55 protein-coding genes and 1 pseudogene (2 of these 56 running past the window's edge) are annotated in these 57671 nt (G+C 58.0%); 28 read left to right on the top strand and 28 right to left on the bottom strand.

Annotation, left to right across the window (positions count from 1 at the left end):
- On the bottom strand, positions 1-757 hold the 5' end (the start) of the coding sequence (locus AC2FFA_RS04580; RefSeq protein WP_496850212.1) for a [protein-PII] uridylyltransferase family protein. The gene continues 2039 nt to the left of window position 1, outside the view; 757 of the gene's 2796 nt are visible here — the first part of the coding sequence; the start codon lies at positions 755-757; its stop codon lies beyond the left edge, outside the window.
- A gap of 49 nt (positions 758-806) precedes the next feature.
- The gene (locus AC2FFA_RS04575) at positions 807-1196 is read right to left on the bottom strand and encodes a DUF4440 domain-containing protein (RefSeq protein WP_496850210.1); all 390 of its coding nucleotides are present in this window, start codon (positions 1194-1196) and stop codon (positions 807-809) included.
- 142 nt (positions 1197-1338) lie between these two features.
- Between AC2FFA_RS04575 and AC2FFA_RS04570 the strand changes: the two genes are divergently transcribed.
- The 4 genes from AC2FFA_RS04570 to AC2FFA_RS04555 all read left to right on the top strand — a co-directional run bounded on the left by AC2FFA_RS04570 (position 1339) and on the right by AC2FFA_RS04555 (position 3555).
- A complete protein-coding gene (locus tag AC2FFA_RS04570; protein ID WP_299893914.1) occupies positions 1339-1761 on the top strand; it encodes a DUF2852 domain-containing protein in 423 nt (140 codons plus the stop codon).
- A 65-nt stretch (positions 1762-1826) separates the two neighbouring features.
- On the top strand, positions 1827-2258 hold the full coding sequence (locus AC2FFA_RS04565; RefSeq protein ID WP_117868678.1) for an RDD family protein: 432 nt from the start codon (positions 1827-1829) through the stop codon (positions 2256-2258).
- Between the two features lie 75 nt (positions 2259-2333).
- The gene (locus AC2FFA_RS04560) at positions 2334-3158 is read left to right on the top strand and encodes an arginyltransferase (protein WP_117868677.1); all 825 of its coding nucleotides are present in this window, start codon (positions 2334-2336) and stop codon (positions 3156-3158) included.
- 7 nt (positions 3159-3165) lie between these two features.
- Positions 3166-3555, top strand: a complete 390-nt coding sequence (locus AC2FFA_RS04555) for a VOC family protein (RefSeq protein ID WP_117868676.1) — start codon at positions 3166-3168, stop codon at positions 3553-3555.
- Positions 3556-3686: 131 nt separating this feature from the next.
- Here the strand turns inward: AC2FFA_RS04555 and AC2FFA_RS04550 are convergent, their stop codons facing one another.
- From AC2FFA_RS04550 to AC2FFA_RS04540, 3 genes and pseudogenes are all read right to left on the bottom strand, one after another.
- Positions 3687-6041 carry a TRAP transporter large permease gene (locus AC2FFA_RS04550; protein ID WP_117868675.1) on the bottom strand — a complete coding sequence of 785 codons (2355 nt, stop codon included), beginning with the start codon at positions 6039-6041 and terminating at the stop codon, positions 3687-3689.
- Between the two features lie 17 nt (positions 6042-6058).
- Positions 6059-6985 (bottom strand): annotated as a pseudogene (locus AC2FFA_RS04545) (TRAP transporter small permease subunit).
- A gap of 120 nt (positions 6986-7105) precedes the next feature.
- Positions 7106-8188 (bottom strand): TRAP transporter substrate-binding protein, encoded by a 1083-nt coding sequence (locus AC2FFA_RS04540; protein ID WP_117868673.1) that lies wholly within the window; start codon positions 8186-8188, stop codon positions 7106-7108.
- Between the two features lie 245 nt (positions 8189-8433).
- Between AC2FFA_RS04540 and AC2FFA_RS04535 the strand changes: the two genes are divergently transcribed.
- Together AC2FFA_RS04535 and AC2FFA_RS04530 are read left to right on the top strand one after the other, a co-directional pair.
- Complete coding sequence (locus tag AC2FFA_RS04535; RefSeq protein ID WP_496850207.1) at positions 8434-9867, top strand: cache domain-containing protein; 1434 nt, start codon at positions 8434-8436, stop codon at positions 9865-9867.
- The gene (locus tag AC2FFA_RS04530; RefSeq protein ID WP_117868672.1) at positions 9864-10511 is read left to right on the top strand and encodes a response regulator transcription factor; all 648 of its coding nucleotides are present in this window, start codon (positions 9864-9866) and stop codon (positions 10509-10511) included. The genes AC2FFA_RS04535 and AC2FFA_RS04530 overlap by 4 nt, the downstream gene beginning before the upstream one ends.
- A 95-nt stretch (positions 10512-10606) precedes the next feature.
- Here AC2FFA_RS04530 and AC2FFA_RS04525 read toward each other — a convergent pair whose 3' ends face one another.
- Positions 10607-10978, bottom strand: coding sequence for a bleomycin resistance protein (locus AC2FFA_RS04525; RefSeq protein ID WP_299893923.1), 372 nt, complete (start codon positions 10976-10978; stop codon positions 10607-10609).
- A gap of 47 nt (positions 10979-11025) precedes the next feature.
- A complete protein-coding gene (locus AC2FFA_RS04520; RefSeq protein ID WP_299893925.1) occupies positions 11026-11871 on the bottom strand; it encodes a HalD/BesD family halogenase in 846 nt (281 codons plus the stop codon).
- 422 nt (positions 11872-12293) lie between these two features.
- Between AC2FFA_RS04520 and AC2FFA_RS04515 the strand changes: the two genes are divergently transcribed.
- The 3 genes from AC2FFA_RS04515 to AC2FFA_RS04505 all read left to right on the top strand — a co-directional run bounded on the left by AC2FFA_RS04515 (position 12294) and on the right by AC2FFA_RS04505 (position 15708).
- Positions 12294-14045 carry an acetolactate synthase 3 large subunit gene (locus tag AC2FFA_RS04515; RefSeq protein WP_117868668.1) on the top strand — a complete coding sequence of 584 codons (1752 nt, stop codon included), beginning with the start codon at positions 12294-12296 and terminating at the stop codon, positions 14043-14045.
- A gap of 69 nt (positions 14046-14114) precedes the next feature.
- On the top strand, positions 14115-14675 hold the full coding sequence (ilvN, locus tag AC2FFA_RS04510) for an acetolactate synthase small subunit (RefSeq protein ID WP_117868667.1): 561 nt from the start codon (positions 14115-14117) through the stop codon (positions 14673-14675).
- Between the two features lie 313 nt (positions 14676-14988).
- Positions 14989-15708 (top strand): helix-turn-helix domain-containing protein, encoded by a 720-nt coding sequence (locus AC2FFA_RS04505; protein WP_496671254.1) that lies wholly within the window; start codon positions 14989-14991, stop codon positions 15706-15708.
- An 8-nt stretch (positions 15709-15716) separates the two neighbouring features.
- Here AC2FFA_RS04505 and AC2FFA_RS04500 read toward each other — a convergent pair whose 3' ends face one another.
- The 8 genes from AC2FFA_RS04500 to AC2FFA_RS04465 all read right to left on the bottom strand — a co-directional run bounded on the left by AC2FFA_RS04500 (position 15717) and on the right by AC2FFA_RS04465 (position 25403).
- On the bottom strand, positions 15717-16502 hold the full coding sequence (locus tag AC2FFA_RS04500; protein WP_117868665.1) for a DUF2189 domain-containing protein: 786 nt from the start codon (positions 16500-16502) through the stop codon (positions 15717-15719).
- 26 nt (positions 16503-16528) lie between these two features.
- The gene (locus AC2FFA_RS04495; protein WP_496850203.1) at positions 16529-17929 is read right to left on the bottom strand and encodes an amidase; all 1401 of its coding nucleotides are present in this window, start codon (positions 17927-17929) and stop codon (positions 16529-16531) included.
- 103 nt (positions 17930-18032) lie between these two features.
- Positions 18033-18737, bottom strand: a complete 705-nt coding sequence (locus AC2FFA_RS04490; RefSeq protein ID WP_496850201.1) for a M50 family metallopeptidase — start codon at positions 18735-18737, stop codon at positions 18033-18035.
- A gap of 1 nt (position 18738) precedes the next feature.
- A complete protein-coding gene (gene prfB, locus AC2FFA_RS04485) occupies positions 18739-19866 on the bottom strand; it encodes a peptide chain release factor 2 (protein WP_496850200.1) in 1128 nt (375 codons plus the stop codon).
- A 94-nt stretch (positions 19867-19960) separates the two neighbouring features.
- Positions 19961-20353, bottom strand: coding sequence for a RidA family protein (locus AC2FFA_RS04480; RefSeq protein ID WP_496850198.1), 393 nt, complete (start codon positions 20351-20353; stop codon positions 19961-19963).
- A gap of 15 nt (positions 20354-20368) precedes the next feature.
- Positions 20369-22858 (bottom strand): penicillin-binding protein 1A, encoded by a 2490-nt coding sequence (locus AC2FFA_RS04475; protein WP_496850197.1) that lies wholly within the window; start codon positions 22856-22858, stop codon positions 20369-20371.
- 94 nt (positions 22859-22952) lie between these two features.
- On the bottom strand, positions 22953-24173 hold the full coding sequence (locus tag AC2FFA_RS04470; protein WP_117868660.1) for an N-acetylmuramoyl-L-alanine amidase: 1221 nt from the start codon (positions 24171-24173) through the stop codon (positions 22953-22955).
- Positions 24174-24239: 66 nt separating this feature from the next.
- A complete protein-coding gene (locus AC2FFA_RS04465) occupies positions 24240-25403 on the bottom strand; it encodes a pyridoxal phosphate-dependent aminotransferase (protein WP_496850195.1) in 1164 nt (387 codons plus the stop codon).
- Between AC2FFA_RS04465 and AC2FFA_RS04460 the strand changes: the two genes are divergently transcribed.
- The 3 genes from AC2FFA_RS04460 to AC2FFA_RS04450 are packed head-to-tail and all read left to right on the top strand — an operon-like array spanning position 25402 to position 28634.
- Positions 25402-26784 (top strand): M48 family metalloprotease, encoded by a 1383-nt coding sequence (locus tag AC2FFA_RS04460; RefSeq protein WP_496718532.1) that lies wholly within the window; start codon positions 25402-25404, stop codon positions 26782-26784. The two genes, AC2FFA_RS04465 and AC2FFA_RS04460, sit on opposite strands and share 2 nt — an antisense overlap.
- Positions 26781-27539: a DsbA family protein gene (locus AC2FFA_RS04455; RefSeq protein WP_496850194.1), complete on the top strand. Its 759-nt coding sequence runs from the start codon at positions 26781-26783 to the stop codon at positions 27537-27539. Before AC2FFA_RS04460 ends, AC2FFA_RS04455 begins: the two co-directional genes overlap by 4 nt.
- Before the next feature lie 24 nt (positions 27540-27563).
- Complete coding sequence (locus AC2FFA_RS04450) at positions 27564-28634, top strand: agmatine deiminase family protein (protein ID WP_496850192.1); 1071 nt, start codon at positions 27564-27566, stop codon at positions 28632-28634.
- Between the two features lie 18 nt (positions 28635-28652).
- On the opposite strand, the gene ispG is transcribed toward AC2FFA_RS04450, so the two are convergent.
- The 3 genes from ispG to hemA form a co-directional block, all read right to left on the bottom strand.
- A complete protein-coding gene (gene ispG, locus AC2FFA_RS04445; protein WP_171723081.1) occupies positions 28653-29774 on the bottom strand; it encodes a flavodoxin-dependent (E)-4-hydroxy-3-methylbut-2-enyl-diphosphate synthase in 1122 nt (373 codons plus the stop codon).
- A gap of 71 nt (positions 29775-29845) precedes the next feature.
- The gene (locus tag AC2FFA_RS04440; RefSeq protein ID WP_299893949.1) at positions 29846-31051 is read right to left on the bottom strand and encodes a helix-turn-helix domain-containing protein; all 1206 of its coding nucleotides are present in this window, start codon (positions 31049-31051) and stop codon (positions 29846-29848) included.
- Positions 31052-31180: 129 nt separating this feature from the next.
- The gene (gene hemA, locus AC2FFA_RS04435; RefSeq protein ID WP_496850189.1) at positions 31181-32404 is read right to left on the bottom strand and encodes a 5-aminolevulinate synthase; all 1224 of its coding nucleotides are present in this window, start codon (positions 32402-32404) and stop codon (positions 31181-31183) included.
- Positions 32405-32727: 323 nt separating this feature from the next.
- Between hemA and AC2FFA_RS04430 the strand changes: the two genes are divergently transcribed.
- Positions 32728-34113, top strand: coding sequence for a dipeptidase (locus tag AC2FFA_RS04430; protein ID WP_496850187.1), 1386 nt, complete (start codon positions 32728-32730; stop codon positions 34111-34113).
- Positions 34114-34266: 153 nt separating this feature from the next.
- On the opposite strand, the gene lpdA is transcribed toward AC2FFA_RS04430, so the two are convergent.
- The gene (gene lpdA / locus AC2FFA_RS04425; RefSeq protein ID WP_299893954.1) at positions 34267-35661 is read right to left on the bottom strand and encodes a dihydrolipoyl dehydrogenase; all 1395 of its coding nucleotides are present in this window, start codon (positions 35659-35661) and stop codon (positions 34267-34269) included.
- Between the two features lie 213 nt (positions 35662-35874).
- Between lpdA and AC2FFA_RS04420 the strand changes: the two genes are divergently transcribed.
- The gene (locus tag AC2FFA_RS04420) at positions 35875-36309 is read left to right on the top strand and encodes a hypothetical protein (protein WP_496850185.1); all 435 of its coding nucleotides are present in this window, start codon (positions 35875-35877) and stop codon (positions 36307-36309) included.
- A 52-nt stretch (positions 36310-36361) separates the two neighbouring features.
- Here the strand turns inward: AC2FFA_RS04420 and AC2FFA_RS04415 are convergent, their stop codons facing one another.
- The 4 genes from AC2FFA_RS04415 to AC2FFA_RS04400 form a co-directional block, all read right to left on the bottom strand.
- A complete protein-coding gene (locus AC2FFA_RS04415; protein WP_117868651.1) occupies positions 36362-36937 on the bottom strand; it encodes a DUF924 family protein in 576 nt (191 codons plus the stop codon).
- 109 nt (positions 36938-37046) lie between these two features.
- Positions 37047-38318 carry an MFS transporter gene (locus tag AC2FFA_RS04410; protein ID WP_117868650.1) on the bottom strand — a complete coding sequence of 424 codons (1272 nt, stop codon included), beginning with the start codon at positions 38316-38318 and terminating at the stop codon, positions 37047-37049.
- Between the two features lie 111 nt (positions 38319-38429).
- Positions 38430-39476 carry a tRNA preQ1(34) S-adenosylmethionine ribosyltransferase-isomerase QueA gene (gene queA / locus AC2FFA_RS04405; RefSeq protein WP_496850183.1) on the bottom strand — a complete coding sequence of 349 codons (1047 nt, stop codon included), beginning with the start codon at positions 39474-39476 and terminating at the stop codon, positions 38430-38432.
- A gap of 42 nt (positions 39477-39518) precedes the next feature.
- Entirely contained in the window at positions 39519-42893 is a 3375-nt protein-coding gene (locus AC2FFA_RS04400) for a YhdP family protein (protein WP_496850181.1), read from the bottom strand.
- 80 nt (positions 42894-42973) lie between these two features.
- Here AC2FFA_RS04400 and AC2FFA_RS04395 point away from each other — a divergent pair, with 80 nt between their 5' ends.
- The 6 genes from AC2FFA_RS04395 (at position 42974) to aqpZ (ending at position 48069) form a co-directional block, all read left to right on the top strand.
- A complete protein-coding gene (locus AC2FFA_RS04395; protein WP_117868647.1) occupies positions 42974-43435 on the top strand; it encodes a peroxiredoxin in 462 nt (153 codons plus the stop codon).
- 60 nt (positions 43436-43495) lie between these two features.
- Positions 43496-44338 (top strand): ferritin-like domain-containing protein, encoded by an 843-nt coding sequence (locus tag AC2FFA_RS04390; RefSeq protein WP_496671300.1) that lies wholly within the window; start codon positions 43496-43498, stop codon positions 44336-44338.
- Positions 44339-44512: 174 nt separating this feature from the next.
- Positions 44513-45844: a DUF5930 domain-containing protein gene (locus AC2FFA_RS04385; protein ID WP_496850178.1), complete on the top strand. Its 1332-nt coding sequence runs from the start codon at positions 44513-44515 to the stop codon at positions 45842-45844.
- Positions 45834-46334: a bactofilin family protein gene (locus tag AC2FFA_RS04380; RefSeq protein ID WP_117868644.1), complete on the top strand. Its 501-nt coding sequence runs from the start codon at positions 45834-45836 to the stop codon at positions 46332-46334. Before AC2FFA_RS04385 ends, AC2FFA_RS04380 begins: the two co-directional genes overlap by 11 nt.
- Positions 46335-46456: 122 nt before the next feature.
- Positions 46457-47266: a M90 family metallopeptidase gene (locus AC2FFA_RS04375; protein ID WP_496850176.1), complete on the top strand. Its 810-nt coding sequence runs from the start codon at positions 46457-46459 to the stop codon at positions 47264-47266.
- A 113-nt stretch (positions 47267-47379) separates the two neighbouring features.
- A complete protein-coding gene (aqpZ, locus tag AC2FFA_RS04370) occupies positions 47380-48069 on the top strand; it encodes an aquaporin Z (RefSeq protein WP_496850174.1) in 690 nt (229 codons plus the stop codon).
- A 62-nt stretch (positions 48070-48131) separates the two neighbouring features.
- Here aqpZ and AC2FFA_RS04365 read toward each other — a convergent pair whose 3' ends face one another.
- Positions 48132-48680: a peptidylprolyl isomerase gene (locus AC2FFA_RS04365; RefSeq protein WP_496850172.1), complete on the bottom strand. Its 549-nt coding sequence runs from the start codon at positions 48678-48680 to the stop codon at positions 48132-48134.
- Positions 48673-49179, bottom strand: coding sequence for a peptidylprolyl isomerase (locus AC2FFA_RS04360; protein ID WP_117868640.1), 507 nt, complete (start codon positions 49177-49179; stop codon positions 48673-48675). The genes AC2FFA_RS04365 and AC2FFA_RS04360 overlap by 8 nt, the downstream gene beginning before the upstream one ends.
- A 133-nt stretch (positions 49180-49312) precedes the next feature.
- Here AC2FFA_RS04360 and AC2FFA_RS04355 point away from each other — a divergent pair, with 133 nt between their 5' ends.
- From AC2FFA_RS04355 to AC2FFA_RS04325, 7 genes are all read left to right on the top strand, one after another.
- A complete protein-coding gene (locus AC2FFA_RS04355; RefSeq protein ID WP_299893976.1) occupies positions 49313-50503 on the top strand; it encodes a phosphoglycerate kinase in 1191 nt (396 codons plus the stop codon).
- A 71-nt stretch (positions 50504-50574) separates the two neighbouring features.
- On the top strand, positions 50575-50919 hold the full coding sequence (locus AC2FFA_RS04350) for a lysozyme inhibitor LprI family protein (protein ID WP_496850170.1): 345 nt from the start codon (positions 50575-50577) through the stop codon (positions 50917-50919).
- Positions 50920-51058: 139 nt separating this feature from the next.
- Positions 51059-51358, top strand: coding sequence for an FtsB family cell division protein (locus AC2FFA_RS04345; protein WP_162896755.1), 300 nt, complete (start codon positions 51059-51061; stop codon positions 51356-51358).
- Positions 51359-51528: 170 nt separating this feature from the next.
- Positions 51529-52518, top strand: a complete 990-nt coding sequence (pdhA, locus tag AC2FFA_RS04340; RefSeq protein WP_496850168.1) for a pyruvate dehydrogenase (acetyl-transferring) E1 component subunit alpha — start codon at positions 51529-51531, stop codon at positions 52516-52518.
- Positions 52519-52533: 15 nt separating this feature from the next.
- Positions 52534-53907 (top strand): pyruvate dehydrogenase complex E1 component subunit beta, encoded by a 1374-nt coding sequence (locus tag AC2FFA_RS04335; protein WP_496850166.1) that lies wholly within the window; start codon positions 52534-52536, stop codon positions 53905-53907.
- 14 nt (positions 53908-53921) lie between these two features.
- Entirely contained in the window at positions 53922-55223 is a 1302-nt protein-coding gene (locus AC2FFA_RS04330) for a pyruvate dehydrogenase complex dihydrolipoamide acetyltransferase (protein WP_496850164.1), read from the top strand.
- Positions 55224-55449: 226 nt separating this feature from the next.
- Positions 55450-55620, top strand: coding sequence for a hypothetical protein (locus tag AC2FFA_RS04325; protein WP_496850162.1), 171 nt, complete (start codon positions 55450-55452; stop codon positions 55618-55620).
- A gap of 4 nt (positions 55621-55624) precedes the next feature.
- Here AC2FFA_RS04325 and cysE read toward each other — a convergent pair whose 3' ends face one another.
- A complete protein-coding gene (cysE, locus tag AC2FFA_RS04320) occupies positions 55625-56434 on the bottom strand; it encodes a serine O-acetyltransferase (protein ID WP_299894001.1) in 810 nt (269 codons plus the stop codon).
- Positions 56435-56517: 83 nt separating this feature from the next.
- On the opposite strand from cysE, the gene AC2FFA_RS04315 reads away from it, so the two are divergent.
- On the top strand, positions 56518-56856 hold the full coding sequence (locus AC2FFA_RS04315) for a TraR/DksA family transcriptional regulator (protein WP_496718548.1): 339 nt from the start codon (positions 56518-56520) through the stop codon (positions 56854-56856).
- Here the strand turns inward: AC2FFA_RS04315 and AC2FFA_RS04310 are convergent.
- Both AC2FFA_RS04310 and AC2FFA_RS04305 read right to left on the bottom strand, forming a co-directional pair.
- A complete protein-coding gene (locus AC2FFA_RS04310) occupies positions 56837-57133 on the bottom strand; it encodes a DUF7742 family protein (protein WP_496850160.1) in 297 nt (98 codons plus the stop codon). The two genes, AC2FFA_RS04315 and AC2FFA_RS04310, sit on opposite strands and share 20 nt — an antisense overlap.
- On the bottom strand, positions 57133-57671 hold the 3' portion of the coding sequence (locus AC2FFA_RS04305; protein WP_496850158.1) for a baseplate multidomain protein megatron. 3577 nt of this gene lie beyond the right edge of the window; the window shows 539 of its 4116 coding nt (coding positions 3578-4116); its start codon lies beyond the right edge, outside the window; it ends in the stop codon at positions 57133-57135. The genes AC2FFA_RS04310 and AC2FFA_RS04305 overlap by 1 nt, the downstream gene beginning before the upstream one ends.

Genomic DNA, 57671 nt, shown 5'->3' with positions numbered 1-57671 from the left:
CCCAGGTTCGGCCCAGGCTTTCATAATACCGTTCGGCGGCCTCCATCGCCATGCAAACCGGTGTCACGGCGGGATCGGGGCGCAGCCTCAGATCAGTGCGGAAAACATAGCCGTCCGCCGTCTTATCACTCAACGTCGCACAGAAGTTGCGCGTGGCCCGAACCATGCCCTGCCGGGCCTCGTAAAAGTCATCAGGATCAAAGCGCGTCTCGTCAAACAAAACGATCAGATCGATGTCCGAGCTGTAGTTCAGCTCATGCGCGCCCATCTTTCCCATCGCCAGGATGACCAACCCGGCTGCGGTTTCGACATCATCCTCGGTCATACCCGGCAGCTTCTTGCGCCGGATCAGCGTTGCGATCTCGGCCTTGGCGGCAACATCGGCGGCCAGAGCGCCGAAATCGGTCAGGGCCGCAGTAACCTTCTCTAGTGGCCACGCACCTGCAATATCGGCCAACGCCGTAAGCAGGGCCATACGCCGCTTGGCCTGCCGCAATCCGGGCTTCAACTGATCCGGCAGCAGATCGCGCGCGGCGGTCATCACGTTATCCAGCGCCTGATCCGGGTGCATCAGAGCCTCGGGCAGCCAGCCCTTCTCTTGTTCGATCAAACTTTTTAGATAGGGGCTCGAACCGGCGGTGCCCGCCACCAATTCCCCCATCTCAGCCGGCAAATCTGGCATCAAGGCCCGCGCTTCATCCCCGAGGGATGGATCGAAAGCACGTGGAAGTCTTAAAATGTCAAGAGCGTCAGTCATACGCGCAAACTGCGCATCGCAGCGCGTAATCGTCAATGGGGCATTCTGATCAGGTTTTCTGAACCGGCGTGTCCTGACTGAAACTGTTCACCCAAACGTCGTTTCTGCGTTCCCACAACGACGAAATCAGCATCGCTTCGCGCGTTGTCGCACCTGGGCGCAAATAATCGGCACGATACGACAGCAATACGATGTCCGGTGTCAGAACGCGCAATCTCGCGTCGCTCAGATCAAACGCGGCCATTGTCGGCGCATCCGCGAATTGTCCAACGTGGTCGTCACGATTGGCAAATCCCGTGGGATACACACCAAGAAAATCTGCGCTCAGCAAAGCCCGATCCGCGCTTGCATTGCCGTCCACCAGCGCCATCCAGACCTGCTTTTCTAGGTCGAGTATTTCATTAAGCGCAGGTGCCGTCCTGTGTTCTGTCATTTCCATTCCCGCAACCTGCGACTGAAGATGTCCATCGTCAACCGAATTGCAGAATGTAAATCTTTTTCACATTGCCCCCTTGCAACCCCCATCAACGACCCCATCTAGACAATGTGAAAAGAATTTACATCAACCCTGGAGAGCTCAAATGACCGCACTGTCCGACCCCGCCGTCCCCGCGAATCCGGGATGGCTTTATCGAATTGAGGCCTGGCTGGATGACAAAGGCAAGGGGGCGTGGATCGCCGCCATGGTCCTTGGTTTCATCTTCTTCTGGCCAGTTGGCCTGGCCCTTCTGGCTTACATGATCTGGAGCAAACGCATGTTCAGCAAATCCTGCAGTCGCCGCAAATCCTGGCACAGCCACATGAGCGCGATGAAGCCGTCCGGCAACAGCGCATTTGACGCCTACAAGTCAGATACTCTGGCCCGCCTTGAACGCGAACAACAGGACTTCGAGGCGTTCCTGCGCCGCCTGCGCGATGCCAAGGACAAGGCCGAATTCGACGAGTTCATGGACGAACGCGCCCGCGAGAACCATGAAGACGACGGTAAAGCCACGCCTACCTGATTGACCTTGCCCTGTCCCGGCATTCCGGGACAGGGTACCCTTACCCACTTTTTCGGACCTGACGAATGAACCACCTGCCTGACCCGGATACCCAACCCGATTTCTACCGCTCGGTGACGAGCAAACGCTTTGTCGCGTGGTTGTTTGATGTCGCCTTCATCTCGCTGCTCTGCACGGTGGCGATTCTATTGAGCGCAGGCCTCGGTCTGTTTTTTCTGGCGGCGATCTATGCCGTGATCAGCTTTGTCTATCGCGTTGTAACCATAACCAACGGCTCGGCCACACTGGGCATGCGGTTCATGGGAATCGAATTGCGCGACGCATTCGGAGAGCGGATGGATATGGGCAAGGCCATCGCCCACACTGCCGGTTATTTCGTCAGCATGGCGGTCGCAGTGATTCAGATCATCTCGGTGATCATGATGCTGACCAGCGCCCGCGGCCAGGGACTGACCGACAGTTTTCTGGGCACGGTCATGATCAATCGACGGGCCTGAGGCCCGGTTGCGTGAAACACTTGGCGGCCTCGGGAACGGTTGCTATCATCCCACCCGAGGCTACCTGGGAACTTCATGCGACACACGCTGCCAATTGCGCCACAATTCTATGTCACGGCCCCGCAACCCTGCCCTTATCTCGACGGCAGGATGGAGCGTAAGCTGTTCACCGCACTACAGGGCGAAGGCGCGGAACAGTTGAACAATTCCCTGTCGCAGCAGGGATTTCGCCGGTCACAGAATGTACTCTATCGCCCCTCTTGCACCGATTGCGCGGCCTGTCTGTCAGCCCGGATCGACGTTTCGGCGTTCCGCGCAACAAAGAGCCAGAAACGCGCGATAAAACGCAACGGATACCTAGAACGTCGCGCGACGTCGCCCTGGGCAACGGACGAGCAATACGAACTGTTCCGCCGCTATCTTGACACCCGGCACGCCGATGGCGGCATGGCTGATATGGACGTGTTCGAATTTGCGGCGATGATCGAAGAAACTCCGATCCGAAGCCGCGTGGTGGAATATGCAGATCCGGAGACCGGAGACCTGATCGCTGTCAGCCTGACCGATGTGCTCGATGATGGGCTGAGCATGGTTTATTCCTTCTACGATCCGAACCAGCCTCAGAATTCTCTGGGTACCTATATGATCCTGGATCACATTGACATCGCGTGCGAAGCTGGCCTGCCCTATATCTACCTGGGCTACTGGGTCCCCGGCAGCCCCAAGATGGGCTACAAGGCAAAATTCTCTGGGCTGGAGGCTTATATTCAGGGCGAATGGCAAAAGATCAAAGATCCGAACGCCTTCTGCGGTTCATCCCGGCATCCCCTTTCCACCGCTCCGATTGCCGAGCAAGTGGCCAATATTCAGCTTCCGGACCGCCACCCGACTAAGGGTTGACCATCCCATGAAACAGAACCTGCATGCCGTCACACTCGTGGTGCCGGATTACGATGACGCAATCGCGTTTTATACGGAGCGACTTGGTTTCCAGCTTTTGAAAGACATCGATCTGGGAGACGGAAAACGCTGGGTCTTGATCACGCCACCGGGCTCAGACGGCAGTGCCCTTCTTCTGGCCAAAGCCGACGGACCCGAACAGCGCGCCGCCATCGGCAACCAGACAGGAGGCCGCGTGGGTTTCTTCCTGCAAACCGAAGATTTCCAACGCGACTACACACAAATGCGTGCCAACGGGGTCCAATTCGAAGAAGCCCCCCGCATTGAGCCCTACGGCAGTGTCGTCGTCTGGCGCGATCCCTTTGGCAACCGTTGGGACCTGATCCAATTCGCCTGATCCGCCTCTTCATCTGGCAACACATACATCGGGAATGAATTGGCCGCAGGCCAGAAGGGGCTGGCCCCTTCCCTGATGCCAAAAAAAGAAAAGGGGGCTCTCAAGCCCCCTTTGCATTTGATTTAGTCTGATCAGTTCGGGATCAGATCAGGCACGATTGTGACAATTGTCGGGAAGAACCACAGAATCGCGATTCCGACGACCTGGATCAGGACAAACGGTATGATGCCGCGATAGATATGTCCCGTCGTCACCTCTTTTGGCGCCACGCCTCGCAAGTAGAACAAAGCGAACCCGAACGGTGGCGTCAGGAATGACGTTTGCAGGTTCACCGCCACCATGATCGTCACCCATTTCGGATCGAATGACCCGCCATAGATCACCGGGCCCACGATTGGGATCACGATGTAGATGATCTCGAGGAAATCCAGCACGAAGCCCAAAATGAACAGCACCAGCATCACGATCAGGAAGACCGTGAACTCATTGTCAAAACTCTTCAGGAATTGCTGGATATAGTGTTCCCCTCCGAATGAAATCACCACGAGGTTCAGCAATTGCGATCCGATCAGGATGGTAAACACCATCGAGGTCACTTTGGCCGTCTCGCGTACCACCGGTGTCAAAACGCCACTGGAATACAGCACCCAGCACCCGAACAGCAGCCCGAACAGGGCATACAGGTATGACGCATAGGCAATGATGAACGCGATCCAGGTTTCAACCGTCACATTACCCTGATTGATGCGCAGATCGAAGTTGACCCCCATCAGCAACGCGATCATCACGGCAAAAGTCGACCAGATGATCACTTTGCCTGACCGGCCCTGATCCTGCAGCTTGCGATAAGCCGCCAGCATAATCGCGCCACCCGCACCCAGCGCAGCCGCCGGTGTCGGGTTGGTCACGCCACCCAGGATCGAACCCAGCACGGCAATGATCAGAACCAGCGGCGGGAAGACCACGCGGATCAGATCATTGGTGGCACAGCGCGCCGCAGCTTCCTTGCAGCCATACATGGTCAGCGCAAATGGCAAGGCGAGCAGCAGGAACGTCGCACCCGAAGATGTAATGGGCGAGATCAGCAGTATATCGACCAGCACCATCAGAAGCAGCCCGATCGCACCCAGGATCAGCGGCTGCGGCGCACGCGACGGTGCGATCCCACGGCCCAGAACCAGGGTCAGACCCAACAGTAGGACGACAACGGCCACACCTGTTCCAATCGGTGCTGCTTCTGCGATCCTTTCCTGCTGGGCTGCTGCCAGTTCTTCCTCGGTCAAGCGCTGCGATTCCGCTGCACCACCTGCCGCGTCAATGGCTTCCTGCTCGGCCACGGCCTGATCCCATGCGGACTGACCGTGCAGATCGATCATTGCTACCTTGCATTCTTCCGACACGTTGGTGCGCAAGGACGCCCCCTGCCCGATATCCGAGAAGGCCGAGACCGAGATGTTCTGGCTGCCGATAACACCGACATTTCCCAGCAGAACGGCTCCGACAATCAACGCAACCGGTGCGCCCAGCAGCCAGGTCAGACCCTCAGACCGGGTGATTGGCTCTCCAGACCCACCCGACATTGCAACGGCAGGCGCCTTGTCCGGATTCAGCAGCGCATATCCAAACGCATAAAGAGCATAGAGCAGCGCCAATAGGATCCCCGGCAAAAGCGCCGCCTGGAACAACGTCCCGACCGACACAACCGCAGGCTCCCCCAGATAGGTCAGCGCGTCGGTACACCCTGCCTCAACAGCCCGTGTCTCTTGCGCCGTCGAATACAGATCACCCGCCAATGTGCCAAGCAGAACGATCACGATAGACGGCGGAATGATCTGCCCCAACGTACCCGACGCCGCAATCACACCCGTGGCAAGCTCAGGTGAGTAGTTGTTTCGCAGCATGGTTGGCAGAGCCAGCAGGCCCATGGTCACAACCGTTGCGCCAACGATACCGGTTGAAGCAGCCAAGAACGCGCCCACAACCACGATGGACACGGCCAGACCACCCGGAAGCGGTCCAAAGACGCGCGCCATGGTTGTCAGCAGATCGTTCGCGATCTTGGAGCGTTCCAACGTGATACCCATCAGAACGAACATCAACACGGCCAACAGGGTCTCGATGGACTGCCCTGCCAGTACGCGCTCGTTCATGCGGTTCACGATGAAAGAAACGTTGCGGTCCAGCGCAGTTTCCCAGCCAGAGACAAAGACCGGCTCGGCTATCCTTGGTAAGTCCGGGTATCGGAATACCGAAATGACATCAGGTTTTACCCCGGAACTTACAATATCCCGATAGGCTTGCGAGCCTGTGTCGATTGCCTGGTGGATCAACAGCCCGGCACTGTCGAGCGCCGCGATGATCCCAAAGGAAATCACTCCGGCGCCGCCGATTGCAAAGGCCACCGGGAACCCGGAAAGGATGCCCCCAAAGAGGCAGAAGAATACAATAATGAGGCCTATCTCGACGCCATCAAGTCCGAATAACATAGTCTGGGTCTCCGTCCCTAATGTGCGCCTTCGTAGGCTTCTTCACCCTCACCAAGGCTGTCCTTGTCGAGGTATTTTCCAGTGCTTTCCGGCCCTTCCACATATTCCAGATACGACCGGTACAGGAAGGCAATGGCGTGCAGGAACACCATGGCCGCAAAGGCCACCAGAAGGATCTTGAACAGGAAGTAAGCGTTAAAGCCATTGGGGCTGAACCCGATGGTTTCCACGTTCCAGCGCAGCGCGCGGGACTTGGCCACCAGACGATCCAATGTGTCGCTGGCCGACGGCTTCGGCACGATCAGGTGCCGCCACATGAAGTACCAGCCGTACATCCAGGTCAGCACGGCCATTGGCATCATGAACAGCACCGCGCCGCACATATCCACCACGCGTTTGGCGCGGTGGCTGATGCCGGCGTAGATGAGGTCAACGCGCACATGGCCGCCCTGCACAAACGTGTAGGTACAGCACAGACAGACGACCATGGCGTTGTAAAGCTTCAGTTCTTCCGCAAACCAGCTGATATCCATCTGGAACGGAATACCCAGACCGAAGGACATGTCAGGGCGCGTAAACACTCGCTGCATGAAAACGATCACGATCTGCTGGACCACCATCAGAAGGCCCGCCTAGGCAAAGAACCGCCCGGTGGTGTTGGCGAACCCCTCAAGGCCTCGCACGATGGCCCACATGAAATTCCGGTAGTACAACCCGATGGCCGTCAGAACCAGAAAGAACGTCAACACCACAAAGAAGAACTCGACAGAACCGCCGTAATAGACAAAACGCATGATCGACGCCTTGTCAGACCAGTCCAGCCAGAGCTGCGGATGCGTGATGGCGTATCCGAAATTATAGAAAGCTTCGGCAATGTTCTGAATGAACCAGACCAGTCCATTCCACAGGGCGCCGAAGAACGAGATACCGTTTTCGTCCTGCATGTTGTCCCCAGGTCGTCTTCAGTTGCGCATGGATTATTGTTGCTTGCCCAAGTCTTCAAGCGCAACGGGAAAGGTTCCCCCGCCGCGCGGGGGAACCGGTTGTCCTTGGATCAGAAAGGCTTAGCCGCGAACACGGTCACGCTGAGCTGTGTAGACACCCGACGACAGGTTGTTCCAGGCAGACGAAGCAGCCATGGACGTCATGGCGCTGTCATGGATCTTCTTGAACAGCTCATCGCCCATGTTCTCGTCCAGAACTTCCTGGCTTGCCTGACCAAACGCGTCCCAGACACTGTCCGGGAATTCCAGAACCTTGACGCCACCGGCCTGCAGACGCTGCAGTGCTGCGCCATTGTTGGCGAGGAACTGCGCCAGGTTCCACTGGTGCGCTTCGGCGGCAGCGATCTCGATGATCTTCTGCTGCGCCGGGGTCAGTTCATTGAACACGTCGCGGTTGGTTGCCAGCGACAGACCTGCGCCCGGCTCGTGGAAGCCCGCAGTGTAGTAGGTCTTGGTGATTTCCTGGAAACCGGCCTTTTCGTCCGCCCATGGACCGATCCACTCGGTACCGTCGATCGCGCCGGACGACAGCGCCTGATACACTTCCGACCCCGGAATGTTCTGTACGGATGCGCCCAGTTTACCCAGTGCTTTGCCACCCAGGCCCGGCATGCGGAACTTCAGACCGTTGAAGTCTTCGGGGCTGTTGATCTCTTTCGAGTACCAGCCACCCGCCTGCGCACCGGTGTTACCGGCCAGGAAGGACTTCAGTCCAAAGATTTCGCCAAGTTCGTCATGCAGCTCCATACCGCCGTCATGATAGTACCAGTTCACCAGTTCCTGTGCCGTCATACCGAAAGGCACGGCCGTGAAGAACGCATAGCCCGGGTGCTGACCCACAAAGTAATAGTCGGCCGCGTGATACATGTCGGCCTGACCTGACGACACCGCGTCGAATACTTCGAACGCACCAACCAGTTCGCCTGCTGCCTTGATTTCAACATTCAGGCTGCCATCCGACATGGCATTGATGCTGTCGGCACAACGCTGCGCACTGTCAAACACACCCGCCAGACCACGACCCCACGAGGTCACCATGGTCAGAGTGCGCTGACCCTGCGCATAAGCCGGTGCCGCCAGTGCGGTCGCTGCAGCCGCCGAGCCGCCCAGCGCGGATTTTTTCAGAAATGAACGACGATCCATATGAGTGTTCCTCCCCTTCATAGTCACGGTCCGGCAAAACCGGACCTGTCGCATTCAGTGCGCGTCAGCCTAATGTGGCCGAAGTGAAAGGGAATACCTACTACTGCGTAGAGAATCGATTTCTTTGCTTTTTTCGACCAGAAATCGGGCGGTGAAGCCCGGCAATTACAATGATTATCGTTGTATTTGCCAGGCAAAGCCCAATCTTTTTGCATTTTCGCCGCTGCTTGCGTATCGATTCGTCCATGCAAAGACTCCGACATCTGGTCTCGCTGACCTATGCGCAGAAATTGTCACTGGTGGCGGCAATCCCGCTGGTGGTGGCCGTGGCGGCAATCGCTGTGCTTGTGGCATACGAGGCGCGCGCGACCGCCGAGCGTGAGATCAAGGCGCTGGAACGCAGTCTCATCGAAGCCAAGAAGGAAGAGTTGCGCAACTACGTGACACAGGCACGCAACGGGTTCGCGTACATCTATGGCCGGGCCGAGCCAGATGACGAGGTCGCAAAAAACCTCGTGTCCCAAATCCTTTCGGCAATGATCTACGGTCAGGATGGGTTCTTCTTTGTCTACGACTATAACGGCAACAATCTGGTCAGCCCGCGCCAGACGCAATTCATCAACCGAAACTGGGAAGGGCTGACTGACAGCGATGGTACCCCCATCGTCGATGAGTTCATCCGTCTCGCCCGCCAGGGGGCTGGTTGGCACAGCTTCATGTGGCAGAAGCCTTCGACCGGGGAAGAGGCACAGATGATCGCGTATGTCGTCGGGCTTCAGGACTGGCGCTGGGTTGTGGGCACCGGGGTTTTTATCGACGACATCGTTGCAACGGTGGCCAATGCAAGGGCCGAGGTCGAGGCCCGCGTTCAACGCACCTTCATGTATATCGGCGCGATCGTCGTGGCGGCAGTGCTCATCGTCTTTGCATCTGGCATGTTGCTGAACATCCGCGAACGGAGACTTGCGGACGCCAAGTTGAAGGAACTGACCCAGCGAGTCTTTGATGCCCAGGAAGAAGAACGAGGCCGGGTTGCCCGTGAATTGCATGACGGTATCAGCCAGATTCTGGTCGGTGTTCGTTACGCGCTGGACAACGCGCGGCGGCGCCTGTCCCGTGGCGATGACGCGGGCGCACGCGATCCACTGGACATAGGGATTGACCATCTTGGCACCGCCATCACCGAGGTTCGCCGCATCAGTCGCGACCTGCGCCCCGGCGTGCTGGACGATCTGGGCCTCGGGCCTGCGCTGAAAGCCCTGACCGACGATTTCCGGGACCGCACCGGGATCGAAACCGAATTCTCGACCGTGGTATTCCGCAACCGGCTGGATCAGGATAGCAAGATTGCACTGTATCGTATTGCCCAGGAAGCGCTGACCAATATCGAGCGCCACTCGGGCGCCACACATGTTACGATAGACCTGCGCGGGCACAAGAAAGGTGCGACCATGCGGATCACCGACAATGGCCAGGGGTTGCGGACCGATCCGGGCACCCCCAGCACCGGGATCGGGTTGCGCAACATGCAAGAGCGCATCGAACAGCTTGACGGGTCCCTGCGCATTCTGTCATCACGCGGACCGCGTGGAGGGACTGTCATCGAAGTCAGCCTGCCGCTGAGCCACCTTCTGCCACCGCAGGAAGACGCAACTTCGAACCGAAAGGCCGGCACATGAGCGCCGAAAGCATCCGAGTTCTTATCGTCGACGACCATCCCATGGTGGCCGAGGGCATACAGTCCATCCTCGAAAGCTATGACGAGATCGAAGTGGTCGGTACGCTCGGCAGCGGACAGGCGGCAGTGGATCAGGCTGTTGATCTTGCCCCGGATGTGATCCTGATGGATTTGAACATGCCCGGCCTCGGCGGTCTCAGCGCCACGGAAATCATTCTGGAACGGCTGCCGGCAACGCGTGTCCTGATCCTTTCGATGCATGACAGCCCGGAATATATCTCGACCGCGCTCAGCCACGGTGCCAAAGGTTACGTGCTCAAGGATGTACCCACTGAAGAGATCAAGCAGGCCATTGATGCGGTGATGCGGGGTGAACAGTATCTGTGCACAGGCGCCAGCGGATCACTGAAGCCCAAAGGCGACAACGTTCGCGAAGCGCTGACCGGACGTGAACAGACCATTCTGCTGGAACTGGCGCAGGGCAAATCCAACAAGGAAGTTGCACAAACGCTGGATATTTCCGTGCGAACGGTCGAAACGCACCGCAAGAATATCAAGCGAAAACTCGGCATCTCCTCAACCGCCGGGCTTACACGCTACGCGTTGGAACACGGCGTACTGCAAGGTACTGGCGTCGGTTTCTGAATTTCGCGGGGCCGCAGCGTGCAGCGCTGCCCGGCCCAACCAGAGGATATGCGACGCAGTCGCATTGACGATGGGCGGGAGCGCTACGCGCCGGGTCAGATACCCTCGCCGAAAAAAACCAGTGTCCCGTCTTCGTCCAGAACGTGGAATTCACGCTGCTTGTAAGGCTGGTTGAAGGGTGGCCGTACACGACCGTCGGGTAAGTCAGCCAACCCTTCACGCATGCTGTCATACAACCCGTCGATGTCTTCAACATCAATGTAGAATGACTGATCATCGCCCAGTGGCTTGCCGTCATCTCGGGGCGGGCACTCCAAAAGGCGGATCGCAACAGGACCACGTTTCAAAAAGGCATAATTGTCTTGCGTGAACCCACATGTGAACCCAAGGCGTTCGCAATAAAAGTCGATCTGGTCCTGCAGGGACGAGCACAACACAAATGGTGTTAGTTGCAAAATCTGAGGCATCTGAATCTCCGGGTAAGATACAGATGCATTCTACCAAGGCTGAACTTTCAATCCAGCAATTGATCTTTTCGCAGCCCCGCACGCTTGTAATGATACGGCAATACGCGGCCATACAACTGCTGCGTCCGTTCGACACCACCGCACATGCCTTCAGCCTCGACAAAGGAAAAGATGCCGACATAACGGCGGCGCTTGCCTCTGACAGGAGCGACCCGGTGCAGCGAATACCTTCCCTTGAAAATCTGCAAATCCCCCGGCTGTAAATCCAGCCGACGAACACGTGCCATGTTCCCATCAAGAACCGAGGCCACGAGTTCAAAGTTTTCATCCTCTGCCGAGCGCAGGTTGGGCGCGTATTCAAACGCACCGCCCACCTCTCCGTTTTGGATGGCCAGCGTCACGGTGTAGTTGTTGGTATCGAAATGCCAGGGAAAGCCCTGCCCTTCTTCCACGACATTGATGATCACGTCCGCCAACGGATCATCATAGCGAAAGAAGCGGTCCTCGGGTTCATTCAGGGCATCCCGGACAAAGGGAAGAAAACCGTCGAACTCGTACATACGACGCAGCGGTCCGGATTTCGAAAGATTGTCCGCCGGAACAAAGGCGTTCGAACGATCATAGAACCGGCGGATCGGGTGAGCGATGCCAAGCCTAGGATCGTCCTTCGTGAAATAGGCGTTTGTTCTATTGAAAGACCGGTGCGCCTTGGGCGCGACCTCATCGGCTTCTTGCACCAGAAGCTCGACCCCTGTCTCGTGCACGAAACCCGGCAGAACAGCACATCCATCCTGTTCCAATTCGCGTCTCAGGTCTTCGATCAGTCGATCATAAGCCGGAGAATCCGGACGATCGATCGGATAGCGTCCGAGATCAACCAGGTTCTGCAACATTTTTCGCCTCCGATTCCTACCCCTGCACGGTCAGCGTGGCGCAGAAAAACGCGTCGATCATGCCAGTTTCGGACATCGGCCTGACGCTTTCAGACCGTCACATCCGCGCTTGAAACCGTGAAACCGCGGGCTGAATTCCCGGAAATTCCCGACATGCGGCAATCTGCGCAATAAAATGTCGCAAAATACCGCCTCTGAGATAGAAAATTGGTGCAATTGCCTGTTGACGCCCCTTCCCCCCGAACATAATGTCCCCTCCAAGCAAAAAGGAGCCTCTGGCGATGAGAACGCTAGTCGTAATCGTAGGAACAACGCGCATGGGCCGGTAACGGTAAACCATAATCGAACCCATGCGCCTCCGAAAATCTCGGGGGCTTTTTTTTGTCGAACGCAAGACACATGTCGCGAACGGAGCAAAGCAGATGACACGTGAGATGACCGGCGCAAAGATGGTGGTTCAGGCCCTCAAGGATCAGGGCGTGGACACGGTATTCGGATACCCCGGTGGCGCCGTGCTACCCATCTATGATGAGATCTTTCTGCAAAACGACATTCGCCACATACTGGTGCGTCACGAACAAGGTGCGATCCACGCCGCCGAAGGCTATGCCCGATCGACCGGAAAACCGGGCGTCGCGCTTGTAACGTCCGGCCCCGGCGCCACCAATGCAGTCACCGGCCTGACCGATGCGTTGCTGGATTCGATCCCGATTGTGGTTCTGACCGGACAGGTCCCGACCTTCATGATCGGATCGGATGCGTTTCAGGAGGCCGACACCGTTGGCATCACCCGCCCCTGCACCAAGCATAACTGGCTGGTGAAGGACACGGACTCTCTTGCTGAAACCCTGCACGAAGCTTTCCACGTCGCCACCTCGGGACGTCCTGGTCCGGTGCTGATCGATATCCCGAAAGACGTGCAGTTCGCTTCTGGCGAGTATGCCAGCCCGAAACCTTCAACCTCGCATTACCAACCGACGATGAAAGGTGATCTGGAAGAGATCACAGAACTGGTTGCGGCAATAGAAACCGCCAAGAAACCTGTTTTCTATACCGGTGGCGGCGTTATCAATTCCGGTCCCGCGGCCAGCCAGTTGCTGCGTGAACTGGTGGACGCAACAGGCTTTCCGATCACGTCAACCCTGATGGGCCTTGGCGCCTACCCTGCCTCAGGCGAAAACTGGCTGGGGATGCTGGGGATGCATGGTCTCTACGAGGCCAATATGGCGATGCATGATTGCGATCTGATGATCAACATCGGTGCGCGGTTCGACGACCGGATCACCGGGCGTATCGATGCGTTCTCGCCGAACTCGAAGAAAGCACATATCGACATTGATCCGTCCTCGATCAACAAGGTCATTCGCGTGGACATCCCGATCGTCGGCGATGTGGCGCATGTGCTCGAGGATATTCTGAAGATCTGGAAGTCGCGCGGGCGCAAGACGGACGCCGCGAATGTCAAGCAGTGGCAAAATCAGATTGCGGAATGGCGCAAGATCAATTGCCTGGCGTTCACCAACAGCGAGAAGTCGATCAAGCCGCAATACGCACTGGAACGTCTTGAAGAACTGACGAAAAAGCATGATCGCTACATCACCACCGAGGTGGGTCAGCATCAGATGTGGGCGGCACAGTATCTCGGGTTCGAAGACCCCAACCGCTGGATGACATCCGGTGGTCTGGGCACCATGGGCTACGGCTTCCCCGCCTCGATCGGCGTTCAGATGGCACACCCGGACGCGCTGGTGATCAACGTCGCCGGTGAAGCATCATGGTTGATGAACATGCAGGAAATGGGCACCGCCGTTCAGTACCGCCTGCCGGTGAAACAGTTCATCCTGAACAACGAACGCCTCGGCATGGTCCGTCAGTGGCAGGAGTTACTGCATGGCGAGCGGTATTCACATTCATGGTCCGAGGCCCTGCCCGATTTCGTGAAACTGGCCGAGGCCTTCGGGGCCAAGGGGATCATCTGCAAGGATCCCGCCGATCTGGACGATGCGATCATGGAGATGATCAATTACGACGGTCCGGTGATCTTTGATTGTCTGGTCGAAAAGCACGAGAACTGCTTCCCCATGATCCCGTCGGGCAAGGCGCACAACGAGATGCTGTTGGGCGAGGCCGAGACGCAGGGCGTGATCGACTCCAAAGGTTCGGTGCTGGTTTAACAAAATTCGACGGATTTGGTTGGGCGCCGCGTTGCGCCCGACATCTCATGGATGATGAAAGGGACATAAATGTCTGCCCTACATATCAAAAAAGGCTCTACCCGCCATTCTGCCTATAACCTACGGCCCACCTTCTCGGACGTTCAGGAACGCCATACCATCGCGGTTCTGGTAGAAAACGAACCGGGTGTGCTGGCCCGTGTCATCGGCCTGTTCTCGGGACGTGGGTACAACATTGAAAGCCTGACGGTGGCCGAGGTTGATCACACCGGCCACCTGAGTCGCATCACAATCGTCACCACCGGCACCCCGCAGGTCATCGAACAGATCAAGGCGCAGCTTGGCAGGATTGTTTCGGTGCGTGACGTGCATGATCTGACGGTCGAGGGCGCATCAGTCGAACGTGAATTGGCGATCATCAAGGTCGTCGGCGAAGGTGACAAGCGGGTAGAAGCACTGCGACTGGCCGATATCTTCCGCGCCAATGTAGTCGACAGTACTCTGAATTCTTTCATTTTCGAGATCACCGGCGCGCCGGACAAGATCGACGCATTTGCCGATCTGATGCGCCCGCTGGGGTTGATGGAAATCGCCCGCACCGGCGTTGCTGCCCTGTTGCGTGGCGACTAAAGACCCATCCCGCCTTGGGGTCATTGTGGCATCCAAGGCGGGAACACTTTTTAGGCTGAAGCAGCTCTGGGGACTCAACCCAAACGCACTCTATGCGCCAAAATTGCCATAAGGCCAGCTTTTCCAGATAAAGATCAGGCATTTCCAGATAAAGCCTATTGCCTTTACGCATAGGGCCGTTAGCCTTGTGGCCGCAACGCGACGTGGGGATACGTTGCTTGGGGTCATTCTGTACGATTTTTCGATGCGCACCGGGCTTTGGCTTCTGTGCGATGATGGTTTCTTCCGGAAACTAAGCAAGACGTGGGCACCCATGACCGACGACATTCGCAGTCCTGCTGAGCTTCGCGCAACGTTCGGTGCGAATCTTCGGCAATTGGCACGGCGATACCGATCTGTTTCGGCACTGTGCCGCAAACTTGGCGTGAACCGCACCCAATTCAACAGATACCTTTCGGGTGAAAGCGTACCCAGACCGGATGTGCTGGACCGCATATGCCGGTTCTTCGACGTGGACGCCCGCATTCTTCTGAAACCGTTGGATGAGATCGAAAAGATCGAGGAACACCCCGCAACTCCGGCCCTGACCGAGTTTCTGGGTTCTGGTGCGGATGCAATCGAGAAGTCCCCGTTTTTACCCGGGTTCTACGCGGTTATCGAAAGCCTCTCGGCTGAACGCCGGATGACCCTGTTGCACGCCCGCCCGCTGGCCCAATGCACGTTGATCCGTGGGTACGTGTCTCGCGCCGCGATGCCCGACGCAACACCAAAAGCACGGGAAATCCAAGGGATAGCGGCCTCAAGCGGTGACACTGTCTATATGCTGACTTCCCAGCGGGAAGGTCAGAATAGCCGGGTCTATCTGATTTCTCCCGACCCTACGGGAACGGCAGTTCAGTGGCGTGGGTCGGTCATCAGTCCAACAAACGCAACAATACCGGAACCCGTTGTGCTGAAATATCTTGGGCATGACTCGACGGCCATTTTTGCTGCTGCGCGATTGTCGACTAACAATGTGGCTCAGCATCCGTAACCAACGTCTCAGGTTGGTGTTTCCCCTTCATCGTTCTGCGTGATCTGCCGGTACAGATGCCAGCTGGCATGCCCCAGCAGCGGTAGGACCACCAGCAACCCAAGAAACCAGGGCACCATCGCCAGAAATGTCAGCACCGCAATGAACGCGCCCCAGGCCAGCATCACAGGGAAGTTCTCTGACACGTAGGAGAAGCTGGTAATCATTGCCGTTACAAAGTCCAGTTCACGATCCAGCAGCAACGGAATCGACAGAACCGTGATCATATACAGAACGGTCGCAAAAACCGCCCCGACCGCCGTGCCCACTGCCAGCATTGTCAGGCCATTCAGCGTCAGAAACACTTCGAGCGACGTCGACACATTGGTCATCGTCGCCAAACCCATGAACAGGGCAAAGATCATATGCCCCAGAAAAAACCAGAACAGAAACACGACGACTATGATCGCGCAGATCGAGGGCAACTGTCTGCGGCTTTGCTGCAGCACGACCCCGAAGATCGCGCCAAAATCGAGTGGCTCGCCTTGTTCCAACCTGTGCGATACCTCGTACAGACCAACAGCGGCAAACGGGCCGATCAGCGGAAACCCGATGGCCGCCAGTACCAGCCAGAAGGTTGTTCCGGTCTGGACGGTTACCCATGCCATCGCCCAGCCAGCCAGCACGTAAACTCCGGCAAAGATCAGGCCGATTAGCGGTGCGCGGCGAAAGTCGGCCCAGGCACGCTTCAAAGCAGTGCGCAGCATGGCGGTATCGACCGGTCGCATATCCGGAACACCAAAGGGTTTGTCCATGTTGTCTTCCTCCTCCCCGACCGACGTTACGGCATCGCCGGCCTCTTGTTTGGCCAGTTGGTTTCGGCGTGATATGAAGCTCCGACCGACAGTAGTTTCTGGTCCGAGCCTCTGGGTCCGAACAGTTGAAACCCCATGGGAAGCCCCTGTGCACCAAATCCCGCAGGCGCAGCCATACAAGGCAGGCCGATCAGGCTGACCGGTACCGTGACATGCATCCACCGGTGATAGGTATTCATGGCCCGGCCAGCGATATCTGTCGGGTAAGGCAAATCAACCGAAAACGGCCAGACCTGAGCAGAAGGCAGAACCAATGCGTCAAACTGTTCGAACAGTTTCACCGCGCAACGAAACCATTCCGAGCGGATGACACTGGCGTGGTGCACGTCCATCGCACTCATCGCCAAACCCCGATCCAGCTCCCATTGTGCCGTGTCTTTCAAATGCTCTTTTTGCGAAGCCAAAGGTTCGAGCCCTGCGGCCACGCTGAACGACCGCAAGGTGATCCAGCTGGTCCATAGTTTTTCAGCATCGAAAGGCGGGGCGATGTCCTCGACCCGCGCTCCAAGAGTTTCGAAAACGTCCATCGCGTCTTTGCAGATGTCGAGAATACCGGGCTCGGTCGGAAAAGCGCCTCCCCAGTCGCCAAGCCACCCGATCCGCAGCCCTTGCAAATCTACGGCGGTCACCGGGGATACCGGGGCACTTTTAGCGGCCAACGGCAAGCGCGGGTCCGGACTCGAGATAACGTCGAGCAGAACACCCAGATCTTCGGGGCAGCGCGCCATGGGGCCCAGTGTCGACAACTGATGCAAAAAACTGTCGCCCACGGGATCGGAAGGCACCCTGCCCCAGCTTGGACGAAAGCCGTAAACATTGTTCCAGCCCGCCGGGTTGCGCAAGCTGCCCATCATGTCCGAGCCATCGGCCAATGCGACCATGCCGGTCGCCAAAGCAACCGCCGCCCCGCCGGACGAACCGCCGCAGGTGAAATCGGCGTCATACGGATTGCGCGTTGCGCCATAGACCGGGTTGAAGGTGTGTGAGCCCAGCCCAAATTCCGGCGTATTGGTCTTGCCGATCAGGATAGCACCCGCGGCACGCATCCGGGTGGCAATCAGATCGTCAGTATCCGGCACGAAGCCCTTGAACATCGGTGAACCCTGAGACGAGACGACACCAGCTACATTCACAAGATCCTTAACCGCAATCGGCAGACCGTGCAGTGGACCGGTGACAGGGCTATTGTCGCAGGCCTGCGCCTCGGCCATCAAATCACCTTCATCCCGCAGTGCGACGATGGCGTTCACTTCTCTGTTGACCTTGGCGATACGATCAAGTGTGGCCTGCATCACGTCCGAGGCTGAAACCTGCCGGCTGGCCAACTGTTTCAAAAGGTTTGTAGCCGATATCCGGGTCAGGTCCATGGCACGCCATTCTGCTGTTGTTTCCAGCAGCCTAGCGGGCAGTTCAGATCATTTAAACCCACTGTTTGGATGTATCTTTTCAATAACGTCCCAGGCGGCAATGTCAGCGGGCTGCTCTGCGAAAATGCAGGTTGCTGTCGACCCCAAGCCAGTGACGCAGGCAAAGAGCAATCGCCATGCAGCTGAGCACCAGCCAGATCCCGCCCCACAACATGGTGGAGCCGCCGAACTCCTCGGCCAGCATGAATGCATCCGAACGCGCACCAGACCGTCGGATCGTGTCATCGAAGATGTCGAAAGGGACATAGATCATGCTGGTCAATCCGATCACGCGCAGCACCAGATCGCTCACATCCGGGCGCAGATACCACGCCGTAGCGATCATCGCAGCCCCGGTTCCGATGCTGAAAGCCAGGGCGAACGGATCGCGGATATACAGAACTGCTACAAGACACATGACGCTGCCAAAACCCGCCAGAACTGCGCGGTCGGCCTTTGTTCGCAAGGCAAGGATCAAAAGGGCCATGCCGAGCAACAGTGAGCCAAGATATCCGGCAGACAGGCTGAGAAACCGGTTGCCGCCCCGGCCGACGACCACTCCGCCCTGTTGCGATGAGATCGAAAAGCTTTCGACAGAGCCGCCGGTCAACAGGATCGTCACGGCATGGGACAACTCATGCAAAAAGACGACCAGTATCTTCAGCGGAACCACGACCGGTGTGTTCCAAAGCAAAAAGACCAAAGTTGTGATCAGGATAAGCTGCCAATGCCCTTTCAGAAGGTTCAGGAAAGGGCTGTTACGCTTCACCCTAGCTGTCGCCCTGCGCCTCGGAGCGGCTCTTGCCTGCAACGTTCAGGGCAAGTGTGGCCGCCATGAACCCGTCCAGATCGCCGTCCAACACACCTTTGGTGTCCGAGGTCTCATAATTTGTCCGCAGGTCTTTGACCATCTGGTACGGCTGCAAGACGTATGACCGGATCTGGTTGCCCCAGCCCGCATCCCCCTTGGCTTCGTGTGCTGCGTTGATGTCGGCGTTCCGGCGGTCCAGTTCCAGTTGATACAAGCGCGATTTCAGAGCCTTCATGGCGATATCGCGGTTCTGGTGCTGCGACTTCTCGGATGAGGTCACAACAATCCCGGTCGGAATGTGCGTGATCCGAACAGCCGAGTCCGTGGTGTTCACGTGCTGACCGCCCGCCCCCGATGACCGGTAGGTGTCGATGCGGATGTCCGCAGGGTTCACCTCGATCTCGATATTGTCGTCCACCACCGGATAAACCCAGACCGAACAGAAGGAGGTGTGCCGCTTGGCCGCGGAGTCAAAAGGTGAAATCCGCACCAGCCGGTGTACGCCGCTTTCGGATTTCAGCCAGCCATAAGCGTTGTGGCCGGAAATCTTGTACGCAGCAGATTTGATCCCTGCCTCTTCGCCCGGGGTTTCGGACTGAAGCTCGACCGTATACCCTTTTTTTTCGGCCCAGCGCACATACATCCGCGCCAGCATCGAGGCCCAGTCGCAGCTTTCAGTTCCGCCTGCGCCCGAGTTGATCTCGAGGAAGGTGTCGTTGCTGTCGGCCTCGCCGTCCAACAGTGCCTCAAGCTCTTTCTTTGCGGCTTTGCCGCGCAGCGTCTTGATCGCGGCCTCGGCGTCCTGGACGACCTCTTCGTCCTCTTCCATTTCGCCCAGCTCAATCAGTTCGATATTGTCGCTGAGATCGGTTTTGATGGACTCATAGGTCTCGATCGCGTCGACTAGCATCTGCCGCTCGCGCATCAGTTTCTGCGCCTTTTCGGGATTGTCCCACAGGTTGGGATCTTCGACACGCGCATTGAATTCCTCAAGGCGATGCGGCGCGGTCTCATAGTCCATGCGCTGCGCCAGCAGCTCCAGCGACTTTTCGATTTCCGCTATGATGTTCTGGGTTTCGGCGCGCATGGTCTTGTCCCAACTTGCTCAATCAGGCCTGCGTGATAGCAAGAGGTGCGAGACACCACAAGACAGGCTGGAAGGATGGAGCGACTCTCGTGACTCACTCGGAAAGATGTGCGATCGCCCGAATTTCAACCAAGGCACCCTCCCGTCGAAGTCCCGCAACTTCAACTGCGGTCCAAGCCGGGTAAGGCGCAGGCAGAACCTCAAGGCGCACACGGTCAAACAGATCGAAATGTTTTCGCATTTCAACATGGTAGGTCGTCATCTCGACCACAGAATCCAAACCTTGGTTCGCTTCCTTTAACACCTCGGCAATCTTGGAAAAGGCGTTCCGGAACTGTAGTTCCGGATCATACGGCATTGAACCGTCTGCCGCGCTCCCCGTCATACCGGTGAGAAACACGTGCCCGCCCGAGATGACACCCGGGGAGATGCTTAGCTGCCCGGGCGTACCCAGCAAAGTTTGCGGAATCAGGGGTGTCTTACCCAACTTGATCAGTCCCTGTCAGTAAAGACCACCGGTACTCAGATCCCCTTGCGTTGCCTTGGGCCCGACCGTGATGGTTTCACCCGTTGACGTCTGAACCTGAACGCCTGCGCGCTGCACTTCCTCGAACAAAGGCAGGTCGGAACCAATTGCAAAACCACCGTCATAGACACGGTCGATAAACCCATCGACGCCGTCGCGGAAGAATTCGGCCACGACATAGTCGCCGCTGGCGTCGTCCGGCAGACGGGCACCGCTGAAACGGTCGATCTTTATGAAATGACCACCTTCCGGAACCTTAAACGGACCGCCGCCGTATTTCTCAACAGCTTTTTCCATGAAGCTCTGGAACACCGGGCCACACAGTGTACCGCCATAGGCCCCCCGACCCATCGGGCGCGGACGGTCATAGCCGATGTAACAGCCCGCAACGATGTTCGAGGTAAACCCGATAAACCACGCATCCTTGGATTCGTTGGTGGTTCCGGTCTTGCCCGCTGTCGGCACCGGCAGGTTCACAACGCGCGATGCCGTCCCGCGATCAACTACGCCTTTCATCATCGACGTCAGCTGATAGGCGGTGATGGCATCCATGACCTGCGCGCGATCTGTAACAAGAGTCGGGGCCTCGTCGGGCTCCAGCCAGGTCGAGTTACAATTCAGACACTGACGGTCATCGTGACGATAGATGGTCTTGCCGAACCGGTCCTGAATACGGTCTACCAGAGTGGGTTCAACCCGCTCACCGCCGTTCGCGAACATCGCATAAGCCGCGACCATTTTGTACAGCGTCGTCTCTTCGGACCCCAGCGAGTTCGCAAGAAACGCCCCCATCCGGTCATAGACGCCAAAGCGTTCGGCGTAACCTGCAACCACCGGCATGGTGACTTCTTGTGCCAGACGGATGGTCATCAGGTTCCGCGACTGCTCGATCCCGGTACGCAAGGGCGTCGGCCCGTAGAACTTGTTCGACGAGTTCTTGGGCCGCCACAAGCCCTGCGGCGTGTTTACCTCGATCGGCGCGTCCACAACGATGGTTGCGGGGCTGTATCCGCTGTCCAGCGCGGCAGCATAGACAAAGGGCTTGAAGCTGGACCCCGGCTGGCGCTGCGCCTGCGTGGCGCGGTTGAACACGGTGTCCTGATACGAGAACCCGCCCTGCATCGCCAGAACGCGGCCCGAGTTCACATCCATCGCCACAAAGCCGCCCTGAACTTCGGGCACTTGACGGGCAGACCACTGCCCCTCTTCGCCCTCGACAACAAGGATCACATCCCCGCGCTTGAAGTTCGCAGCAAAATCACCCTGCATCCATTTGATATCGGACCGCGGAATGATGCCATCTGCAGGTCCGTTTTCGATCCCGACGGTAAGCTGTTGATCCGAAACATTCTGAACCACGGCAGGATACCAGCGGGTCGGCAGCACCACATCGCGCGGGATTTCCAGGATCGACAGCGCCTCGCGCCACTGCGCCTCATCTGCCAGTTTCTCTTCCGGAATCACTTCGCCGGTGCCGCGCCATTTCCCGCGAGACCGGTCATATTTCTGCAACGCCGTGCGCAGGGCCTTTGCGGCCTCGACCTGCATTTGCTCGTCCACCGACGCACGAACCGTGAACCCCCCGGTAAAGAATTCACCTTCACCAAAGTCTTCGCTCAGTTGTCGACGGATTTCATCGGTGAAGTAATCGCGCGGCGGCAAAGCGGTGCGGAAGCTTTCGAAATCACCGTTCTGGACCGAGCGCAACGGCATGTCGACCTCTGACTCATAGGTCGCCTGATCAATGTAACCGTTCTGGTACATCTCCCGCAGCACATAGTTTCTGCGGGCCAGCAGGCGTTCCTTTTGCCGAACCGGGTGATAATCCGACGGTGCCTTGGGCATCGCAGCCAACATCGCCGCCTCATGCGGGGCCAGTTCCTGCAAGGTTTTGTTGAAATAGGTCTGCGCTGCGGCCGTCACGCCGTACGAGTTCTGACCCAGAAAGATCTCGTTCATGTAAAGCTCAAGGATCTGCTCTTTGTCCAGGGTATCCTCAAGCCGGGTGGCGAGGATGATTTCCTTGATCTTTCGTTCTGCCCGGCGGTCGCCCGACAACAGGAAGTTCTTCATCACCTGCTGGGTAATGGTTGACGCCCCCCGCACGGTGCCACCTTTGGTGCGGACTGCTTCAACGCCTGCTGCAATAATGCCGCGCGGATCATACCCCTGATGAGTGTAGAAATTCTTGTCTTCCGCCGAAATAAACGCCTGTTTCACCAGATCAGGGATATCCTCGGACGGTGTGAACAGGCGGCGTTCCTGCGCGAATTCGTCGATCAGTTGCCCTTCGCCCGAATAGATACGGCTGATAGTTGGGGGCTTGTACTGGGCCAGAGATTCGTGGCTGGGAAGGTCACGGCCATACATCCAGAACACCGCACCAATTACCAGTGCGACCATGAAAACACCCAAGGTGACGATGCTGAAGATCGCCCCGAAAATCGAAAGAATGAACCGGATCACGTTACTGCCTTTTTCTCGCGGTGGTGCCTATATAGTGTTGCACCGCCCAAGGGTCAAAACACCAAGCGTATTCTAGCCGTTTTGCGTCGTAAGGTCACTGGCCAATCAGGGATTTGCGGATCACATCCTGCTGACGCCAGTCTTCGAGCCCCTGAAAAATCCCCAGCGCCATTTTGGCCCGCCATTCCGAATCTCTTAGGTTTTCCCGGTCTCTGGGGCTGGAAAGGAATCCAAGCTCGATCAAAACAGACGGGATATCTGCCGCCTTGAGCACAGAGAACGACGCGGTCCGCAACGGTTTGCGATTCATCGGCCCGCCCTGCTGGGCCATTCCGTTGGCGATCGCGCCGGCCAACAGCTTTGTCCGCGGCACCGTTTCCTGGCGTGCAAGATCCAGCAGAACATCGGCCACCTGATCGTCGGCGCCATTTAGATCGATACCTGAAATCAAATCCCCCCGATCATGTCGTTCGGCGAGTTTTGAACTGGCCACGTCTGATGCATCCGCAGACAGGGTGTACACCGCCGCGCCATGCGCCTGGCCTTCGGACAGGGAATCCGCGTGCAGCGAAATGAACAGATCCGCGCCGGCCCGGTGCGCCAAGGTGATCCGCCGCTCCAACGAGACGAACTGGTCGTCAACGCGGGTCAGGACCACTTCATAACCACCTGATCGCAATAGAACTTCGCGCAATTCACGCGCAAAAGTCAGCATCAGAGTTTTCTCATCAACCCCGTCTATCTCGGCGCCCGGATCGATACCACCGTGCCCGGGATCGAGCATCACGCGCAGTGGTCGGTCCGCAGAGCGCGAAGGTACCTGCGGCAGGTCTGCCGGTTCCGGCAAGTCCCAACCCGGATTGCGCGGCGCACCCGCGGTTGCGTTGAACGTGTCAAAATCCGTGCCCTTGAGGTTGAGGGACAGCAGCGCAGCCCCCGAATCCTCGGCAACCGACAGCTCGGCAGTGTCCACGGCCATTGGCGCGCCCAGTTCCAATACCAGCCGCGACCAACCCGGAACATAGGCCCCGAATTGCACGCCACTGACACGTTCGGATTGCAGGAAATCCGTTCGGTTCAGCCCGGTCCAGTCCACTTCGTTGAAGTCCAGAACCATCCGATACGGATCCTGAAGGGTGAATATCCGGTACGGCACCCCCTGACTGAGGCCGATATCCACCCTGACGCCGGTTCGCCCTACATCCGTGATACGGCTTTTGTCCGGATGAATGCGTGCCAGCGCACTGAAATCCTGCGCGACGGCACTGCCGCACAGCGCCCAGATCAGGGCGATGCAAAAGATGATCCTGCTCATGGCCTCAAGTTTTCCCGAGATCGTTTGTCCGGCAGCCTATACCACAAGGGGTGATTTGTGAACGGCTCAGGCAGGTTCCCCGATCACCTTCCGCTCGGTCATGAACACGCGCAACCGCTCCAGCCCATCCTGAATGTCGACCGTGGAACGCGCATAGGAAAACCGCAGCGTCGTATGACCGCGTTGCGGATCGAAATCCAGACCCGGCGTGACCGCGACACCGGCCTTGTCCAGAACCTCGGCCGCAAATGCGCGGCTGTCATCGGTCAGATCAGACACGTCGGCATAGACGTAAAACGCCCCGTCCGGCGGCGCGATTTTCGTGAAGCCGGCCTTGGGCAGTCCTTCCAGCATCAGGGCGCGGTTTCGGCGGTACACGTCCAGATTGGCCTGCAGCTCATCCTCGCAGTCCATTGCGGCCAGTGCCGCGACCTGACTGGCATGCGGCGCACAGATGAACATGTTCTGAGATATCCGCTCGACCACGCGCACCTGATCCTCGGGCACGACCATCCACCCCACGCGCCAACCGGTCATCGAGAAGTACTTGGAGAACGAGTTGATCACATAGCACTCATCCGTCAGTTCCAGCGCTGTCACGGCCTTGGCTTCATATTCCAGACCGTGATAGATTTCGTCGCTGATGAAAGACGCCCCCTGCCCATGTGCGGCTTCGATCAGCGACCCCATGGCGGCGTGATCAAGCATCGTGCCGGTAGGATTCGCCGGAGATGCCACCATCAGACCCTTCAGGCCCATTCCCTGAATATCCGCTGCAACGGGTTGCAGACGGTTCTCGGGCGCGGTCGGCAAATCGACCGGTACCAATCCAAGTGCACTGAGAATCTGGCGATACGACGGATATCCCGGCGCACCGATTCCAACCCGATCCCCGCTGTCGAACAAAGCAGTGAAGGCCAGCAGAAACCCGCCGGACGATCCAGGCGTGATGATCACGCGCTCGGGGTTCAGGTCCACATCATACCAATCGCCATAAAGCCGCGCGATACGCTTTCGCAGCGCAGGCAACCCCAGGGACACCGTATAACCCAACGGGCTTTGATCCATCGCCTTCGCCAGCGCTTCGGTCGCGCCCTTGGGTGCGCCGGTTCCGGGCTGTCCAACTTCCATGTGAATCACATGGCGGCCCGCTTCTTCCGCACGGCGCGCGGCCTCCATCACGTCCATCACGATGAAGGGATCGACCTCGGACCGGGTTGAGTTTCTCATGCCCATCTCCCATGTTGCAGCCATGGCTTTTGAACGCGTATCCCGGCTGACGTCAATCCCGGCTCTGATACTGTCGGTTGTCGTCTGGCTGACGGCGGCAACGCAATCTCATGGGCAAAGCCTGATCCGCGACCCCGATATCGAGCATGGGCTGCGCGAGTTGGCGTTTCCAGTGCTGCGTGCCGCAGGTCTGAACACCAACCGGGTTCAAATCCTGGTGGTCAATGACAACACGTTCAACGCATTCGTCATCGACTACAACGCGATCTATGTGAATTACGGGCTGATTCTAACGGTTGAAAGCCCCGAAATGCTGCAAGCGGTGATCGCGCATGAGGCTGCGCATATCGCGAATGGCCATCTGGCCCGCCGCGCCGAAAACCTGAAGGCCGCGCGGCGCAATGCTGGCCTTGGCACAGCTTTGGCGCTGCTTGCGGCCGCGGCAGGCGGGGGTGAAGCCGCCATTGGTATTGCCGCTGGCACCCAGGGCGCTGCAATCCGCAGCTTTCTGGGTCATACCCGCGCCGAAGAAGCTTCGGCTGACCGAAGCGCCGCAAGCTATCTGCGATGGGCTCAAATTTCTCCCAGCGGCATGGTGGAGCTGCACAGGAAATTCGCAGGTCAGGAATTGCTGAGCGTCGCCAACCAGGACCCGTATATGCGGTCGCACCCTACCAGCCGTGAACGTTTGCGCGCCGCCGAAGCCTTTCTGGACGAGTTTGGCGACAAGGCAATTCAGAATGCCAATGCCGATTACTGGTTTGCCCGCGTCAAAGGCAAGCTGTCGGCCTTTTTGCGCTCACCCAGTTGGACGTTACGGCGCGCCAAAGAGGAAACCGCCCAAGACATCCGCCTGATGCGAGAGGCTTCGGCCCATCATCAGAACCGTGATTTGGGTCGCGCGCGCAATGCGATCGACGAGGCCCTAGTGCTGCGCCCAAACGATCCGTACTACTATGACCTGAAGGGGCAAATTCTTTTGGAAAACAGGCAAATAGGCGCGGCTGTTGAAGCGTACGGAAACGCTGTTGAAATGGCTCCGAACGATGCGCTGATCCTGGCTGGATACGGGCGGGCGTTGCTGGCGCAGGGTCAAACAAAACAGGCCCTGAGCGTGCTGGAAAAAGCCCGCGCCCGGGATTACCGGAACGCCAGGCTGTTGCAGGATCTTGGTGTTGCCTATGCTCAGGTTGGTAATGATGGTATGGCGTCGACCGTGACGGCGGAACGGTATGCGCTGCAAGGGCGGCTGGAAGATGCCGGAATCCACGCGAAACGCGCCGTGGCGCGACTGCCCGAAGGCTCACCGGGTTGGCAAAGGGCGCAAGACGTGTTGATTGCGTCGGAACGACTCAACAAAGACAAAAGGAAACGGAAATGATCCTCAGACATGCTGCACCCGCCCTTCTGGGGCTTTCCATGGCGGCAACCTCGGCGCAGGCGCTGGACCTGAACGCGATGAGCGATGCCGAGAAAATAGAATTTGGCGCTCAGGTGCGTGAATACCTGCTGGAAAATCCCGAAGTGATCGTAGAAGCGATCAACATTCTGGAACAGCGCAATGCCGTCGCCGAAGCCGCTGCGGATAAAGAGCTGGTCGCCGCCAATGCGGATGAGCTGTTCAATGACGGCTTTAGCTGGGTTGGCGGCAACCCGGATGGCGACATCACTCTGGTCGAGTTCATGGACTACCGGTGTGGCTATTGCCGCCGTGCCGTTCCCGAAGTGGCCAGTCTGCTGGCCGAAGACGGCAATATTCGCCTTGTGATCAAGGAATTCCCAATTCTGGGTGATGCGTCCGTGCTATCCTCACGCTTTGCTGTGGCTACCAAACACGTGGCGGGCGATGATGCGTACAAGCAGGTTCATGATGCCCTGTTGGAATTCACCGGTGAGCCAAGCGAAGTTTCCCTGCGCCGCATCTCCGACGGGTTGGGGCTGAACAGCGACGAGATCATAGCGGCGATGGACAGCGATCGCGTCACGGATGAGATCACCCGCACCCGCGCTCTGGCCCAGAGGATGCAGATCTCGGGCACGCCTTCGTTTGTTCTGGGCACCGAAATGTTGCGTGGCTTCTTGCCATCCGATCAGATGCAGCAGATCGTTGACGGTATACGTGCCGAACGCGGCTAAAGCAGGGTTGGTCGGCGGCCTGCCATGAAGCGGCGAGGATTTCTCATGGCCGGAGGAGCGTTGGGCATCACATGTTTCTCTGACCAGTCTATTGCGCAGCCCGCGACTGGCTTCTACGTCCCGGCCGAAGAAGCCCGGCATGATCGTACTTTCATGCAATGGCCGGTCAGCCGCACTGTCCATCCCGACCCCGTTTTTCTGAAGATGGTGCAGAGGACCATTGCCGAAATCGCAAACACGATCTCTGCTTTTGAGCCCGTCATAATGCTTGCCGGATCAGAATACCACGCAGATATCAGCAAACAGCTTTCTGCGGCGATCGAGATTTGGGATGTCCCGACCGAAGATCTGTGGTGCCGGGACGCAGGCCCGGTGTTCGCGATCAACAACCGTGGCGAGCTTGCGGTCAAACAGATCCAGTTCAATGGTTGGGGGCGAAAGCAGGTTCACGCACATGATGCGAAAATTGCCGACAGAGTGGCCGAAAGGCTGGGACTGCCCCTGCAGCCGACCGGACTGATCGGCGAAGCAGGTGGTGTCGAACAGGATGGGCATGGGGCACTTATGGCGCATGAAAGCTCGTGGGTGAATGAAAACCGCAATCCCGGCCTCGCTCGCGACGAGATCGAAGCACGGTTGTTGGCGGCCTATGGGGCCAAGCGCATGATCTGGTCCGAAGGTGTCTGGGGCGAAGATATCACCGATTATCATATAGACAGTCTCGCCCGCTTTACCGGCCCCGGTCGCGGCATCATCAACTTGCCGGATAGACCGGACAATCATGATCCTTTCCACATGGCCGCGTTGGACACCCATGATCGTCTGGTTGCAGCGGGCATGGACATGGACGTGATACCCGAACCACATTACCGCCGCGTCAAGAACCCGGACTTCGTCGCCTCTTACGCCAATTACTACGCCTGCAACGGCGGCGTGATTGCGGCCCGGTTCGGAGACGCGGAAACAGACCAGTTCGCGTTAGAAACGCTTGCAAGACACTATCCCGGACGTGACGTCGTAACACTTAACGTTGATGTGCTGGGAGAACTTGGCGGCGGCATCCATTGCGCCACGCAACAGATGCCGGTTTTTTAGATGTAGCGAAGAACCCGACTATTCAGCCGCTTCAGCCGCCGCGTCCAGTTCAGCCGCCTTTTTCTCGACTTCTTCAACGATGTGATCGATCATCTGATCGTTGGACATCTTGTGGCTGGCCTTACCGGCCAGATAGACCATGCCGGACCCTGCCCCGCCGCCGGTGAAACCAACATCGGTCATCAGCGCTTCGCCCGGGCCATTGACCACGCAGCCGATGATCGAAAGGGACATCGGCGTCTTGATGTGTTCAAGGCGATGTTCCAGCGCCTCGACGGTTTTGATGACATCAAAACCCTGTCGCGCGCAGGACGGGCATGAGATGATATTGACGCCCCGATGGCGCAGGCCAAGAGATTTGAGGATTTCAAACCCGACCTTCACCTCTTCCACCGGATCAGCAGACAGGCTAACGCGGATCGTGTCGCCGATCCCCATCCACAGCAGGTTGCCAAGGCCGATGGCCGATTTGATCGTACCGCTGACCAGCCCCCCCGCTTCGGTAATGCCCAGGTGGATGGGGGCATCCGTCGCCTCGGCAATACCTTGATAGGCCGCGGCGGACAGAAACACGTCGCTGGCTTTTACGCTGATCTTGAACTCGTGAAAATCATTGTCCTGAAGGATGCGGATATGTTCCAGCCCGCTCTCGACCATCGCCTCGGGGCACGGCTCGCCATATTTCTCAAGCAGGTGCTTTTCCAGACTTCCTGCATTCACGCCGATCCGGATTGAACAGTTGTGGTCGCGCGCAGCCTGGATGACTTCTTTCACGCGGGTTTCGTCACCGATGTTGCCGGGATTGATACGCAGACAGGCAGCCCCCGCTTCGGCGGCTTCGATGCCGCGCCGATAGTGGAAATGAATGTCCGCCACGATGGGCACGGGGCTTTCCCGGACAATCTCTTTCAGCGCTTTGGACGACGCCTCATCAGGAACCGAGACACGCACGATATCTGCACCGGCCTCAGCCGCCGCCTGCACCTGCGCCACGGTCGCCGCCACATCGGTCGTCAGCGTGTTGGTCATGGTCTGAACGGCAATAGGCGCATCGCCACCAACGGGGACGTTACCGACCATAATTTGACGGGATTTACGACGGTAGATGTCGCGCCAGGGGCGTACGTGATTGAGGGACATAAGGACGGATCCGCGTCTGCCTGAGTTGCGACTGTAGATAGTTCGGCAACCGAGTTACCGCAATGGCTAGATCACTCGGCGGGCGTTTCTGTCGCCTCGGTTTGCAGTTCCGCCACCAGTTGCTTGAGCGCGCTGTTCTGTTCCGCCTCAAGATCGGCGACGGCATAGGCCTCGGACACGGCGTCTTTCGACAGAACGACACCCTTGGCGACAGTGCCCGGAGCACCCGCCGGGCCGTAGTGCTTACCGTTCATCGAAAAATAAACTGATCCGGATGCGCCGGCACGCAATGACGGCGGTTCTTCGGTCAGGGGCACTTCGAACACACTGCCCTGCTCAACGGTACCCAGTGTGCCTTCGAAAATGACGCTTCCATCCGCAGCTGTCACGCGCATCCATGCCGGATCAACAGCCACGATCTTGAGCGTGGTGTCGATCTGTTCGACCACTTGCGGCAGGGCAGGTTTTTCAACTGTGTGCAGTTCGGCCACTTCGAACTGCGGCAATTCGGGCGGGCGGAAAGTTCCAACCTCGCGCGGATCAAGCGTAGAGATCGGAGCATCCCGCGCAACCAGCACCGGAACATCCAGTGCCTGCGGACGATAGAGACGGTCCAATGCTTCGGCACTTGCCACCTGTGCAGCATCATCTGACGCGTTGCTGCGCGCCGCATCCAGCGGATCCAGATCAGACAAAACCACCGGAGCTTGTTCAACCGGGCTGACCTGTACTTGCTGAATTCTGTTCAGAACAGCCCAGCCGCCATAGCCGATGCCACCAATCACCGCCAGCAATACCAGTGACGAACCAATGGCACGGGGTTCGATCTGGCTGACCAGAGGCTCCTTGCCCGGAATAAAAGGCGTGTTGGGAGAGATGAACGGGTCACGCCCCATTGGGCCGCGTGCGGGCAGAGCACCTGAAGGCTTCCGCACCACCGAGGCTTCGGCGGACATGCCATGCGCGACCTCGAATCCGCTTTCCTGGCAGAAAGACGCAAAGGTCTCATCGGGGTTCATGCCCAGATAGCGTGCGTAGGAACGCACATACCCGGCGATAAAGCCGGGTGTATCAAACGCATCGGGGTCGGCGTTTTCAATTGCAGCGATATAGTTGGCTTTGATCCGCAACTCGCGCTGAACATCCAGAAGGGATTTGCCCATCGTAGCGCGTTCACCGCGCATCTTGTCGCCTAGGCGAATCTCATAGTCATCAAACCCTTTTGGTCTGACATCTACGTCCTCTTCGGAATCGCGCTGAGATCTGCGCCCAATCATCCCTGCTGCCCCATTCTGCCTGTCGCGTATTTCGCGTAAGTGGCGAATCATCCCCACAATGATTCGTCTACTCGTTTTGTTAACGTAAGCTTAACACGCGGCAAACTCGTTGCACACTTTGGCGTTAGGTTATCCGGCAAGTTCGGCGCGATTTAGCGCACATTGTGACCAAAGTTCGTCCATCGCCTGCACCAGACGGTTCATTTCGTCAGGTCCATGCACCGGAGACGGGGTAAAACGCAGACGCTCGGTTCCGCGCGGGACGGTCGGGAAATTGATCGGTTGCACGTAGATGCCATAATCGTCCAGCAGCATGTCGCTGAGCTTTTTGGTGTGCACAGGGTTGCCGACGATCACGGGCACGATGTGGCTGCCGTGATCGATCAGCGGCAGGCCCATCCCCTTCAGCCGCAGCTTGAGGATCTTCGCCTGGGTCTGGTGTTGCTCGCGCAACTCAGACGCGGTTTTCAGGTAAGCAACGGATGCAGCAGCCCCCGCGGCAACAGCAGGCGGCAACGATGTCGTAAAGATAAAGCCCGGTGCATAAGACCGCACGGCATCGCACATCTTGCCACTGGCCGCGATATAGCCCCCCATGACGCCATAGGCCTTGGCCAGAGTGCCATTGATGATGTCGATCCTATGCGCCAGTCGATCCCGCTCGGTCACGCCGCCACCGCGCGGGCCATACATGCCCACGGCGTGCACTTCGTCGATATAGGTCAGCGCGCCGAATTCATCGGCCAAATCGCAAATTTCTTCGATCGGCCCAAAATCGCCATCCATGGAATAGACCGACTCGAAGGCGATCAGCTTGGGCGCGGCAGGATCGTCCGCCTCAAGCAATTCGCGCAGATGCGCCACGTCGTTATGACGGAAGATGCGCTTGGCGCCCCCGTTTCGGCGCACCCCTTCAATCATTGAAGCATGGTTCAGCGCGTCAGAATAGATGATCAGCCCCGGGAACAGCTTGGGCAGCGTGCTGAGGGTGGCGTCATTGGCAATATACGCGCTGGTAAACAACAGCGCGGCTTCCTTGCCATGCAGATCGGCCAGTTCAGCCTCGAGCTTTTTGTGATAAACCGTGGTGCCCGAGATATTTCGCGTGCCGCCCGAGCCCGCACCAGCCTCATCGACCGCCTCGTGCATGGCCTTCAGTACAACGGGGTGCTGGCCCATGCCCAGATAGTCATTGCCGCACCACACGGTGATGTTCTGCTGCGACCCATCCGAGCGTGTGCGCACCGCGTGGGGGAAATGTCCGTTGCGACGTTCGATATCGATAAAGGTCCGGTAACGTCCTTCTTCATGCAGCCTGGCAATCGCTGAATCGAGCTGAGCAGTATAGTCCAACGGACCCTCCTTGAATGCCCGTTTCCGGTTTCCCTTGGGCAATTAGTCTGCCACATCTCACAGCTTAACCTGTTTCCGCAGCTTTGTGTTCCTTTATTCAGCTGGTTACAGCCGAACAGGTGAACCCAACTTTGATTTGCATCAAATATAAGCTTGCAATCCTCACGGCAAGTATAGTTCCGGCCATCGGACGCGTGGAAACGACGCAGCCGCGCTGCGTCATTCGCGGTTCTGTCTTGCGCGCAGAATTCAGATCAACCGCTCTGGACGGCGCTGTCAACGCTGCTAGGGTTCGCCCGAACACAGACAAGCAGGAGATCCCCATGTCGCTAGACACCGTGCTGAACCGGATTGACGAAGATCTGCAAACATCGATCGACCGCCTGATGGAGCTGCTGCGCATCCCCTCGATCTCGACCGATCCCGCTTACAAGGCCGACGTCAGCCGTGCAGCCGACTGGCTGGTTGAAGACCTGAACAGTATCGGAATCGCAGCAGAAAAACGGGAAACCCCTGGGCACCCGATGGTCGTAGGCCATGTGGGAGAGGACCCGGATGCACCTCACATCCTGTTTTACGGCCATTATGACGTGCAACCCGTCGATCCGCTGAACCTTTGGACACGCGATCCGTTTGATCCCGCCATCGAAGACACCGAGCATGGCCCTGTCATCCGCGGGCGCGGGGCGTCGGACGACAAAGGTCAGTTGATGACATTCGTCGAAGCCTGCCGCGCATGGAAAGCGGTGCACGGATCCCTGCCCTGCCGCATCACCTTTTTCTTTGAGGGCGAAGAAGAATCCGGCTCACCCTCGCTGGTCCCCTTCCTCGAAGACAACGCGGCCGAACTCAAAGCGGATCTGGCGCTGGTCTGCGATACATCCATGGTATCGCGAGGTGTTCCGTCGATTGCCTCACAACTGCGCGGCATGCTGAAGGACGAGTTCACCATCATCGGACCCCGCATCGATCTGCACTCCGGCCATTACGGTGGCCCGGGCCTGAACCCGCTGCGCGAACTGTCGAAAATCGTTGCCTCATTCTATGATGACGAAACCGGGCGTGTCGCGGTCGATGGTTTCTATGAAGGCGTTCATGAAGTGCCTCAGGACCAGCTGCGTCAGTGGCAAAACTGCGGCTTCGACGAAGCGGATTACCTGAACTCGGTCGGATATACCCAACCGCACGGCGAAAAAGCCTATTCAACGCTAGAGCAACAATGGGCGCGCCCGACACTTGAAGTGAACGGGCTGTGGGGCGGGTACAATGGCGCTGGTTCAAAAACCGTAATCCCTTCGGAAGCACATTGTAAAATCACGTGCCGTCTGGTCGGCGACATGGACCCGGACGCTTTGCGCACCAAGATCCGCAAACATGTCGAGGACCGCCTGTCCCCGGATGCAAAAGTTGTCTGGGACAACGATCTGGAAGGCTCACCCGCTTCGATCATGAATACCGATCGCCCGGAATTCGAAGCCGCCCGCAAAGCGCTGTCGGACGAATGGGACCGCGAAGCGGTGTTTACCGGCATGGGTGGCTCGATCCCAGTCGTCGGGTACTTCAACACTGTTCTGGGGCTCGATTCGATGCTGGTCGGCTATGCCAACGAGGACGACGCCATCCATTCACCGAATGAGAAATACGACGTCAAAAGCTTCCACAAGGGCATCCGTTCCTGGGCCCGAATTCTGGATGCTTTGAACAGGTAACGGCTTTCAGCGAGGCTCTGCCTCGCGCTCCGGGATACTTGCAGCCAGATGAATAAAGGACCTCTGCTTCATCTGGCCCAAAATATCCCGGGGGAGCCGCGCGCAGCAAGGCGGGGGCAGAGCCCCCTGCCTGACCGGAACGTGCGCACGACCTTACATATGGATCACGCGGCCATACGCATCCAGCACGCTTTCGTGCATCATTTCTGACAGAGTCGGGTGCGGGAAGACCGTGTTCATCAGGTCTTCTTCGGTCGTTTCCAACTGCCGCCCAACCACATACCCCTGAATCAGTTCGGTAACCTCGGCACCGATCATATGCGCCCCCAGAAGTTCACCTGTTTTGGCATCGAACACGGTTTTGATCAGGCCTTCCGGTTCGCCCAGAGCAATGGCCTTGCCATTGCCGATGAAGGGGAAACGACCAACTTTGATGTCATATCCCAGCTCTTTGGCTTTTGCTTCGGTATATCCGACCGAGGCCACCTGAGGCTGGCAATAGGTACATCCCGCGATGCTTTCGGGTTTGACCGGGTGTGCATGCTGGCCCGCGATCAGATCGGCGACCATGACGCCTTCGTGACTGGCTTTATGTGCAAGCCAGGGCGCGCCAGCGATGTCGCCGATCGCATAAAGACCATCGACACCGGTGCGGCAATACTCATCCGTCACCACATGCGTGCGGTCGATCTTTACGCCCAGAGCTTCCAGGCCAAGGTTCTCGACGTTGCCGACGATACCGACAGCCGAGATCACCGTGTCGAACTCGTGCTTCTCAACCTTGCCCTTGACTTCGATATGAGCGGTCACCTTGCCTTTGCCACGATCCAGCTGCTTGACCATGGCTTTTTCCATGATGGTCATGCCCTGTTTGGTGAAGGCTTTCTTGGCCAATGCACTTATTTCCGCATCTTCCACAGGCAACACGCGGTCCATTACTTCGACCACAGTCGTGTCAGCCCCCAACGTGTTGTAGAAGCTCGCAAACTCGATGCCGATCGCGCCCGAGCCGATGACCAGCAATTTCTTGGGCATCCGGGGCGGTTGCAGCGCGTGCTTGTAGGTCCACACCAGATCGCCGTCAGCCTCGAGACCGGGCAGTTCGCGGGCCCGTGCGCCGGTTGCGAGAACGATGTTCTTGGCCGTCAGTTCTTCGGTGCCCTTGTCGGTCTTGACACTGACCCTGCCTTTTGCGGGGATCGTCGCCTCACCCATCACCACGGCGACCTTGTTCTTCTTCAGCAGATGGCCGATGCCGCCCGAAAGCTGCCCGGCAACGCCACGGGATCTTTTGACGACCGCGTCCAGATCGTAACCGATCTTGTCGGCTTTCAATCCGAAATCCTTGGCGCGTTCCATCAGATGGAACACTTCGGAGGACCGCAGCAATGCCTTGGTGGGAATGCACCCCCAGTTCAGACAGATGCCACCAAGGTGCTCGCGCTCGACCACGACGGTTTTCAGACCAAGCTGGGCCGCACGGATGGCGGCGACATAGCCACCGGGACCAGCCCCGATTACGATCAGATCATAGGATTGTGCAGCCATGTGTTCCTCTCGGCGCAGGTGATGAAAATTTAGTTTACCATTAAACTATTTTCAGAAACGCATCAACAAGCGTTCCCGCGACAAATGCGACGCAGGGTAAACCATACCTGAATATGCGGATTTCAGCCTATACCCCGGCCAAAGCTATGGCTAGAACAGAAACGCCGACGCCGTTCGGACATTTGTGAACACATTGAAATCAAGGAGTTTACCATGGCCAAAACACTAAAAGATCTGGCGCTTGCTCTGCTAAACGCAACTTTGATACTTGTGGCGCTGTGCCTGTTTTTGGGCTGGAAGCTGGCATCGAAAGTCGAAAGCGTCTCGGCAGAGTTCTCAGAGACCGTACAAGTTCTTGCCCCTATTCGGGATGAGGCGAAGGGCATTCGGGGCGAACTTTCCGAGTTGCGCGGTGATTTGACGACGCTGATGAGGGAACACCAGGTTACGGACAGTCAAACCGCGCAAAACATCCAGGCAACATTGCGCCGCCTAAACGCTGTTGAACAAAAGCTGCAATCTACGCAGGAGCGGTTCACTGAACTTGCAGACACGCCAGAGGTTCTGATCGCTCAGACCATACAGACCGGAGCAGACATCGCATCCGAGCGCGTCTTGGCGCTCAAGGGGTGTAAGCCGGAATCCTAAGGGCCCCTGCTCTATCGGTTGTCGCGCGGTTCCATAATCTGTCTCGGCGATCTCAGGCTGTCGCTTGCAGCTCACGCACAGTAGACCCGTAGCCACCCATGTCGACATAAGCCTCTTCGTGAGGGGTCGAATTGCGCGACAGTGCTTCGTTCCGATAAGGAAAACGACCGAACTTGCGGATCACTTCACGATGCGCTCGGGCATGAAGCAGATTGCTTGTATCGCCGCTCATGTTTTCGCAGATCAGACGCACGCAGCGCTCCTGATCGCACAGATTTTCCGAATGCATCATTGGCAAATAAAAGAACTGCCGGGCCGGTTCGTCGATTTTCTTGTCCCAGCCCCTGTCCACCGCGCATTTTGCGGCGGCCAAAGCCGCTCGGTCCGTCGCGAAAGCACGCGCCTGCCCCCGGAACATGTTGCGTGAAAACTGGTCCGTCAGAATAATGTAAGCCAGTGACCCGCTGGGATAGGTCAGCCAGAGCGAAAACTTGCCCTCGGCCGCAGCCTCCCATGTTGATTGAAAACGTGCCCGGATATTTGAATCCAACGCTTCATCCTCAATATACCAGCCCTTTGGACCCACCTCATCTAACCAAAAACTCAATACTTCTTCAGGCGTTACCATTGCCTTAAACTCCGTCTTGTGCCCGCATTTGGGACGTAACGTCATTTAAGGCCGTTTTACAGAACTGTTACAGTAACATATTGCAACACTTGCGACATAATCCTGTGTCCTAGGCATCTTCCTGCTCAGCCTGCTCGGCCTCGGCGGCCTCGATCGCAACCTCCTGTGCCACTTCAAGCGCAACTGGCGAGGATGTTGGATACAGCGTCGACATTGTGCCGGTTTCGTCCACAGGGATCGAAGCACGCTGTGTCGTTCGATAAAGTGCGTAGAGTGCCATTGCGAGTAACAGTGCCGCAATAAAGAGAAAAAAGCCCGACGGCCCGAAAATGGCATCACCCATCAACCAACCGGTTATCAGCGGCCCGGCAATCGCTCCCAGACCGTTGATAAACACCAGTCCGCCAGATGCTGCCGCCATATCCTCGTATTCAAGAAAGTCATTCGCATGCGCGATCAGCAGTGAGTAGAGCGGGTTGGAGGTGCCGCCGATCAGGAAAGCCGAGGCAAGCAGAATTGGAAACGATCCACCCATCATCATTGCGATAGTTGCGCCGCCGGCACCGGCGAGCGCCACAAGAAGGATCAGAAAGCGTCGATCCATGCGATCAGAGAACCAGCCCAACGGATATTGCAGAACAACTGCTCCGATATAAAACGCCGCAACGAAGGTCGAAATTTCTACAAGCGACAGCCCGGCCCGAGCGCCGAAAACCGCCGCCATACCGAACTGCGCCGAAAACACGCCCCCCAGCAGAAACATGCCCACACAGCCCAGAGGCGAGGTTTCCAGCAGTTTCTTCAGGGTCATCGGTTTTGTGGTATCAAAGGCTGGTGTTGGCGAGATTGACAACAAAATAGGTGCGAAAGACACCGAAACCAGAATCGAGGCGATTACAAAGGTTTCGTATCCAGCGGGGTCGCCGACCAGAACAAGCGCCTGCGCACTGATGATACCCGTCATCTGGACAATCATATAGAGCGACAGCGCCTGCCCGCGGTTCTCATTACTTGCCGCGTTATTGAGCCAGCTTTCCGCGGTGACGTAGACGCCCGAAAAACAGAACCCGATCACCACCCGGCCAAGGGCCCACGCGATCGGGTCTGTCAGCATCGGATACATGATCATCACGGCCGAAATGAACGACGCAAGGGCCGCAAAGACCCGTACATGGCCGACGCGCCGGATCATCTCGGGTGCGAGGCGTGAACCGCCCAGAAAACCCAGAAAATAGGCCGACATGACAAATGACATCTCAAGGGTCGAAAAGCCTTCGATCTCACCCCGAACGCCCAGGATAGTGCCCTGCAGGCCGTTTCCGACCATCAGCAACCCCATGCCGAGCAACAACGCCCATGCGCTGGAAAGGACCTGAATCATTGGGGCCTCCGACTAATGCCAACCTGATTTTAGTGTCGTTCTGCGATCAAAGACCGCCTACGTCGCGCTTGTCTACGACATTCCCGATCCGTGATGCTGTATACGCGCCCTTCAGGGGATCAAAAGCGACGCGTCGCCATAAGAAAAGAACCGATATTTTCGTGCTATGGCATGCGTGTAGATATCGCGCATCCGATCCTGCCCCACCAATGCCGAAACCAGCATAAGTAAAGTGGACTTCGGCAAATGAAAATTGGTCATCAATGCGTCTGTGACATGGAATTCGAAACCGGGATAAATGAAGATATCAGTGTCGCCTTCCCAAGGTTCGATCTTTCCTGACCTTGCAGCACTTTCGATCAGGCGCAAAGCTGTTGTCCCCACCGGGATCACACGCCCGCCAGCCGCCTTGGTTGCCAGTATCTGTGCCGCGGCCTCCGGGCTTACCTGTCCCCATTCAGCATGCATCTTATGGGTTGTGACATCCTCAACCTTAACCGGAAGAAAAGTTCCTGCCCCCACATGAAGCGTCACATGCGTGAAGCTTACACCTCGCTCGGCCAACGCCTTCATCAGCGCATCATCGAAATGCAACGATGCGGTCGGGGCGGCCACGGCGCCGGAACGGTTTGCCCAGATAGTCTGATAGTCCGTTTTGTCCCGTTCATCGGCCGGGCGTTTGGCTGCGATGTAGGGCGGCAGAGGCATTGCTCCGGCCTGATCCAGCGCCGCGTCGAAATCCTCGCCGCTGAGATTGAAGCGCAGATACGCCTGGCCGTCAGCAACCCTGTCCAGTGTGGCGCTGAGATCATCTGAGAAGACAATCTCTTCCCCAAGCTTCACCTTTTTGAGCGGCTTGATCAACGCAGACCACGTGCCGTCGGACTGCGGGTCCAGCAAGGTTGCCTCGACCCCGGCGGAAACCGGCCCTTGCGCGCTGTCGCGATGGCGCCGACCGTTTAGCCGCGCCGGGATGACACGGGTGTCATTCAACACCAGCCGGTCGCCCGGCTGCAGATACTCAGGCAAATCGATCACATGGCTGTCGGTCGTCGCGTTCCCTTGCGCTACCAACAGGCGCGCAGAGGACCGCGGGCTGGCAGGCCGCGTGGCGATCAGGTCTTCGGGCAGGTGGAAATCAAAATCGCTGAGTTTCATGCCCGCGCCTTACAACCCTGCATCAGATTCGGCCATATCCTGTCAGCGGTCACTTGGGGATGATCCAAACGTGGGTTTTGGTTCATCAGGTTTCTGGGGCACTGCGTTCGGGCCATCCTGAACTTGCGGTGCCGGGGCACGCAACAGGTCGCGTAGGAACAGAGGAGCAAGACCGGACAAAGGATTTACCGACACTTTGGGCGAAGCAAGCGGACCGGTCAGGGTGTAGTTGAAGCCAAAGACGCCCTCGCCCTTGCGCGTGAACACGCTGCCAACTGCGTTGAGGAGGTATATAGGCGAAATTGCACCGCGCAGGTTCAGCATTCCGTTCACCGTATCGATGGTACCGTCAAAAGACAGGCCCATGGATGGCCCGACGGCACTGCCGCTGAGCACCTTGATATCCGTCGGCGTGATCCGCATCCGGCTGTCGATTGCTGCAAAAAAGATGCCCTGCCCGGCCATTTCGTCCAAAAGCCCCACAAGGCTGATGGCATTCAGCAAGGCTGCCATGGCAGGAGCGTCGGTGATCCGCGTATTGGTGATTTTCAATATCACGTCATAGCTGCCGGGTGCGGCCACAGGCTCAAGCTTGAGGTCCATTTCTCCGCCCCGCGCCTGTGTCAGAACCCCGGCCGATCGTAGCACGGCACCCGCATCTTGCGACGTCAGGTCAACAGCACTTCGTTTCCCTCTGGGGCTGACCTGCCCTCTGACCGGCGCGCCGCCATTGACCCGCGCGTTGAAGTTCCCTTGTATTCCGCCGGTCGTCTGAAATGCGCCCTGGAACCCGGTCAGTGCGACGGTTTCCGTCACCTGAAGGCGATCCAGCGACACGTCCAGTTTCGGCCCGGCGCCGCCCCCGCCGCCTGATCCGCCACTTTCGCCGAAATTCGCGCGGCCCATATCAAGTACGCCGCCAAGAACACGGATATCCGGCATGGCGCCCCCGCGCCCGATCAGCTCTGCCGGGACCGCCAGCCAGTCGCCCAGGTCAAAAGAGCTGAAGCGAACCCGATCATATTCGCCATTCTCACGAAACGTAATCGAGGCAGAGGTACGCAAACCCGCCGCATCTATGCGCAGGCTGTCCACTTTCAGTTGCGATCCCAAAGTCGTTTCGGCTGTCAGAGATCCTGTCGAATTAGTTCCCTTTCGCCAACCAAGCTCGGGTATGGCCAGCCCCACGCCTTGCAAATCAGATGAAACGGACAGTTTCGGAGGAGGTCCGGCACCAAGCCCCAAGGTGATGTCCGCAATCCCTTTTCCGGTCAGCATGCCCGGAGGTAAACCCGCACCGATCTCATCCATCAATCGCGGCGACAGCTCGATCTGACCCGTCAGGGTACTTCGCTGTGCGGACTTGCCATCTATCGGCTGCCGCCAGAGCGCCGTCAGCGGCACGTCCCCAAACTGCCCCAGCCCCTGAATCTGAACACCGGACTGATCACCCGAAAGATCCAGCTGATCAGCGCTGACGGTAAAGCCAGGCACCAACCGGTCACTGAACAGATTGGCCAGCCTGCCATCGAAATGGAACTCGGTGTCCTCGAACTTGAGATCTTTTTTCAAGGGCAAGGACAGAGTTCCTGCCAACGACACCGTTCCCTTCGCCACATCAACGGGCAACCCCGCCTTGCTAAGCAATTCGAGCGGAGGCCGGTCCAGCAAGGATAACGCGGCCGTCACACTGCCACTGGCCCGGATGCGCGCAATCGCGGGCGCAGATTTCTTGATATCCGTGTCGGGTATGATGAAGGACGTTCCCGTTGCATCCACCGCACCGCCGTCATCCGCAATCACTACACCCTGCTGCGCAGTGACCGTGAACCTGCGGTTGATCAGGCTGGCCTGACCCTGCGCCTTTTCGATCGGAGGCAGCGTTTTGACAAACCGGATCTTCGCCTCTTCAAATCCGAAATCCAGATAGAGATCCGGTTTCGAACCGGGCAAAAGGCGCAGGGCAAAATCCATATCCGACAGAACCCCTTCGTACAGGTTTTTGGTCACCCATTCTCTCGGTTTCGGCGCCAGACGCTCGGGCCAGTATCCGAGAACCTTGTCCGACGTCATTTGGTCCAGATGTGCGTCCAGCTCGACCGCCCAGCCATCCGGTCGCCCGTTCAGGACACCAAAGGCACGCACCGTATGGCCCGGATCTTCGATGGTCATCTGACCGAGCCGCAATTGGAACGGGTTGATCGCCATCTTGAAATCCAGGCTGGCCCGCGAAAGCTGAATAGGCTGTGGGAACAGGTTTGCAGGGTTCACATTGATACCGGACAACTGCAACTGCGCAGACAGGCTGTCCAGCACGCCATCTTCCGCACCTTCCAAAACCGCCTTCCCGTCAGCCTGCACCTCGCCCCAGGCCGAGACAACTAAAACTTCGTTGAAGTCCAGCATCTGCCCTTTAGGGTCATAAGTGAAATACGTGCGGGCAGATTCGAAGGGGACCGGGCGTGTTTCGGGGTTTGGCTGAACGGCCCCCGCCCCCAGATTCAGAGTTGCGTATACGGTACCGATAGCTCCTTTTTCATCGACTCCACCCCGTAAGGCACCCGAAATCGGGGCCCGCAGAACCTGCAACCAGGCAAGGGCGGGTGTTTGGCCCGCGATATCCTCGGCCGGCAAGTCAGTGACCGATATCCCGAATTGTGCCGCAGGCGTCCCCAGGACGCTTGTATAATTGGCCTCGATTGCACTGACATAGTCACGCCCTGCCAAAACCGAGAACCCGGTCGCCAAACGCACCTCGCTGCCGCTCCGGTTGGCCTGAATATGTCCACCGTCCAGAATCCAGGACCGTCCTTGCCGCAGATCTAGATAATCCAGTGTGATCGCATCAAGCTCGACAGACGTCAGTGCAGACAGGGCCGGAGACAGGAAGACCTGATCCGAGGCTTCGATAAGCTGTGCTAGGTTCGGGGCTTCCTGCACGGGTGCGCTGCCGGATCCGACCGTAAGACTCAGTGCCCCGTCCTTGTTCCGGGTCACGGCGATTTGCGCACCGCTCAGAATTATTCTTTTCGGGCGGACGTGCCCCCGCAACAAAGGGCGCATGGCCAGACTGGCGCGCATGTCGGACACCTGCGCAATTTGCTGACCAGCCGCATCGCTGATGAACACATCGGTCAGACGCAGACGCGGTCGCCAACCCTCGTGAATGATGAAACTGACGTCACCAAACCGGATTTGCAGCCCGCCCAAGGCCTGTTCAAGCCGCGCCTCGACCCTGTCCCGCAGCCAGACAGGTGCGTGCATTCTTTGTCCGACAAGCATGAAACCAGTGAACAACGCCAACAGCACCAGCATGAAAGTGCCGCGCATGGCCCATAGTCCGGCGGCCCGGCGGCGAGACCGACGGCGCGCGGGCTTTTCCCGCTTTGCTCCATCGTCATCTTCGTGCTGCTTCAAATTGCTATCCACGCCTTCCAACCCGCACGTGTTGCCCTATGATATCAGGCAGCCTTCTAAAACCTTTAACGGAGTTTCCAATGCCCGACGTTTCAGACATCGCCCCTGACTTCACTTTGCCGCGCGACGGCGGCGGCGAGGTGACGCTTTCGGCGTTGCGCGGTGGCACCGTGGTTCTGTTCTTCTACCCCCGCGATGATACGCCGGGCTGCACCAAGGAATCCATCGGTTTCTCGGAACAACTTCAGGCCTTTGCGGATGCGGGCGCTCAAGTTTTCGGCATCTCCCGTGACAGCGTCGCCAAACATGACAAATTCGTCGCCAAGCATGGGCTGACAACACCGCTGTTGTCGGATGAGAACTCGACCGTCTGTGAAGACTACGGGGTGTGGGTCGAAAAGAACATGTACGGGCGCAAGTCGATGGGGATTGAACGTTCGACGTTTATCATCGACCCCGAAGGCAAGATTGCCCGCGTTTGGCGCAAGGTCAAAGTTCCCGGCCACGTGGATGAAGTGCTGGAAGCGGTGCGCGCGCTGTAACGCTCTCGACCGCGGTCGCCATCCGGTTTAAGAGCCACAGGAATAACCAGGCGGAGAAACATGGTGTCCAAATCGCTGACTCAGATGGCGACCGAGGTTCTTGAAACGGCCGATGGTCGGGAAAAGACCACCCTGTCCAAACAGCACGCCGCCGCGTGGTTTGCGTCGCGCAAAGGCGACGCCCGCCCGATCGAGATCGGTACCGCGTCACCGCCGCTGCAACCCGCGCGCCCGGACCAGCCCGAACTCCTGTCTCCGCGCGAAGTACCAAAGCGAAAGCCGGGCACTGAAGCGGGACGCATCGCCCTGTTGCATGCCGTGGCGCATATCGAACTGAACGCCGTCGATCTGCATTGGGACATAATCGCCCGCTTTGGCCATGTGTCGATGCCGATCGGGTTTTATGATGATTGGGTAAAATGCGCCGAGGAAGAATCGCGCCATTTCGAGATGGTCTGTGATTGCCTTGAACAGATGGGAAGCTACTACGGCGCCCTGCCTGCCCATGCAGGAATGTGGCGAGCGGCCGAGGACACCGCAGACGACCTGATGGGGCGGCTGGCGGTTGTCCCCATGGTGCTCGAAGCGCGCGGTCTGGACGTCACCCCCGGCATGATCGAGATATTTCGCAAAGCCAGGGCCGAGCAGGCCATTGCAGCGCTTGAAGTGATCTATGCCGAAGAAGTCGGCCATGTCGCCTATGGGTCCAAGTGGTTCCATTTCCTGTGCGGCCGGGAAAATTCCGACCCGAAGGATGTGTTTCACACTCTGGTTCGCCGGTATTTCCACGGCGTCCTGAAACCGCCCTTCAACGAGGAAAAGCGTGCAGAGGCCGGACTGCCACCCGACTTTTACTGGCCGCTGACCGAAGACCTGCCCGCGCCCGGCGAAATCACAAACTGACGCTTGGACACTGATATCGGCAATTTCCCGCCGATCTTTGGGGGGATTTCTGCGCTGTTGGCCACTGGCGGGTCAACAAACTTGCCCGAACGCTGCCTGCCCTTTATGCAATCGGCCCAAGGGGCGGCAGGCACTCACGACCGGTCCCGATCTTGGGGATGAGAGGTAGGACGCGTGCGAACACGTCTGGCAATAAAAATACACTCGGTACTTGAACGGTACTTCCCGGAACGCCGGGTCTTTCTGAAATCTGACAAAGATACACGCTTTATCCGTCTCAGTTCGGAAACGCAGGTGGTCGCGGTGGCCGGTGTTGCCGTCATGGTCGGCTGGACCGCGATGGCAACTGCCATTCTGCTGATGGACAGCATCGGATCGGGTAACTTCCGGGAACAGGCGAAACGCGACCAAGCCACCTATCAGGAACGTTTGAATATCCTGTCCGCTGAACGCGACGCGCGTGCGCAGGAAGCCCTTGCCGCCCAGGATCGTTTCAACGCCGCGCTGGAGCAGATTTCCGCCATGCAGTCCGAACTGCTGGCATCGGAAAACCGACGTCGCGAACTTGAGACGGGGATCGAAGTCATCCAGACCACGCTGCGCACGACCATGAAACAGCGGGAAGATGCACGGGCAGAACTGGCTGCATTGAAGCAGGAAACCAGCAACGCTGACATGTACGTTGCAGCCTCCAGCGCCCCGGTGCAAATGGCGTTCATGACGGACGCTCTGGCACGCACGGCCGAGGAACGCGACAAGATCGCTGCAGACGCCCGTGACGCACTGGGTCAGCGGGACGATCTGGAGCTGGAAATCCGCCTTATGCAGGAACGCAGCGACGAGATTTTCCGCCAGCTGGAAGAAGCCATGGTGATATCGGTCGAGCCGCTGGACAAGATGTTCCGTCAAGCGGGAATGCCAACAGACCGCATCATCGAAGAGGTCCGGCGCGGATATAGCGGTATGGGCGGTCCGCTGACCCCTTTATCCCTTAGCACGCGTGGTGAGGTGGACGAATTGTCCGCCGAGGAAGGCCGCGCGAACACATTGCTGAAACAGATGGATCAGCTGAACCTGTATCGTCTTGCGGCGGAAAAAGCCCCCTTTGCCAATCCTGTACATTCGGCCGTGCGTTTCACCAGTGGCTACGGCAACCGGCGCGATCCCAAATCCGGTGGTCGCCGGATGCATAACGGTGTCGATTTCGCAGGGCCGCAAGGCACGGATATCTTTGCGACCGCGGACGGCGTCGTTACCCACGCAGGCTGGCAATCCGGTTTCGGGCGGCTTGTGAAAATCAAGCACGCATTCGGAATTGAGACACTTTACGCTCATAACACCAAGATCAATGTGAAGGTTGGTCAAAGGGTCTCGCGCGGGGATCATATTGCTGATATGGGTAGCACCGGACGGTCGACCGGCACGCATCTGCACTATGAAGTGCGCGTGAACGGAAAACCTGTAAACCCAATGACTTACATCAAGGCTGCGAGAAATGTTTTCTAAAAGCAAAATCAACGAACCCGCATCCAAGGCACCTGAGGCGGCCAAACCCGCCGCTCCGGCGACCCCAGCGGCCCCTGCACCGACCGAGTCGAAACCTGCGACAGCGCCCAAGCCCAAGCCGCCAGCATCGGTTCTGTCTTCGGATCTGCACATCACCGGCAACATCAAGACCTCTGGTGACATTCAGGTGGAAGGCACGGTTGAAGGCGACATCCGCGCCCACCTGCTGACCATTGGTGAATCGGCGACGATCAAGGGTGAAGTCACCGCAGACGACGTTGTGATCAACGGCCGCATCGTTGGTCGCGTGCGTGGCCTCAAGGTGCGCCTGACGTCGACTGCACGCGTTGAAGGCGACATCATCCACAAGACCATCGCCATCGAAAGCGGTGCGCATTTCGAAGGGTCGGTACAGCGCCAGGACGATCCGCTGAACCCGGGTCGCAGCGCCAAAGCCGGATCGAACCCGGCGGCGGACGTCAAACAATAATTCGACCTCTCAGGTCAGACCGGAGACGCCGCGGGGAGACCAGCGGCGTCTCTTTTTTGGGGCCGCAGCCCTTGTCCGGGAAACTTGTTTTGATCCCGTCGGGATCACGTTAGGGTCGGGTCATGTTGATTTTCCTGACACTTGTTGCAGTGATCGCGGCAGGTCTGACCTTTTACTTTTGGTCCAAACGACAGGCGCGTCACGCCCTGTTGGCCGCGCCGTTGACGGACAGTCAACGGCACCTTGTTGACGCTCAGGTCCCGATCTTGCGAAGGCTGCCGCAGGGCCTGCGCGCAAAGCTGGAAGGCAAGATCAACTTGTTCCTTGATCAGGTTGAATTCATCGGGTGCGACGGTCTGGACGTTACCGAAGACATGCAAGTGTCCATCGCCGCGCAAGCCTGTCTGCTGGTTGTGAATACCGACCTCTGGTATGACAACCTGACCACCATCCTGATCTATCCCAGCGCTTTCAAATCCAGGCAGAGCCGGCACAGCGGTTATGTCGTCACCGAGAAGGAAGTCGTGCGCACCGGGGAAAGCTGGAACCGCGGCCCGGTGATCCTGTCCTGGGCCCACAGCCGGCGCGGTGCCATGAATGATCATGACGGGCAAAATGTTGTCTTTCACGAATTTGCCCACCAGATCGACGATCTGACCGGGTCGGCCAACGGGGTGCCTGTTCTCAGCAACAACCAGAGTTTTTCAGAATGGGAGTCCGCGTTCCTAACAGCCTATGATGCGCATGTGCGCGCCGTTGAATCCAGGCAGCCAACTATAATCGACCCCTATGGCGCGGAAGGGCACGAGGAGTTTTTTGCCGTTTCGGTTGAAGTGTTCTTTGAGCGCCCCAAGGCGCTGCGCAACTCGGACCCGGGCGTTTACAAACAACTGTCAAAGCTGTTCCGCCTGGATCCTGCTCAATGGACCTAATGGCTTTCCGACCCAAGGTGAGAGGGTATCCGGGAAATTCCCCGTTCGACACAATTTAACAAAAGTTAATTTATGAATTACACTTAAGCGCATTGCATTGTGGAGGAAATTTCATGTCATCAAAACTACTGGCCGAGTTCTTCGGCACCTTCTGGCTGGTTCTCGGAGGTTGCGGCAGTGCCGTATTGGCAGCGGGCGTCGCGGATGTCGGAATAGGGTGGCTTGGCGTGTCCTTCGCCTTCGGCCTGACGGTTCTGACAATGGCCTACACGGTTGGCCATATCTCGGGCGGACACTTCAATCCGGCGGTCAGCCTGGGCTTGATGGTTGGCGGGCGGTTTCCGGCCAAGGATCTGCTGCCGTATTGGATCGCTCAGGTCATCGGAGCCATCGCTGCCGCAGTGGTTCTGTATCTGATTGTCAGCGGTGCGCCCGAGTTCTCTGGCGTCGGAGGATTTGCGTCAAACGGATATGGTGAGGCCTCACCCGGGGGGTATTCCCTGATGTCCGCTCTGGTGATCGAAATCGTGATGACCGCTTTCTTCATCCTGATCATTCTGGGCGCGACCTCGGACAAGGCACCGGCGGGTTTCGCCCCCATCGCGATTGGTCTGGGATTGACCCTGATCCACCTTGTATCAATTCCGGTCACCAACACTTCGGTCAACCCGGCCCGGTCCACAGGCGTCGCCCTGTTTGCCGACGGCCCTGCCCTGTCGCAGCTGTGGCTGTTCTGGGTGGCCCCGCTGATCGGCGGCGCGATCGGAGCGCTTATCTGGAAAGCAATGTCACCGGACGATTGATTCTCTTGCAATCAATCATATAAAAAAGCCCGGCGTTTTGAGGAGCGCCGGGCTTTTCACGTTCACTCGGTAACGGTGACTTTTTTCATCACGTCCGGCTGGCCGATAATGGCGCCGTTCTGGCCCTCACCGCGTTTGATCGCGTCGACTACGTCTATGCCGTCAGTCACCTGACCAACAACCGTGTACTTGCCGTTCAGGAACGGGCCCGGTTCGAACATGATAAAGAACTGTGAGTTGGCGCTATTGGGGTCTTGCGCCCGCGCCATGCCAACCACGCCCCGGTCGAATTCGAAATCCGAAAACTCTGCCGGAAGGTCTGCACGGTCGGAACCACCGGTTCCGGCGCGGCGCATGTCACCACCCAGGCGGCCATGTTCCACGTCGCCGGTCTGCGCCATGAAGCCGTCAATCACGCGGTGAAACACCACGCCATCGTACTTGCCTTCATTGGCCAGAGCAGCGATCTGCTCAACATGTTTCGGAGCAATATCATCGAACAGGTCGATGGTGACAGTGCCATTGGCTCCCTCACCTTCGATCTCGATCTCAAGACCCGTGGCCAGCGCAGGGCTGGCCAGCAAGGCAAAAGCGGCGGCGAACTTATACATCAGCCGCCACCTTGACGCTGATCATGCGGTCAGGGCTCGCTGGCGGCTCGCCGCGTACGATGGCGTCCACATGCTCCATTCCGTCGATGACACGGCCATAAACAGTGTACTGGCCGTTCAGGAAGTGGTTGTCCTTGAAGTTGATGAAGAACTGCGAGTTGGCCGAATCCGGGTTCTGCGACCGCGCCGCGCCCAAAGTGCCGCGATCATGGGGCAGCTTGGAAAACTCTGCCGGAACGTTCGCCAGCGACGAACCGCCGGTTCCAGCCATACGCAGGTTAAAACCGTCTTCCATATCGCCATGCTGCACGTCGCCGGTTTGCGCCATGAAACCGTCGATCACACGGTGGAAGGCTACGTTGTCATACTGTCCGTCGCGGGCCAGTTCTTTCATCCGCGCGCTGTGCAAAGGCGCCACATCCGGCAGCAGCTCGATGACGACATTGCCGTCTTTCAGCTCGATGATGATTGTGTTTTCGGGATCCTTGATCTCGGCCATGAGGCCCTCCTGTCGTTTATCTTGCGCAAATACCTATGATGCACGCGTACGAATGCCAAGTGACGCATTGACCTGAGGGCAAAATGCAGGAAAAGAACCGCCTAAATCATTTGCAAATGACGAGGATTGCGCGATGGGCTGGAAAACGCTGGACGATATGGACCTGAACGGCAAACGCGTTCTGGTGCGTGTGGATATCAATGTGCCGGTCGTGGATGGCGTAGTTACCGACGCCACTCGTATTCAGAGAATCGTGCCCACTGTGCGCGACATTCTGGCCGCAGGCGGCAAACCGATCCTTCTGGCCCATTTCGGTCGCCCCGGTGGGGAGCGACGCGAAAACCTGTCGCTCAAGCAACTGGTCCCCACCCTCGAAAGCGCTTTTGGCACCAAAGTCCTGTTTGCCGCCGACTGTGTTGGAACCGAGGCCGAACTGGCAGCAGAGGCGTTGCAGCCCGGTCAGGTACTGTTGCTCGAGAACACGCGTTTTCACGCGGCAGAGACCAAGAACGACACCGATCTGGCCGCAGGCATGGCCAAGCTGGGTGACGTGTACTGCAACGACGCGTTTTCAGCGGCGCACCGGGCCCACAGCTCGACCGAGGCCATCGCGCGCCTTCTGCCCGCCTGCGCCGGTCGTTTGATGCAGGCCGAGTTGCAAGCTCTGGAAAACGCGTTGGGCGCGCCCAAACGCCCGGTAACAGCGGTTGTGGGCGGAGCCAAGGTCTCGACCAAGCTGGAATTGCTGGGCAACCTGATCGACAAGGTCGATTATCTTGTGATCGGTGGCGGCATGGCCAATACATTCCTCGTCGCACAGGGCATCAGTGTTGGTAAATCACTGGCCGAGACTGCGATGAAAGACACCGCCGCCGAAATCCTCGCCAAAGCCGAAAGCTCTGGCTGTCAGATCGTTCTGCCACGCGATGTTGTGGTGGCCGAAAAGTTTGAGGCCAACGCCCCTCATCAGGTCCTGCCAGCAGATCAATGCCCCGAGGACGGCATGATCCTGGATGCGGGCCCCGAAAGTGTCGCCGCGATCACAGGGATTTTTGACAAAAGCAAAACCCTGATCTGGAACGGTCCGCTGGGTGCGTTCGAACTGGAACCGTTTGACGCCGCCACCAATGCCGCCGCCTTGAAGGCGGCCGCGCTTAGCCGTTCGGGCCAGCTCATCTCGGTCGCCGGGGGTGGAGACACGGTTGCAGCCCTGAATGCTTCAGGTGCAGCCAAGGACTTCACCTACATCTCGACCGCAGGTGGTGCATTCCTGGAATGGATGGAAGGCAAGGCGCTGCCCGGTGTCGCGGCGCTAGATCAATAGGCGTCACTTACCGCTTTTGATCGCCTGATAGGGTTCATGGTATTATCCCTTTTTGAACGGGGGATTTCACCGTGAAGCCAATTTACCTTCTTGTCCTTACCATCCTGCCCTGCTCTGCCGCAGCTCAATCCAGTTGCGGCGGTCAGACCCAACTTGACGCCAATTTCTGCGCCAAAGAACAATGGGAAATCGCTGATCGCGAACTCAACCGGCTGTGGGCACAGATCAAACCCGCAGCCGCTGCACGCAGCGAAGGTGATGCTCTTCTGACCGAACAACGCGCCTGGCTGAAAGCCCGAGACGCAACCTGCGACAAAGAACTGTCGGGAGGCGGCAGTGCTGCCCCGATGTTCTACTGGTCCTGCATGAAAGAGCAGACCGAGGCACGAAACCAGGCGCTGCAAGCGTGGCGCTGACTTGCACCAGAGCAGGCATAAATTACTGATGAAAAATCGAATCAGGGGATTCACAACCCGAATCACCTGTGACATAGTGTGTTCAGATGTCCGCAAAGGGCACATTTTTGAGGCAAGTTTTCATACGGCGGTAAACAGAGTGTCCCGTTCCCATCGGCCCGGTCTGGGCTCAATCGTCTTCTTCTCGGTGGCTTTCATGCTTGGTGTGTATTTCACCTTTGCCGCCGTGCAAGGTGACTATGGCCTGTTTCGGCGGGTCGAAATTGCTGGGGAACGGGACGCCCTGTCACACGACCTGGAAAAGCTTAATGCCCAAATCGCCGAATTGGAAAACCTGACCCGGCGCCTGTCTGATACCTATCTGGATCTCGACCTGCTCGATCAGCAGGCGCGTTCGGTTCTTGGTATGATCCGGGCAGATGAAATCGTAATCCGCTGATCCTTTTTTGGTCGCCGTAATTCTTCGGTACATCGTTGCACCGCTTTGCATTTCAGCTCAGCCGCGCCCGCGCGGACGCTGCGTCACATTTCCCCTCGCCAGAAAGCCCCAAATGCTTTATGAGATAGTTTAACGCTAAACTATCTTGCCGAAAGGGGGAGATCGCCACTATGGCTGCGCGAAAAACCACAAAGAAACCAAATGTTTCTGCGGAAGAACTCAAGACATACTACCGCGAGATGCTTCTGATCCGTCGATTCGAGGAAAAGGCGGGCCAGCTTTACGGCATGGGTCTGATCGGCGGGTTCTGCCACCTTTACATCGGACAAGAGGCGGTTGTTGTTGGGCTCGAAGCGGCAGCTCAGGACGGCGACAAGCGGATCACCTCTTATCGTGACCACGGCCATATGCTGGCCTGTGGTATGGACCCGGGCGGCGTGATGGCCGAACTGACCGGGCGCGAAGGCGGCCTGTCCAAGGGCAAGGGCGGTTCGATGCACATGTTCTCGAAAGAGAAGCATTTCTATGGTGGCCATGGCATCGTTGGCGCGCAGGTTCCGCTGGGTGCCGGTCTGGCCTTCGCTGACAAGTACAAGCAAACCGGCGGCGTGACCTTTACCTATTTCGGCGACGGTGCCGCAAACCAGGGTCAAGTCTATGAGACCTTCAATATGGCCGCCCTGTGGGATCTTCCCGTGGTTTTCGTGATCGAGAACAACCAATACGCCATGGGCACAGCGCAGGCGCGTTCGACCTCGTCACCTGATATCTATGTGCGCGGCGAAGCGTTCGGCATTCCCGGCGAGATCGTCAACGGTATGGATGTGCTGGCCGTCAAAGCTGCTGGTGAAAAGGCTGTTGCCCACTGTCGCGCCGGCAAGGGCCCTTACATCCTTGAGATTAAGACCTACCGCTATCGCGGCCACTCGATGTCTGACCCGGCCAAGTACCGAACCCGCGAAGAGGTTCAGAAAGTCCGCGAACAAAGCGATCCGATCGAACATGTGCGCGAGCTGCTGCTGACTGGCAAACACGCGACCGAGGATGACCTGAAGGCGATCGACAAAGAAATCAAAGAGATCGTGAATCAAGCTGCCGAATTCTCGAAAGAAAGCCCCGAGCCCGCCGTTGAAGAGCTCTGGACCGATATTTACGCCTGAGAGGACGAATAAGACATGGCAACCGAAATTTTCATGCCCGCCCTTTCGCCCACCATGGAAGAGGGCACGCTGGCCAAATGGCTGGTCAAGGAAGGCGACACTGTATCAAGCGGTGACATCCTGGCCGAAATCGAGACCGACAAGGCGACAATGGAATTTGAAGCTGTCGACGAGGGCATCGTCGGCAAGATCCTGATCGCCGAAGGCACCGAAGGGGTCAAAGTGAACACCCCGATTGCGGTTCTGGTCGAAGAAGGCGAAGACGCCTCGGCCCTGCCCACGGCTACGCCCGCTGCCGCTGCGGTGGCCGAAGCCGCCCCTGCGGCGGTCGAGGCACCCGCTCCTGTCGCCGCAGCCCCGGCCGCTCCGGTGGTGGATCTTTCGCCCGACTGGCCGGCAGATGCCGAGATGAAACCCGAAACCGTTCGCGAAGCGCTGCGTGACGCGATGGCCGAAGAAATGCGCAGCGACGAAGACGTCTATCTCATGGGCGAGGAAGTCGCGGAGTATCAGGGCGCCTACAAGATTTCCCAGGGTCTTCTGGACGAATTCGGCGGCAAACGCGTGATCGATACCCCGATCACCGAGCACGGCTTTGCCGGTATCGCCGTAGGATCGGCCTTTGGCGGTCTGAAACCGATCGTCGAGTTCATGACGTTCAACTTCGCCATGCAGGCGATCGACCAGATCATCAACTCAGCCGCCAAGACGCTTTATATGTCCGGTGGTCAGATGGGCTGTCCGATCGTGTTCCGCGGCCCCAATGGTGCCGCCGCACGCGTCGCGGCCCAGCACAGCCAGGACTATGCCGCTTGGTACATGCAAATCCCCGGCCTGAAAGTCGTCATGCCCTATTCGGCGGCAGACGCCAAAGGATTGCTGAAATCAGCCATCCGCGACCCAAACCCGGTGATCTTCTTGGAAAATGAAATCCTCTACGGTCGCTCCTTCGACATGCCACAGGTAGACGACCTGACCATCCCGCTGGGCAAGGCCCGTATCTGGCGCGAAGGCTCGGACGTGACTATCGTCAGCTTTGGCATCGGCATGCAATACGCTCTGGAAGCCGCCGACAGGCTAGCCGAAGAGGGCATCAGCGCCGAGGTCATCGACCTGCGCACGATCCGCCCGATGGATACCGGAGCGATAATCAACTCGGTGATGAAAACCAATCGCCTTGTGACAGTTGAAGAAGGTTGGCCGCAAGGCTCGGTCGGCAGCTACATCTCATCCGTTGTGATGCAGGAAGCGTTCGACTATCTCGACGCGCCGGTCATCAACTGCACCGGCAAGGACGTTCCGATGCCCTACGCCGCGAACCTCGAAAAACTGGCCCTGATCACTACGGACGAGGTGATCGAAGCCGTCAAACAAGTGACCTACCGGTAAGGAGCGACAGACAGATGCCCACCGAAATTCTGATGCCCGCCCTTTCACCGACCATGGAGGAAGGCACGCTTGCAAAATGGCTGGTCAAGGAAGGCGACACCGTCTCCTCCGGCGATCTGCTGGCCGAGATCGAAACCGACAAGGCCACGATGGAGTTCGAAGCCGTCGATGAAGGCACCATTGGCAAGATCCTGATCCCCGAGGGCACTGAAGGGGTCAAGGTCAACACCGCCATTGCGGTTCTTTTGGAAGACGGCGAAAGCGCTGATGATATCTCGACCTCGCCCGCTGTTGTTCCGGCGGCTGCCCCCGCAGCCGCTGCGGGCAACGAGGCTGCCGCGCCAGCGGTATCCGAGGCGCCCGCCCCTGCCCCGGCCGCCCCGGTCAAGGCAGATGGCGGTCGTATCTTTGCGTCCCCTCTGGCCCGCCGGATTGCCGCGCAGAAAGGCCTTGATCTGGCGCAGATCGCAGGCTCTGGCCCGCATGGTCGCATCGTCAAAGCGGATGTCGAAGGGGCAACTGCAACCGCACCGGCACCAACTCCTGCGGCCGCAGCGCCAGCGGCTGCTGCAGCTGCTCCCGCTGGACCCTCCGCGGATATGGTCACGCGGATGTATGAGGGTCGCGAGTATGAAGAAATTCAGCTCGACGGTATGCGCAAGACCATTGCCGCACGTCTGGGCGAAGCCAAGCAAACTATCCCGCACTTCTATCTGCGTCGCGACATAAAGCTGGATGCGCTGCTGAAGTTCCGTGGCCAGCTGAACAAGCAGCTGGAAGGCCGTGGCATCAAGTTGAGCGTCAACGACTTCATCATCAAGGCCGTCGCCAACGCGTTGCAGCAAGTTCCAGCCTGCAACGCAGTCTGGGCGGGCGATCGGGTGCTGCAACTGAAGCCATCGGACGTGGCCGTTGCGGTCGCAATCGAGGGCGGCCTGTTCACCCCGGTTCTTCAGGACGCCGACATGAAATCTCTGTCAGCCCTTTCGACCGAGATGAAGGACCTCGCCGCCCGTGCCCGTGAGCGCAAGCTGGCACCGCATGAATATCAGGGGGGCACGTTTGCAATCTCGAACCTGGGTATGTTCGGCATCGACAATTTCGACGCCATCGTGAACCCGCCTCACGCCGGTATTCTGGCGGTGGGAACAGGCGTGAAAAAGCCGATCGTCGGGGATGATGGTGAGCTGACGGTGGCAACTGTGATGTCCGTTACCATGTCCGTCGATCACCGCGTTATCGACGGCGCGTTGGGGGCAGAACTGCTCAAGGCAATTGTCGACAACCTTGAAAACCCAATGGTCATGCTGGCCTGAGGACCTGAAACATGCACTCGCCCCTGATACCCGGGGCGAGTGCAGTCTCATCTCTTGGCACTGAATTGAACTTGCGTGATCGGGGCACCGTTTGCCCTGTGTATCAAGACGTCCCACTTCCTTCCTTTAGAAGCCGTCGGAAGGCAGGTGCGCGATACTCTCAAGAAATCTCATTCTCAGCCTGATTGTATTGGCGTTTCCGGCAGCCACAGCACCTGAATTTGCCATGGCAAAACCCAACAGCTATCCGGGTGAGCATTCAAAGTTCAAGCAGAACGATCCGGCCGCGATTGCCCAGCAGAAAGCCGCACAGAACAGACAGCAAGAGCTTCGCAAACAAAAGCGGGAAGAACAGCGGCGCAAGCGGTTGGACAAACGCGCCAACCGCTCCCGCTGAATTTTTACTGGTCCTTGCCCAGCATATGATCCATCGAGATCGACGGCTGGTCGCACCCGGCTTCCCCCACGATCTTGGCGGGGATACCGGCGACCGTCTTGCAAGGCGGCACTTCTTGCAACACCACTGACCCGGCGGCGATGCGGCTGCAATGGCCAACTTCGATATTACCCAGGACCTTGGCCCCTGCCCCGATCAGCACGCCATTTCCGATTGTAGGATGGCGCTGTTCTTCTTCCTTGCCGGTTCCACCCAGCGTCACGGAATGCAGCATCGATACATTGTCGCCAACCACTGCCGTCTCGCCAATCACGATGGAATGGGCATGGTCGATCATGATGCCTTTGCCGATCTTTGCGGCCGGATGAATGTCGATGCCGAAAATCTCGGACGAACGCATCTGGAAGAAATACGCGAGATCGTGACGACCCTTGCGCCACAGCCAATGCGCCACGCGATACGCCTGCATGGCCTGATACCCTTTGAAATAAAGGATCGGCTGCAACAACCGATGACAGGCCGGATCACGTTCGTAAACGGCCATTAGATCCGCGCGGGCGGCTTCGAGCAAACCCGGATCGTCGGCATATGCCTCATCCACGACTTCACGCAGGACCATCATCGACATTTCGTTCGAGCACAGCTTGGCCGCCACCCGATATGAAAGCGCGCGTTCAAGGCTGCGGTGATGTAGGATACAGGCGTGCACGAGCCCCCCCATGAGGGGTTCTTTCTCGACGGCCGCATGGGCCTCGGATGTGATACGGTTCCAGACCGGATCAACCGGTGTCACATGGCTGCGCTTTTCGAACATGGTTTTGATCCTTTGCTGCGCCTAGAATGCCATTTAGTGGCAAAAAGACCAAACGCAAACCCATGATCGGTCATGTAACGAAAATGAATGAGTCAGAGCGCACCCATTTCGAAACACGAATTCGCGAACGATTGGCGGAATTGCAAGAGGTGTCAGCCTCGGGACAGCAGGCTCAGGCCATTGTCGAGCTGGATCAACAGGCCGTTGGACGGCTGAGTCGCATGGATGCGCTGCAAAACCAGGCCATGGCCAAGGCACAGCAGACCAATCGCGATGTAGAAACACGCCGGCTTCTGGCCGCGTTGGCGCGGCTTGACGACGGCGAGTTCGGATATTGCGAAGACTGCGGCGAACGTATTCCGGATGGGCGGCTGAATCTGGATCTGGCGGCCAGCAAATGCGTCAGCTGCGCGTCCGGATAGTCTGAAATCTGGCAAGCTGGTGCAGAACCATCTCAAAACACTGACAATATTGCAGATCATCAAACCCAGGTTCATCTGTCAGGACCCTGTTTCGCGCGACGGCCATAAGTGAACCATTGCCGTAAATCGGGTGGAGCTTGCCCGTGCGCTCCAAATGCCTGTCGGCCAATTCCGCCTCGTGGATCATCCGGGTACACAAAGCCTCCCGGTCCGGCTGCGGCACGACCAGCAAGGCGCGCGCCGCAGCACTGACATCCCCATGAAGAACCGGCCGCATCAGGCTGCTTGACCAACCACAAGACGCGACCAAGCACCCGGTCCGAATACAGCAGATACTTGGGCCACGTCGACCTCATAGCCCCCTGTCAGACCATCCGCCGCTTTCATGGCTGTCGAATAGGTCCACCTTGGTTCGGATGTCAGTTCTTCACGCAGAAGGGTTCCACCCGCAATGACACGGACCAGATAGGATTCGCTTTCTTCCCCCAAGGGGATCTCCAGCCCCGACCAGTCGTCCGCATCTGTTCGGGCACGTCGAATCCAGGTAAGCTCATCAACGGCGGCACCAGACCGAAGCCGCATGTGCACTGGCGCGTACGGGCGCAATCCGTTGCCATCAAACGAGGCAATCAGGTGTTGATAGGACGCGTCATCATAGCCGCGGGTTGCAGGCCCTATGCGATAATGCTTGGCAAGACGCCTTTCGTTTCGCAGCAGGCTGATCTGTTGCACCCTGTCATTCAGCAGAACGAATACTGATCCATCCGGCCAAACATCGGGCATCAAAGCGTCTGTTCCCAGTTGCCCCCTGAGCC

The organism is Ruegeria sp. YTSB088 (assembly GCF_059609825.1).
The sequence above is the reverse complement of the archived record's forward strand: the minus strand, read 5'-3'. Positions and strand labels throughout refer to the sequence as shown.

Excerpts from the sequence above, each read along its gene's own strand:
- AC2FFA_RS04575 (WP_496850210.1), bottom strand. The coding sequence starts at position 1,196 with ATGGAAATGACAGAACACAGGACGGCACCTGCGCTTAATGAAATACTC.
- AC2FFA_RS04570 (WP_299893914.1), top strand. The coding sequence starts at position 1,339 with ATGACCGCACTGTCCGACCCCGCCGTCCCCGCGAATCCGGGATGGCTT.
- AC2FFA_RS04565 (WP_117868678.1), top strand. The coding sequence starts at position 1,827 with ATGAACCACCTGCCTGACCCGGATACCCAACCCGATTTCTACCGCTCG.
- AC2FFA_RS04560 (WP_117868677.1), top strand. The coding sequence starts at position 2,334 with ATGCGACACACGCTGCCAATTGCGCCACAATTCTATGTCACGGCCCCG.
- AC2FFA_RS04555 (WP_117868676.1), top strand. The coding sequence starts at position 3,166 with ATGAAACAGAACCTGCATGCCGTCACACTCGTGGTGCCGGATTACGAT.
- AC2FFA_RS04550 (WP_117868675.1), bottom strand. The coding sequence starts at position 6,041 with ATGTTATTCGGACTTGATGGCGTCGAGATAGGCCTCATTATTGTATTC.
- AC2FFA_RS04540 (WP_117868673.1), bottom strand. The coding sequence starts at position 8,188 with ATGGATCGTCGTTCATTTCTGAAAAAATCCGCGCTGGGCGGCTCGGCG.
- AC2FFA_RS04535 (WP_496850207.1), top strand. The coding sequence starts at position 8,434 with ATGCAAAGACTCCGACATCTGGTCTCGCTGACCTATGCGCAGAAATTG.
- AC2FFA_RS04530 (WP_117868672.1), top strand. The coding sequence starts at position 9,864 with ATGAGCGCCGAAAGCATCCGAGTTCTTATCGTCGACGACCATCCCATG.
- AC2FFA_RS04525 (WP_299893923.1), bottom strand. The coding sequence starts at position 10,978 with ATGCCTCAGATTTTGCAACTAACACCATTTGTGTTGTGCTCGTCCCTG.
- AC2FFA_RS04520 (WP_299893925.1), bottom strand. The coding sequence starts at position 11,871 with ATGTTGCAGAACCTGGTTGATCTCGGACGCTATCCGATCGATCGTCCG.
- AC2FFA_RS04515 (WP_117868668.1), top strand. The coding sequence starts at position 12,294 with ATGACACGTGAGATGACCGGCGCAAAGATGGTGGTTCAGGCCCTCAAG.
- ilvN (WP_117868667.1), top strand. The coding sequence starts at position 14,115 with ATGTCTGCCCTACATATCAAAAAAGGCTCTACCCGCCATTCTGCCTAT.
- AC2FFA_RS04505 (WP_496671254.1), top strand. The coding sequence starts at position 14,989 with ATGACCGACGACATTCGCAGTCCTGCTGAGCTTCGCGCAACGTTCGGT.
- AC2FFA_RS04500 (WP_117868665.1), bottom strand. The coding sequence starts at position 16,502 with ATGGACAAACCCTTTGGTGTTCCGGATATGCGACCGGTCGATACCGCC.
- AC2FFA_RS04495 (WP_496850203.1), bottom strand. The coding sequence starts at position 17,929 with ATGGACCTGACCCGGATATCGGCTACAAACCTTTTGAAACAGTTGGCC.
- prfB (WP_496850200.1), bottom strand. The coding sequence starts at position 19,866 with ATGCGCGCCGAAACCCAGAACATCATAGCGGAAATCGAAAAGTCGCTG.
- AC2FFA_RS04470 (WP_117868660.1), bottom strand. The coding sequence starts at position 24,173 with ATGAGCAGGATCATCTTTTGCATCGCCCTGATCTGGGCGCTGTGCGGC.
- AC2FFA_RS04460 (WP_496718532.1), top strand. The coding sequence starts at position 25,402 with ATGCCCATCTCCCATGTTGCAGCCATGGCTTTTGAACGCGTATCCCGG.
- AC2FFA_RS04465 (WP_496850195.1), bottom strand. The coding sequence starts at position 25,403 with ATGAGAAACTCAACCCGGTCCGAGGTCGATCCCTTCATCGTGATGGAC.
- AC2FFA_RS04455 (WP_496850194.1), top strand. The coding sequence starts at position 26,781 with ATGATCCTCAGACATGCTGCACCCGCCCTTCTGGGGCTTTCCATGGCG.
- AC2FFA_RS04450 (WP_496850192.1), top strand. The coding sequence starts at position 27,564 with ATGAAGCGGCGAGGATTTCTCATGGCCGGAGGAGCGTTGGGCATCACA.
- ispG (WP_171723081.1), bottom strand. The coding sequence starts at position 29,774 with ATGTCCCTCAATCACGTACGCCCCTGGCGCGACATCTACCGTCGTAAA.
- AC2FFA_RS04440 (WP_299893949.1), bottom strand. The coding sequence starts at position 31,051 with ATGATTGGGCGCAGATCTCAGCGCGATTCCGAAGAGGACGTAGATGTC.
- AC2FFA_RS04430 (WP_496850187.1), top strand. The coding sequence starts at position 32,728 with ATGTCGCTAGACACCGTGCTGAACCGGATTGACGAAGATCTGCAAACA.
- lpdA (WP_299893954.1), bottom strand. The coding sequence starts at position 35,661 with ATGGCTGCACAATCCTATGATCTGATCGTAATCGGGGCTGGTCCCGGT.
- AC2FFA_RS04420 (WP_496850185.1), top strand. The coding sequence starts at position 35,875 with ATGGCCAAAACACTAAAAGATCTGGCGCTTGCTCTGCTAAACGCAACT.
- AC2FFA_RS04415 (WP_117868651.1), bottom strand. The coding sequence starts at position 36,937 with ATGGTAACGCCTGAAGAAGTATTGAGTTTTTGGTTAGATGAGGTGGGT.
- AC2FFA_RS04410 (WP_117868650.1), bottom strand. The coding sequence starts at position 38,318 with ATGATTCAGGTCCTTTCCAGCGCATGGGCGTTGTTGCTCGGCATGGGG.
- queA (WP_496850183.1), bottom strand. The coding sequence starts at position 39,476 with ATGAAACTCAGCGATTTTGATTTCCACCTGCCCGAAGACCTGATCGCC.
- AC2FFA_RS04395 (WP_117868647.1), top strand. The coding sequence starts at position 42,974 with ATGCCCGACGTTTCAGACATCGCCCCTGACTTCACTTTGCCGCGCGAC.
- AC2FFA_RS04390 (WP_496671300.1), top strand. The coding sequence starts at position 43,496 with ATGGTGTCCAAATCGCTGACTCAGATGGCGACCGAGGTTCTTGAAACG.
- AC2FFA_RS04380 (WP_117868644.1), top strand. The coding sequence starts at position 45,834 with ATGTTTTCTAAAAGCAAAATCAACGAACCCGCATCCAAGGCACCTGAG.
- AC2FFA_RS04375 (WP_496850176.1), top strand. The coding sequence starts at position 46,457 with ATGTTGATTTTCCTGACACTTGTTGCAGTGATCGCGGCAGGTCTGACC.
- aqpZ (WP_496850174.1), top strand. The coding sequence starts at position 47,380 with ATGTCATCAAAACTACTGGCCGAGTTCTTCGGCACCTTCTGGCTGGTT.
- AC2FFA_RS04365 (WP_496850172.1), bottom strand. The coding sequence starts at position 48,680 with ATGTATAAGTTCGCCGCCGCTTTTGCCTTGCTGGCCAGCCCTGCGCTG.
- AC2FFA_RS04360 (WP_117868640.1), bottom strand. The coding sequence starts at position 49,179 with ATGGCCGAGATCAAGGATCCCGAAAACACAATCATCATCGAGCTGAAA.
- AC2FFA_RS04355 (WP_299893976.1), top strand. The coding sequence starts at position 49,313 with ATGGGCTGGAAAACGCTGGACGATATGGACCTGAACGGCAAACGCGTT.
- pdhA (WP_496850168.1), top strand. The coding sequence starts at position 51,529 with ATGGCTGCGCGAAAAACCACAAAGAAACCAAATGTTTCTGCGGAAGAA.
- AC2FFA_RS04335 (WP_496850166.1), top strand. The coding sequence starts at position 52,534 with ATGGCAACCGAAATTTTCATGCCCGCCCTTTCGCCCACCATGGAAGAG.
- AC2FFA_RS04330 (WP_496850164.1), top strand. The coding sequence starts at position 53,922 with ATGCCCACCGAAATTCTGATGCCCGCCCTTTCACCGACCATGGAGGAA.
- AC2FFA_RS04325 (WP_496850162.1), top strand. The coding sequence starts at position 55,450 with ATGGCAAAACCCAACAGCTATCCGGGTGAGCATTCAAAGTTCAAGCAG.
- cysE (WP_299894001.1), bottom strand. The coding sequence starts at position 56,434 with ATGTTCGAAAAGCGCAGCCATGTGACACCGGTTGATCCGGTCTGGAAC.
- AC2FFA_RS04315 (WP_496718548.1), top strand. The coding sequence starts at position 56,518 with ATGAATGAGTCAGAGCGCACCCATTTCGAAACACGAATTCGCGAACGA.
- AC2FFA_RS04310 (WP_496850160.1), bottom strand. The coding sequence starts at position 57,133 with ATGCGGCCGGTTCTTCATGGGGATGTCAGTGCTGCGGCGCGCGCCTTG.